This window comes from Paraburkholderia sp. HP33-1 (assembly GCF_021390595.1).
GTDB lineage: Bacteria > Pseudomonadota > Gammaproteobacteria > Burkholderiales > Burkholderiaceae > Paraburkholderia.
This window is the reverse complement of record NZ_JAJEJR010000002.1, coordinates 1,713,810-1,769,645: the sequence shown is the minus strand read 5'-3', so window position 1 is coordinate 1,769,645 and position 55,836 is coordinate 1,713,810. Positions and strand designations below refer to the sequence as shown.

54 protein-coding genes and 1 pseudogene (2 of these 55 running past the window's edge) are annotated in these 55,836 nt (G+C 64.5%); 28 read left to right on the top strand and 27 right to left on the bottom strand.

Going from position 1 to position 55,836, the window contains the following annotated elements; genetic code table 11:
* The 3 genes in view from L0U81_RS24060 to L0U81_RS24050 are tightly spaced (at most 24 nt apart) and all read left to right on the top strand, a layout consistent with a single transcriptional unit that may run on beyond the window.
* Window positions 1-355 carry the 3' end of a thiamine pyrophosphate-binding protein gene (locus L0U81_RS24060; protein WP_233806301.1) on the top strand. It extends 1,418 nt beyond the left edge of the window, so the window shows 355 of its 1,773 coding nt (coding positions 1,419-1,773); its start codon lies beyond the left edge, outside the window; it ends in the stop codon at window positions 353-355.
* 24 nt (window positions 356-379) lie between these two features.
* Window positions 380-1,627 (top strand): formyl-CoA transferase, encoded by a 1,248-nt coding sequence (frc, locus tag L0U81_RS24055; RefSeq protein ID WP_233806299.1) that lies wholly within the window; start codon window positions 380-382, stop codon window positions 1,625-1,627.
* A 9-nt stretch (window positions 1,628-1,636) separates the two neighbouring features.
* On the top strand, window positions 1,637-2,446 hold the full coding sequence (locus tag L0U81_RS24050; RefSeq protein ID WP_233806297.1) for a fumarylacetoacetate hydrolase family protein: 810 nt from the start codon (window positions 1,637-1,639) through the stop codon (window positions 2,444-2,446).
* A gap of 18 nt (window positions 2,447-2,464) precedes the next feature.
* On the opposite strand, the gene L0U81_RS24045 is transcribed toward L0U81_RS24050, so the two are convergent.
* From L0U81_RS24045 to L0U81_RS24035, 3 genes are all read right to left on the bottom strand, one after another.
* The gene (locus tag L0U81_RS24045; RefSeq protein ID WP_233806295.1) at window positions 2,465-2,785 is read right to left on the bottom strand and encodes a hypothetical protein; all 321 of its coding nucleotides are present in this window, start codon (window positions 2,783-2,785) and stop codon (window positions 2,465-2,467) included.
* Window positions 2,786-2,881: 96 nt separating this feature from the next.
* Window positions 2,882-3,829: a LysR family transcriptional regulator gene (locus L0U81_RS24040; protein WP_233806293.1), complete on the bottom strand. Its 948-nt coding sequence runs from the start codon at window positions 3,827-3,829 to the stop codon at window positions 2,882-2,884.
* Entirely contained in the window at window positions 3,826-4,209 is a 384-nt protein-coding gene (locus L0U81_RS24035; RefSeq protein ID WP_233806291.1) for a hypothetical protein, read from the bottom strand. The genes L0U81_RS24040 and L0U81_RS24035 overlap by 4 nt, the downstream gene beginning before the upstream one ends.
* Between L0U81_RS24035 and oxlT the strand changes: the two genes are divergently transcribed.
* The 3 genes from oxlT to L0U81_RS24020 are packed head-to-tail and all read left to right on the top strand — an operon-like array spanning window position 4,208 to window position 8,022.
* On the top strand, window positions 4,208-5,557 hold the full coding sequence (oxlT, locus tag L0U81_RS24030; RefSeq protein ID WP_233806289.1) for an oxalate/formate MFS antiporter: 1,350 nt from the start codon (window positions 4,208-4,210) through the stop codon (window positions 5,555-5,557). The genes L0U81_RS24035 and oxlT overlap by 2 nt on opposite strands.
* A 30-nt stretch (window positions 5,558-5,587) precedes the next feature.
* A complete protein-coding gene (locus tag L0U81_RS24025; protein ID WP_233806287.1) occupies window positions 5,588-6,547 on the top strand; it encodes a LysR family transcriptional regulator in 960 nt (319 codons plus the stop codon).
* Between the two features lie 23 nt (window positions 6,548-6,570).
* On the top strand, window positions 6,571-8,022 hold the full coding sequence (locus L0U81_RS24020; protein WP_233807929.1) for an aldehyde dehydrogenase family protein: 1,452 nt from the start codon (window positions 6,571-6,573) through the stop codon (window positions 8,020-8,022).
* Between the two features lie 86 nt (window positions 8,023-8,108).
* Here L0U81_RS24020 and L0U81_RS24015 read toward each other — a convergent pair whose 3' ends face one another.
* From L0U81_RS24015 to L0U81_RS24000, 4 genes are all read right to left on the bottom strand, one after another.
* Window positions 8,109-9,086, bottom strand: coding sequence for a 2-dehydropantoate 2-reductase (locus tag L0U81_RS24015; RefSeq protein ID WP_233806286.1), 978 nt, complete (start codon window positions 9,084-9,086; stop codon window positions 8,109-8,111).
* 166 nt (window positions 9,087-9,252) lie between these two features.
* Entirely contained in the window at window positions 9,253-9,873 is a 621-nt protein-coding gene (locus tag L0U81_RS24010) for a LysE family translocator (protein WP_233806284.1), read from the bottom strand.
* Window positions 9,874-9,982: 109 nt separating this feature from the next.
* Window positions 9,983-10,531, bottom strand: a complete 549-nt coding sequence (locus L0U81_RS24005) for a hypothetical protein (protein WP_233807926.1) — start codon at window positions 10,529-10,531, stop codon at window positions 9,983-9,985.
* Window positions 10,532-10,872: 341 nt separating this feature from the next.
* Entirely contained in the window at window positions 10,873-11,514 is a 642-nt protein-coding gene (locus tag L0U81_RS24000; RefSeq protein WP_233806282.1) for an IMPACT family protein, read from the bottom strand.
* Window positions 11,515-11,627: 113 nt separating this feature from the next.
* Here L0U81_RS24000 and L0U81_RS23995 point away from each other — a divergent pair, with 113 nt between their 5' ends.
* Together L0U81_RS23995 and L0U81_RS23990 are read left to right on the top strand one after the other, a co-directional pair.
* On the top strand, window positions 11,628-12,254 hold the full coding sequence (locus L0U81_RS23995) for a LysE family translocator (RefSeq protein ID WP_233806280.1): 627 nt from the start codon (window positions 11,628-11,630) through the stop codon (window positions 12,252-12,254).
* 19 nt (window positions 12,255-12,273) lie between these two features.
* On the top strand, window positions 12,274-12,903 hold the full coding sequence (locus L0U81_RS23990) for a 2-hydroxychromene-2-carboxylate isomerase (protein ID WP_233806278.1): 630 nt from the start codon (window positions 12,274-12,276) through the stop codon (window positions 12,901-12,903).
* Between the two features lie 16 nt (window positions 12,904-12,919).
* Here L0U81_RS23990 and L0U81_RS23985 read toward each other — a convergent pair whose 3' ends face one another.
* Complete coding sequence (locus tag L0U81_RS23985) at window positions 12,920-13,174, bottom strand: DUF2866 domain-containing protein (protein ID WP_233806277.1); 255 nt, start codon at window positions 13,172-13,174, stop codon at window positions 12,920-12,922.
* Complete coding sequence (locus L0U81_RS23980) at window positions 13,167-13,328, bottom strand: hypothetical protein (RefSeq protein ID WP_233806275.1); 162 nt, start codon at window positions 13,326-13,328, stop codon at window positions 13,167-13,169. The genes L0U81_RS23985 and L0U81_RS23980 overlap by 8 nt, the downstream gene beginning before the upstream one ends.
* A 161-nt stretch (window positions 13,329-13,489) precedes the next feature.
* Between L0U81_RS23980 and L0U81_RS23975 the strand changes: the two genes are divergently transcribed.
* A complete protein-coding gene (locus L0U81_RS23975) occupies window positions 13,490-14,605 on the top strand; it encodes a GGDEF domain-containing protein (RefSeq protein WP_233806273.1) in 1,116 nt (371 codons plus the stop codon).
* A 23-nt stretch (window positions 14,606-14,628) separates the two neighbouring features.
* On the opposite strand, the gene L0U81_RS23970 is transcribed toward L0U81_RS23975, so the two are convergent.
* From L0U81_RS23970 to L0U81_RS23955, 4 genes are all read right to left on the bottom strand, one after another.
* Window positions 14,629-16,365, bottom strand: a complete 1,737-nt coding sequence (locus L0U81_RS23970; RefSeq protein WP_233806271.1) for a peptidoglycan D,D-transpeptidase FtsI family protein — start codon at window positions 16,363-16,365, stop codon at window positions 14,629-14,631.
* Window positions 16,366-16,618: 253 nt separating this feature from the next.
* Entirely contained in the window at window positions 16,619-18,160 is a 1,542-nt protein-coding gene (locus tag L0U81_RS23965; protein WP_233806268.1) for a methyl-accepting chemotaxis protein, read from the bottom strand.
* Window positions 18,161-18,465: 305 nt separating this feature from the next.
* Window positions 18,466-18,618, bottom strand: coding sequence for a hypothetical protein (locus L0U81_RS23960; protein WP_187637037.1), 153 nt, complete (start codon window positions 18,616-18,618; stop codon window positions 18,466-18,468).
* A 128-nt stretch (window positions 18,619-18,746) separates the two neighbouring features.
* Window positions 18,747-19,454, bottom strand: a complete 708-nt coding sequence (locus tag L0U81_RS23955) for a PIG-L deacetylase family protein (protein ID WP_233806258.1) — start codon at window positions 19,452-19,454, stop codon at window positions 18,747-18,749.
* A 368-nt stretch (window positions 19,455-19,822) separates the two neighbouring features.
* Between L0U81_RS23955 and L0U81_RS23950 the strand changes: the two genes are divergently transcribed.
* The 5 genes from L0U81_RS23950 (at window position 19,823) to phaZ (ending at window position 25,138) form a co-directional block, all read left to right on the top strand.
* Complete coding sequence (locus L0U81_RS23950) at window positions 19,823-21,466, top strand: fatty acid--CoA ligase (protein WP_233806256.1); 1,644 nt, start codon at window positions 19,823-19,825, stop codon at window positions 21,464-21,466.
* Between the two features lie 32 nt (window positions 21,467-21,498).
* Window positions 21,499-21,963 carry a MaoC family dehydratase gene (locus L0U81_RS23945; protein ID WP_233807925.1) on the top strand — a complete coding sequence of 155 codons (465 nt, stop codon included), beginning with the start codon at window positions 21,499-21,501 and terminating at the stop codon, window positions 21,961-21,963.
* 49 nt (window positions 21,964-22,012) lie between these two features.
* Window positions 22,013-23,719 carry an alpha/beta fold hydrolase gene (locus L0U81_RS23940; RefSeq protein WP_233806254.1) on the top strand — a complete coding sequence of 569 codons (1,707 nt, stop codon included), beginning with the start codon at window positions 22,013-22,015 and terminating at the stop codon, window positions 23,717-23,719.
* A 65-nt stretch (window positions 23,720-23,784) separates the two neighbouring features.
* On the top strand, window positions 23,785-24,222 hold the full coding sequence (locus L0U81_RS23935; protein WP_233806252.1) for a phasin family protein: 438 nt from the start codon (window positions 23,785-23,787) through the stop codon (window positions 24,220-24,222).
* 82 nt (window positions 24,223-24,304) lie between these two features.
* Window positions 24,305-25,138, top strand: coding sequence for a poly(3-hydroxyalkanoate) depolymerase (phaZ, locus tag L0U81_RS23930; protein ID WP_233806250.1), 834 nt, complete (start codon window positions 24,305-24,307; stop codon window positions 25,136-25,138).
* Window positions 25,139-25,227: 89 nt separating this feature from the next.
* Here the strand turns inward: phaZ and L0U81_RS23925 are convergent, their stop codons facing one another.
* Window positions 25,228-27,975: a LuxR C-terminal-related transcriptional regulator gene (locus L0U81_RS23925; RefSeq protein WP_233806248.1), complete on the bottom strand. Its 2,748-nt coding sequence runs from the start codon at window positions 27,973-27,975 to the stop codon at window positions 25,228-25,230.
* Window positions 27,976-28,225: 250 nt separating this feature from the next.
* Here L0U81_RS23925 and L0U81_RS23920 point away from each other — a divergent pair, with 250 nt between their 5' ends.
* From L0U81_RS23920 to L0U81_RS23905, 4 genes are all read left to right on the top strand, one after another.
* On the top strand, window positions 28,226-28,978 hold the full coding sequence (locus L0U81_RS23920) for an electron transfer flavoprotein subunit beta/FixA family protein (protein WP_233806246.1): 753 nt from the start codon (window positions 28,226-28,228) through the stop codon (window positions 28,976-28,978).
* 10 nt (window positions 28,979-28,988) lie between these two features.
* Window positions 28,989-29,936, top strand: coding sequence for an electron transfer flavoprotein subunit alpha/FixB family protein (locus L0U81_RS23915; protein ID WP_233806244.1), 948 nt, complete (start codon window positions 28,989-28,991; stop codon window positions 29,934-29,936).
* Between the two features lie 14 nt (window positions 29,937-29,950).
* Window positions 29,951-31,741, top strand: a complete 1,791-nt coding sequence (locus L0U81_RS23910) for an acyl-CoA dehydrogenase C-terminal domain-containing protein (RefSeq protein ID WP_233806236.1) — start codon at window positions 29,951-29,953, stop codon at window positions 31,739-31,741.
* 87 nt (window positions 31,742-31,828) lie between these two features.
* Window positions 31,829-32,608 carry an OmpW/AlkL family protein gene (locus L0U81_RS23905; RefSeq protein ID WP_233806228.1) on the top strand — a complete coding sequence of 260 codons (780 nt, stop codon included), beginning with the start codon at window positions 31,829-31,831 and terminating at the stop codon, window positions 32,606-32,608.
* Here the strand turns inward: L0U81_RS23905 and L0U81_RS23900 are convergent.
* The gene (locus L0U81_RS23900) at window positions 32,605-33,657 is read right to left on the bottom strand and encodes a 2-dehydropantoate 2-reductase (protein WP_233806220.1); all 1,053 of its coding nucleotides are present in this window, start codon (window positions 33,655-33,657) and stop codon (window positions 32,605-32,607) included. The genes L0U81_RS23905 and L0U81_RS23900 overlap by 4 nt on opposite strands.
* Before the next feature lie 18 nt (window positions 33,658-33,675).
* Window positions 33,676-34,443 (bottom strand): class II aldolase/adducin family protein, encoded by a 768-nt coding sequence (locus L0U81_RS23895; protein WP_233806212.1) that lies wholly within the window; start codon window positions 34,441-34,443, stop codon window positions 33,676-33,678.
* Window positions 34,444-34,532: 89 nt separating this feature from the next.
* On the opposite strand from L0U81_RS23895, the gene L0U81_RS23890 reads away from it, so the two are divergent.
* Window positions 34,533-35,231 (top strand): Crp/Fnr family transcriptional regulator, encoded by a 699-nt coding sequence (locus L0U81_RS23890; RefSeq protein ID WP_233806210.1) that lies wholly within the window; start codon window positions 34,533-34,535, stop codon window positions 35,229-35,231.
* Here the strand turns inward: L0U81_RS23890 and L0U81_RS23885 are convergent.
* From L0U81_RS23885 to L0U81_RS23850, 8 genes are all read right to left on the bottom strand, one after another.
* On the bottom strand, window positions 35,228-35,815 hold the full coding sequence (locus L0U81_RS23885; protein ID WP_233806208.1) for a nucleotidyltransferase family protein: 588 nt from the start codon (window positions 35,813-35,815) through the stop codon (window positions 35,228-35,230). The two genes, L0U81_RS23890 and L0U81_RS23885, sit on opposite strands and share 4 nt — an antisense overlap.
* 121 nt (window positions 35,816-35,936) lie before the next feature.
* Complete coding sequence (locus L0U81_RS23880; RefSeq protein ID WP_233806206.1) at window positions 35,937-38,150, bottom strand: xanthine dehydrogenase family protein molybdopterin-binding subunit; 2,214 nt, start codon at window positions 38,148-38,150, stop codon at window positions 35,937-35,939.
* On the bottom strand, window positions 38,147-39,148 hold the full coding sequence (locus tag L0U81_RS23875) for an FAD binding domain-containing protein (RefSeq protein ID WP_233806205.1): 1,002 nt from the start codon (window positions 39,146-39,148) through the stop codon (window positions 38,147-38,149). The genes L0U81_RS23880 and L0U81_RS23875 overlap by 4 nt, the downstream gene beginning before the upstream one ends.
* Before the next feature lie 14 nt (window positions 39,149-39,162).
* A complete protein-coding gene (locus tag L0U81_RS23870; RefSeq protein WP_233806203.1) occupies window positions 39,163-39,885 on the bottom strand; it encodes a (2Fe-2S)-binding protein in 723 nt (240 codons plus the stop codon).
* Between the two features lie 207 nt (window positions 39,886-40,092).
* Window positions 40,093-41,220 (bottom strand): ABC transporter permease, encoded by a 1,128-nt coding sequence (locus tag L0U81_RS23865; protein WP_233806201.1) that lies wholly within the window; start codon window positions 41,218-41,220, stop codon window positions 40,093-40,095.
* Between the two features lies 1 nt (window position 41,221).
* Entirely contained in the window at window positions 41,222-43,969 is a 2,748-nt protein-coding gene (rbbA, locus tag L0U81_RS23860; RefSeq protein WP_233806199.1) for a ribosome-associated ATPase/putative transporter RbbA, read from the bottom strand.
* Window positions 43,969-45,036, bottom strand: a complete 1,068-nt coding sequence (locus L0U81_RS23855) for an HlyD family secretion protein (protein WP_233806197.1) — start codon at window positions 45,034-45,036, stop codon at window positions 43,969-43,971. Before L0U81_RS23855 ends, rbbA begins: the two co-directional genes overlap by 1 nt.
* Before the next feature lie 14 nt (window positions 45,037-45,050).
* Window positions 45,051-46,562 (bottom strand): efflux transporter outer membrane subunit, encoded by a 1,512-nt coding sequence (locus L0U81_RS23850; RefSeq protein ID WP_233806195.1) that lies wholly within the window; start codon window positions 46,560-46,562, stop codon window positions 45,051-45,053.
* 148 nt (window positions 46,563-46,710) lie between these two features.
* On the opposite strand from L0U81_RS23850, the gene L0U81_RS23845 reads away from it, so the two are divergent.
* Together L0U81_RS23845 and L0U81_RS23840 are read left to right on the top strand one after the other, a co-directional pair.
* On the top strand, window positions 46,711-46,884 hold the full coding sequence (locus L0U81_RS23845; RefSeq protein ID WP_233806193.1) for a hypothetical protein: 174 nt from the start codon (window positions 46,711-46,713) through the stop codon (window positions 46,882-46,884).
* Window positions 46,885-47,033: 149 nt separating this feature from the next.
* A pseudogene (locus L0U81_RS23840) lies at window positions 47,034-47,237 on the top strand (exodeoxyribonuclease III); the annotation flags it as partial.
* A gap of 1 nt (window position 47,238) precedes the next feature.
* Here L0U81_RS23840 and L0U81_RS23835 read toward each other — a convergent pair.
* Both L0U81_RS23835 and L0U81_RS23830 read right to left on the bottom strand, forming a co-directional pair.
* Window positions 47,239-47,505, bottom strand: coding sequence for a CsbD family protein (locus L0U81_RS23835; RefSeq protein WP_233806191.1), 267 nt, complete (start codon window positions 47,503-47,505; stop codon window positions 47,239-47,241).
* A gap of 181 nt (window positions 47,506-47,686) precedes the next feature.
* Entirely contained in the window at window positions 47,687-48,370 is a 684-nt protein-coding gene (locus L0U81_RS23830; protein WP_233806189.1) for a Pr6Pr family membrane protein, read from the bottom strand.
* Between the two features lie 259 nt (window positions 48,371-48,629).
* Between L0U81_RS23830 and L0U81_RS23825 the strand changes: the two genes are divergently transcribed.
* A complete protein-coding gene (locus L0U81_RS23825; RefSeq protein ID WP_233806187.1) occupies window positions 48,630-50,042 on the top strand; it encodes a DUF2252 domain-containing protein in 1,413 nt (470 codons plus the stop codon).
* Between the two features lie 12 nt (window positions 50,043-50,054).
* Here L0U81_RS23825 and L0U81_RS23820 read toward each other — a convergent pair whose 3' ends face one another.
* Window positions 50,055-50,885 carry a polysaccharide deacetylase family protein gene (locus L0U81_RS23820; protein WP_233806186.1) on the bottom strand — a complete coding sequence of 277 codons (831 nt, stop codon included), beginning with the start codon at window positions 50,883-50,885 and terminating at the stop codon, window positions 50,055-50,057.
* Between the two features lie 233 nt (window positions 50,886-51,118).
* On the opposite strand from L0U81_RS23820, the gene L0U81_RS23815 reads away from it, so the two are divergent.
* From L0U81_RS23815 to L0U81_RS23790, 6 genes are all read left to right on the top strand, one after another.
* Entirely contained in the window at window positions 51,119-51,883 is a 765-nt protein-coding gene (locus tag L0U81_RS23815) for an SDR family oxidoreductase (protein WP_233806184.1), read from the top strand.
* Between the two features lie 103 nt (window positions 51,884-51,986).
* Window positions 51,987-52,244, top strand: a complete 258-nt coding sequence (locus tag L0U81_RS23810) for an oxidoreductase-like domain-containing protein (protein ID WP_233806182.1) — start codon at window positions 51,987-51,989, stop codon at window positions 52,242-52,244.
* Between the two features lie 29 nt (window positions 52,245-52,273).
* Complete coding sequence (locus L0U81_RS23805) at window positions 52,274-53,143, top strand: NAD-dependent protein deacetylase (protein WP_233806181.1); 870 nt, start codon at window positions 52,274-52,276, stop codon at window positions 53,141-53,143.
* A 127-nt stretch (window positions 53,144-53,270) separates the two neighbouring features.
* Window positions 53,271-53,879 carry a DUF938 domain-containing protein gene (locus L0U81_RS23800; protein ID WP_233806179.1) on the top strand — a complete coding sequence of 203 codons (609 nt, stop codon included), beginning with the start codon at window positions 53,271-53,273 and terminating at the stop codon, window positions 53,877-53,879.
* 267 nt (window positions 53,880-54,146) lie between these two features.
* Window positions 54,147-55,556, top strand: a complete 1,410-nt coding sequence (gene gndA / locus L0U81_RS23795; protein ID WP_233806177.1) for an NADP-dependent phosphogluconate dehydrogenase — start codon at window positions 54,147-54,149, stop codon at window positions 55,554-55,556.
* A gap of 272 nt (window positions 55,557-55,828) precedes the next feature.
* A protein-coding gene (locus L0U81_RS23790) for a DUF4148 domain-containing protein (RefSeq protein ID WP_233806174.1) crosses the window boundary here: on the top strand, window positions 55,829-55,836 show its start. It continues 322 nt past the right edge of the window; only the first 8 of its 330 coding nucleotides appear in the window; it begins with the start codon at window positions 55,829-55,831; its stop codon lies off the right edge, out of view.

The window sequence follows — 55,836 nt, the reverse complement described above, 5'->3', positions numbered from 1 at the left end:
CGGCTCGTTCGGCATGACCGCGTTCGACATGGAAACCGCGAACCGCTTCAACGCGCCCTACCTCGCGGTAATCGGCAACAACTCGGCGATGAATCAGATTCGCTACGGCCAGCTTGCCAAATACGGCGAAGAGCGCGGCAACGTCGGCAATCTGCTCGGCGACGTGCCGTTCAGCAAATTCGCCGAAATGCTCGGCGGCTATGGCGAGGAAGTGCGCGATCCCGCGCAGATCGCGAGTGCGCTGCAGCGCGCGCGTGAAGCGATTCATCGCACCGGCCGCTCGGCGGTGGTCAATATCTGGGTCGACCCGCGCGAATACGCACCGGGCACGAAGAACCAGACCATGTACAAATAACCCGCATCTTTCAGGAGATACGACATGGCCAAGGCACTCGACGGTGTGCGCATTCTCGATTTCACGCATGTGCAATCGGGTCCGACCTGCACGCAATTGCTCGCATGGTTCGGCGCGGACGTCATCAAGGTGGAGCGGGCGGGCGCCGGCGACATCACGCGCGAGCAGTTGCGCGATATTCCCGACGCGGACAGCCTCTACTTCACGATGCTCAATCACAACAAGCGTTCGGTCACGATCGACACCAAGCATCCGGAAGGCAAGCAGGTGCTCGAAGCACTGATCCAGAAATGCGATGTACTGGTCGAGAACTTCGCACCCGGCGCGCTCGATCGGATGGGCTTTACCTGGGAGCGGATTCAGGAATTGAATCCGCGCATGATCGTCGCGTCGGTGAAGGGTTTCGGTCCCGGTCCTTATGAGGACTGCAAGGTCTACGAGAACGTCGCGCAATGCGCGGGCGGCGCGGCGTCGACCACCGGCTTCGACGACGGGCCGCCGGTCGTGACCGGCGCGCAGATCGGCGATAGCGGAACGGGTCTGCATCTCGCGCTCGGCATCGTCACCGCGCTCTATCAACGCACGCATACCGGGCGCGGCCAGCGCGTGCTCGCGGCGATGCAGGACGGCGTGCTCAATCTTTGCCGCGTCAAACTGCGCGATCAGCAGCGGCTCGATCGCACCGGCGTGATGAAAGAGTATCCGCAATACCCGAACGGTACGTTCGGCGAGTCGGTGCCGCGCGCGGGCAATGCGTCGGGGGGCGGTCAGCCGGGTTGGATTCTGAAGTGCAAGGGCTGGGAGACGGATCCGAACGCATATATCTACTTCATCACGCAGGCGCCCGTGTGGGCGAAGATCTGCAACGTGATCGGCAAGGAGGAGTGGGCCACGGACCCCGACTACGCGACAGCGCCCGCGCGCCTGCCGCGACTGAAGGAGATCTTCGCCGAAATCGAACGCTGGACGATGACGAAGACCAAGTTCGAGGCGATGGAGATCCTGAACAAGCACGACATTCCGTGCGGCCCGATCCTGTCGATGAAGGAAATCGCCGAGGAGCCGTCGCTGCGAAAAACCGGCACGATCGTCGAAGTCGATCATCCGAAGCGCGGCAAGTATCTGACGGTCGGCAATCCTATCAAGCTGTCCGACAGTCCGACCGACGTCAAACGCTCGCCGCTGCTTGGCGAACATACCGACGAGGTGATGGCCGAGCTCGGTTATTCGGCCGAGCAGATCACGGCGCTGCGCACGGCTGGGGCGATCTAGGAGCGAGGCATGCAGACGTGGATGCGGTTCATGTCGGGCGACGGCAACATTGTGTTCGGCCGTGTCGAAGGCGCCTATCTGCACGAGTATGAAAGTCTCGCGCAGCCGGTGCCGACCGGCGCGGTGCTGTCGTTGCGCACATTGACGCCGCTGGCGCCGTGCGCGCCCGGCAAGGTCGTCGCGCTGTGGAACAACTATCACGCGCTCGCGGCGAAACTCGACAAGCCGGTGCCAGCGCATCCGCTGTTTCTGCTGAAGCCGGCCGCGTCGGTGATCGGTTCGGGCGAGCCGATCCGCAGACCGCATCACTACGCGGGCAAGATCGTCTACGAAGGCGAGCTTGGCATCGTGATCGGCCAGCGATGCCGCGATGTGGATGTGCAGAAGGCACAGGCGGCGATCTTCGGCTACACGCTGGTCAACGACGTGACTGCCGCCGATCTGCTCAACGAGAATCCGCATTTTCCGCAGTGGTGTCGCGCGAAGGGCTTCGACACGTTCTGCTGTATCGGTCCGGCGATCGTCTCCGGCTTCGACTGGCGGGCGGCACGTCTGCTGACGACGCTCGACGGCGTCGAGCGTCAGAACTATCCGTTGGCTGATATGGTTTTTTCGCCGGCCGAGCAGGTGAGTCTGCTTTCGCAGGATCTGACGCTCGAACCAGGCGACGTGATTGCGTGCGGCACCTCGGTGGGCGTGGGGTCGATCAGGGACGGGGCAACGGTGTCGATCACGGTCGATGGGATCGGCACGCTGACCAATACGTTGAGCGCGGCGGGGCGCGACGAGCAGCTGGCTCAGTTCACCACGGGCCGCTGATCAAAGATGCATACGCCGCTAGTCATTAACCGCCGGGCCGAATTCACTGTAGTACTGCGTCTTCCTGTGCAGAATCAGTTGCGCGAGAAAGTCGGCATCGTAGGCACGATGCAGATGACTGTGATGGCGCTCGATGTAAGCAGTGATGCGCGCCAACTCGCTATTGAACTCTTTGAGCATGTCGAGCGTCGCACGGTCCCAGCGAAACCGCAGCCCAAGATCGCTGAACGCGGCATTGTAGGCGCTCAGATGCGCATCGTCGGGATGATTCTCGCGATCCGCGCTCGCTGCGCGAGCGTTGCGTGTGCTGATATGGGATTCAAGCGGGGCGTGGTTCATGATCGGCCTCCTCGGCTCGCAAGTGAAAGAACTCGCTTGCAGCATAGAAGTCGCGATCGATTTGCAATAGTTAAAGTTTTATTGGCATTCCATAGTCTATGGCTTATGCACGCTCAATTCCTTTACGCGCGTGATTTTCTCGATCAGATCCGCGCCTTCCTCCATGAGGAAACGCTTGAAGGCGACAGCAACCGGAGGCAGACGTTTGTTCTTCCTATGCACGACGTACCAGTTGAGCATGATCGGAAAGCTCTCGACGTCGAGCACGACCAGGTGACCCAATTGCAATTCGAGGCTGATCGTATGCGCGGACAGAAACGCGATGCCCATGCCGGCAATGACCGCCTGCTTGATGGTCTCGGTGCTCTTGATCTCCATTGCAATCTTCAGATTGGACAGGCGGCCGGCAAAACCTTCTTCCATCGAATTCCACGTATCCGAGCCGCGTTCACGCACGATGAACGCTTCGTTGGCGAGTTGGCTGAAGCGGATATTGCGCTTGTGCGCAAGCGGATGAGAGGGCGCTGCGACGATTACGTACGGATGCGGCGCGAACGCTTCATTGGTCGCGTCGGTTTCGTGCGGCGGACGCACCATGACCGCGAGGTCGGTCTGATTGGTTGCCAGTTGATGCAGCAGTTCTTCGCGATTGTGCACCGCGAGATTGAGATCCACACCCGAATAGCGACGTGTGAATTCGGCGAGAAGCCGCGGAAAGAAATAGTCGCCAGCGCTGATTACGGCGACATTCAGCTTGCCGCCGGAGACGCCCTTCAACTGACTCATCGCTTCGTCGACTTCATGGAACTGCTGCATGATCGCGCGGCTGTAGTGGAGCATTTCGGTGCCGGCCGGCGTCAGGTAGATCTTTTTGCCGAGTTGCTCGAACAGGGGCAGCCCCGCATGTTCCTCGAGTTGCCGGACCTGGGTGGAAACGGCCGGCTGAGTCAGATGCAATTCCTCGGCGGCGCGCGAAAAACTCAGGTGGCGCGCCACCGTTTCAAAGACCTTCAGTTGCCGCAGAGTTGCATTGCGCATCGTCATGGTCGATGTATAAGCAAACGTGAATCAACATAATAACAAACTTTAATTATTCGTAATTCAGCAATGACCCTAGCATGCAACGTATAAGACGCAGTATTGCTACGCTGAAATACGAGGGTTAACGCAGAGATATGTGGTGTAACGGACTCAATAGCGAAAAACAAGCTGTAATGCTTACCGCCTGAAGCGGAGTTCTGATCGGAATAAAGAAAGAACGTTATTTCTAAAGGCGAGTTCGGGGGCTGCAGAAAGGCATAAAACAGCATCAATTCCGATTTTTCCCGAATAGCGAAGTTATCGGGCCATAACGATAAGGCGGGACGCATCCAGCGCGGCGCGTAAGCCGGCTGCACTAAATAAATAGTGGAGACAAGGCTCATGGACGATATCGCTCAGCAATCGACTACCCGCCTATCCTGGCGTAACCGCTGGTGGCAGCTCGTCATCGGCATGGTGTGCATGGCGCTGGTGGCGAACCTGCAATATGCGTGGACGTTGTTCGTGGCCCCTATGCACGCGCGGCATAACTGGAGCGAAGCGTCCATCCAGCTTGCTTTCTCGATCTTCATTCTGACCGAGACGTGGCTCGTGCCGTTCGAGGGCTGGCTCGTCGATCGATTCGGGCCGCGCCCGGTGGTGGCGGTCGGTGCCGTGTGTGCGGGGTTGTCGTGGATTCTCAATTCGTATGCGACGACGCTCGGCGTGTTGTACCTTGCCGCGGTGATCGGCGGGATCGGCGCGGGCGGCGTGTATGGAACGTGCGTCGGCAATGCGCTCAAATGGTTTCCCGACCGGCGCGGTCTCGCCGCCGGGTTGACCGCCGCGGGCTTTGGTGCGGGCGCCGCGCTTACGGTGATTCCGATTGCAAACATGATTACGCGCCGCGGCTACGAAGAGACGTTTTTCTTCTTCGGCATCGTGCAAGGCGTCAGCATCCTGCTGCTGGCGATGCTATTGACGAGACCGAACTTGCGCCAGCAAGGCGCGCGCAAGAGCCGCTTCGCGGTGTCGAAAGTCGATTTCACCGCGCGCCAGATGATTAGAACGCCGGTGTTCTGGGTGATCTATGTGTCGTTCGTGGCTGTGGCGGCGGGCGGCTTGATGGCGACCGCGCAGATCGGCCCGATCGCAAAAGACTGGGGCATCGCGCGCATTCCGATGTCGGTCTTCGGTATGACGTTGCCGCTGCTGACCCTCACGCTGTCGATCGACAATATCTTCAACGGCCTCACGCGTCCGCTGTGCGGCTTCATCTCCGACAAGATCGGCCGTGAAAACACGATGTTCGTGATCTTCATCGGTGAAGGGCTCGCGCTGCTCGGCATGATGCAGTTCGGCAGCAATCCCTATGCGTTCATGGTCTTTGCCGCGCTGATCTTCCTGTTCTGGGGCGAAATCTTCTCGATCTTCCCGGCAACCTGCGCCGATACGTTCGGCAGCAAGTACGCGACTGCCAACGCCGGTACGTTGTACACCGCGAAGGGCACGGCCTCGTTGCTGGTGCCGATCGCGTCGGTACTCGCGGCGACCGGCGGCTGGAACCTCGTTTTCATTGTCTCCGCCGTCATCACGATCGCGGCGGGCATCTCCGCGAAGTTCATCCTCGAGCCGATGCGCACCCGCTGGATCGAATCGCACAATCAACCGCAGGGCGCGCTGGCCGCCGCGGGTCATGGCAATAGCAACGTGTCGCGAATGAGCCGCTGGCCCGAGCAGTCCGGCGAATAGCGTGAGCGTCGCGCGCCGGGAATCGACGACATGAACGTTTCGCTGCAGCAACTGAAGGTCTTCGTCGCGGTCGCGCGTGAACGCAGTTTCACGCGCGCGGCGCGCGAGTTCGATCTGACGCAGTCGGCCGTGAGCCGTTGCGTGCGTGATCTGGAAGATGCGATCGAATTGAAGCTGTTCGATCGCACGACCCGCCAGGTCGAACTGACGAATGCGGGCGCGAGTCTCGTGAGAAGAATCGGGCGGTTGCTCGACGAAATCGAATTGACGCTGCGCGAAGAGCGCGCCGCTTATGACGGGCACACGGGCGTTGTCGTCGTCGCGAGCAATCCGGTATTTTCATCCAGTTGGGTGCCGCAGGCTTTGGCGCAATGTGCATCTTCTTTTCCCGAGCTGGTCGTGTCGGTCAGGGATCAGCCTCAAAGCAGCGTGCTGGCGAGTGTCGAGCATGGCGAGGTGGATTTCGGCGCGGTCTGCGTGGCCGAACCCGTCGATAGTCCTTTCCTGCATGCGCAAGTACTCTTTACTACGCCACTGCATGCGGTGATTCCATCCACCCATCCGCTGGCGCGGCACGACAGCGTCGAATGGCGCTCGTTGCGCGAATGGCCGCTGATCACGCTGAATGCCGATACCGGTGTGCGTGCTGCGCTCGATCCGGCACTCGCCGCGAACGAGCTGAAGAGCCGGCCGCTGCGGGAATCCGGACACGTCGCGGCGGTAGCGCGCATGGTCGAATTGGGTCTTGGTGTCGGTGTTCTGCCGGTCGATCCGTATTGGCCTTCGCCGGGTGCCTCGTTGGTGAGTCGTCCGCTGGTTCCGGAAACGACATTGACGACCGTACTCGTGCACCGCAGGAATCGCTCGCTTCGTCCCAATGCGGCGGCTGCATGGGCGCAGTTCGTCGCGTCGACGAGTGCGCATTCGCGCAGCGCGGACGCGCTGCCTGTCGCTAGCGCGGCGCACATGCGCCTCCAGTTCACGCCATAACGTCCTACACAAGGAGCTTCATGATGGAAATCCAGACCGCCCTCAAGCACCATGATCTGCTGATCGACGGCAAGCGCGTGCCGCCTGGCACCGGGGAATATTCTGTCGATATCAATCCCGCGACCGAGGAGCCGATCGCACTGGTCGCGCAAGGCAGTGCCGCCGACGTGGATGCCGCGGTGCGCGCTGCGCGCAGCGCTTTGAAGGTGTGGAATTCGATCCGGGCCGCCGAACGCGGCCGCATTCTACAACGGCTCGCGGGCCTGATGCGCGAGAACATGGAAGAACTCACCGCGCTCGAAAGCCTCGACGGCGGCAAGCCGATCGCAGCGGTGATGCGTCAGGACGTGCCCGCCGCGATCGACACTGTCGAATACTACGCGGGCTGGTGCGACAAGATCAACGGTCAGGTGGTACCGACCCGTCCGGATGCGTTGACTTATACGTTGCGCGAACCGGTCGGCGTGGTTGCCGCAATCGTGCCGTGGAATTTTCCGCTGATGATCGGCATGTGGAAGATCGCGCCCGCGCTCGCGTGCGGTTGCACGCTGATCGTCAAGCCTGCCGAGATTACGCCGCTCACTGCGCTGCGCATCGGCGAACTGGCGCTCGAAGCGGGCGTGCCGCCCGGCGTGCTCAATATCGTCACCGGCAAGGGCAGTGTGGTGGGCGACGCGCTGGTCTCGCATCCTGGTATCGACAAGGTAACGTTCACCGGTTCGCCTTCGGTCGGACGAGGCATCCTGCAGGGCGCGGCGGGCAACTTCAAACGCGTAACACTGGAGCTCGGCGGCAAGTCGGCTAACGTGATCTTTGCCGACGCGAATCTCGACAACGCGGTGCGGGCCGCTGCGTCCGGCGTGTTCTTCAATACGGGGCAAGTGTGCTCCGCCGGATCACGGATCCTCGCGCATCGTGACGTGTATGACGAGGTGGTCGAGCGTCTGGCTACGCGTGCGAGGTCGATCAAGGTCGGCGATCCGTCGCTGCGCGAAACGTCGATGGGACCGCTGATTTCCGCCGCGCAGATGAAGACCGTATTGAGTTATGTCGAGACAGGACGCTCGGAAGGCGCGTCGCTCGTGACGGGCGGCGCGCGCGTCGGCAATCGCGGCTTTTTCGTCGAGCCGACCGTGTTCGCGAATGTCGAGCACGAAATGCGTATTTCGCAGGAAGAGATATTCGGGCCCGTGGCGAGCGTGATCCGTTTCGACGACGAAGCGGACGCGATCAGAATCGCCAATGGCACGTCGTATAGTCTCGCGGCCGGCGTGTGGAGCGCGGACCTGAGTCGCGTGCATCGCGTGGCGCGCGATCTGAAAGCTGGGACCGTGTGGATCAATACCTATGGCTATACGGACGTGCGATTGCCATGGGGCGGTGCTGGTGATTCGGGCTTTGGTCGCGAGCATGGCGACGTCGCGATCGAGAACTTTACCGAACCGAAGGCGGTGTGGGTGGCGCTCGATCAATAGCGTTTGATGCGAAAAAGGACCGGATGCACGGCATCCGATCCTTTCGTCGATGTTGCAAGACGAAACAAGCGCTCGCGAGTTCCAGGTCAATGGCCCTGCAGAGCCATCTTCTCGCGCAGCTTGATCAGTGCGAGCACGACGTCGATGGTGGGTGTCGGTTCAGCAACGAGTCGGCCCATTTCCTGCACGACTGTCAACAGAGGATCGATTTCCATCGGCCGACGGTTCTCGAGATCGACGAGCGTCGATGTCTTGTGCGCACCGACCGCACCCGCGCCATCAATACGCCTTTCCACATCGACGCGAAAGTGCACGCCGAATTGTTCCGCGATTCGTTTCGCTTCGAGCATCATCGTGCGTGATACGGCGCGCGTGCCCGGGTCGCTCGTGAGTACATCGAGCGTTGCATGCGTCAATGCGCTAATCGGGTTGAAGCACAGATTACCCCAGAGCTTGAGCCAGATTTCGTCGCGGATGTTGTCGCGAATCGGCGCTTCGAATCCGGCCGCCTGCATGATCTCGTGCAATTGCTGAATGCGCGGCGTACGCTCGCCACTCGGCTCGCCAATGGGAAACTTCTTGCCGTACACGTGCTTGATCACGCCCGGTTCGACGATTTCCGCCGCCGGGTACAGTACACAGCCGATCGCGCGCTCGGGGCCGAGCTTCGTCCATTGGGAGCCGTCGGGGTCAACGCTCGTGAGGCGAGTGCCGGCAAAGCGCCCTCCGTGTTGATAGAAGTACCAGTATGGGATGCCGTTGACGCCGGTGACGATCGCCGTGTGCTTGCCGAGCAGCGGCTGCATCGTATCGACTACGCCAGGCAGGGAATGCGCCTTGAGCGTGACGATGACGAAGTCCTGGACGCCGAGTTCGGCTGGGTCGGAGGTGCAGCGCACCGGCGCACTGAACGTTTCGCCATCCATGATGAGGCGCGCGCCGTGTTCGCGCATCGCCGCCAGGTGCGGACCGCGCGCAATAAAGCTCACGTCCGCGCCGGCGCGTGCCAATTGCACGCCCATTAAACCGCCGATCGCTCCCGCTCCGAAGATGCAGATCTTCATGATGTCGCTCCGTGACGATGGAAAAGCCTTTCGCCTGACGCCGCGTTGCAGTCCTTCGCGGCCGGTCACGGTTCGAGCATAAGGTGGAGCGACGAACGCAGATAGTTAAAGTTTCTCCGTCGATGTATTAGCTATTCGTTATGGAAAGGGCGCGAGCCTACCTGCCTTATCCGCGCCGAACCAGCAGAAAGCTCACGCCGATCGCCGCCAGAAAGCCGCCGCAGCAGCGATTGAACCAGCGGCGGATCTGCGCGCGCATGAGCCATTTGCCGAGATACATGCCGGCCCACGAATACAACGCAATCGCGACCCATTCGAGGACGAGAAAGCTCGCGCCGAGCGCGGCGAATTGCGGCAGGATCGGCTGCGCGACATCAACGAATTGCGGCAGGAACGCGGTGAAGACCAGAATCGCCTTCGGATTACCCGCGGCCACGAAGAACTCGTGCCGCGCAATTCGCATGAGCGCGGCTTCCTGCGGTTGCGACGTATCGATAGCGGGGGCGTCGCTGCGCCACAACTGGATCGCGAGCCAGATCAGATAAGCGGCGCCCGCGAGTTTGATCGCGAGAAAGATCCATTCGGACGCATGTAGCACGACGGCGAGACCGGTCGCGGCGAGCGCGAGCATCATCGCGAAAGCGAGCAGCCGGCCGCTGCCGCCGACGAACGCCTTCGTGAAGCCATGACGCGCGGCCACGTTGATCGAAAGCAGGTTATTGGGCCCGGGTGCGAGATTGATGGCAAAGCAGGCGGGCAAAAAGAATAGCCAGGCGGTAAGGGACATGACGGTTCGCATTCCGAACGGGAGATCACGATGCGTCGCGCGGCGGATTGCGCGCGATGCGTTAGCCGGATTGTAGCGAAACCGCGCCGCGCGTTGGCTGACCGCGCGTTCAGTTCACGGCCTTGATAAAGCCGGGATCGTCGATCAAGGCATCGACGCTGAGCTTGACCGTGTCGTCGATCGCGATCGTATTGCTGGTGAATTTCGGCGACTTCTTCTTCACGGTGCGCGTCGCCGCGAACATCACTTTCTGGGTCACCGTATCGATGACCACGTAGTGCATTTTCAGCGTCCACAGTGCCGGCGAGCGCGTGTCGTCCACCGTGAATGTTTCGATGCTGCCGCTGAGGACGCGCTTGTCGTCGTCGATACGGAAACCGGCCACTCGCAGGCTATTTGCGACGTCATTGCGCACGATCAGGCCGATATCGTCCTTCAGCACAAGTGCGGTCATGCCGGTATTTTCGATGCGATTCGGCGAGATATGACCGTCGCGCGCGGGCAGATACGCGAAGTCGTGCGCAGGGGCGACGCTGAGCGACCCGGTGCCATGGGTCTTCGCGTGCGTCGCGCTGGCGTGGCTATTGAGGCCGAACCATGACCATGAGCACGCGGACAGCAGCATGGGCAGCAGTACGGCGCCGCAGCCCTTGAGCACGACGGATCTCAACGGCGTAAGCGCGGCAGCGATGCGGGAGAATGCGTCGGTCGAAGTCAGAAGAATTGCCCTTTTCAGCGGAGTCATCTCCGGTGGAGTACAGGATGGTAGCAGCGAACCGGACCGTCGCCCCGCAGGCGGGCTCCGGGGGCCTTGCCCGACCCATCATAACGGACCGCGGTATCGAAGAATATCGGGGCTACGCCCGACACGCTTTCCAGCCAGGCTTGAACCCACGACGATAATCGTTGCAGATGAGAACAATGTGAAGGTGGGTTGCGTGCGCAGCCCGTTCGCGCCGTTGCCGGCGTGTCGCCGCGCAAATCCCGCACCTGAACCGCTCAGAAAAAGCCTGCCTTTCCCTGCGTGATGTCGACCAGCGTTCGCCTGGCGTCGTCGAGGGCATTGGCGGGCACGCGCATCGTCATCTTCACCAGCATGCCGTAGGCGCTGTCCACGAGCGGATAGCCTTCGGCGTCCATCCAGCGGCGTACTTTGGCTTCGTCGGCATAACTGACTTCGACACCCAGCGAAACCTGGGCAATCCTTTCGACGCGCGGCGCGTCGAGTAGCGCGGACGCGATCGCGTCGGTGTATGCGCGCACCAGACCGCCCGCGCCGAGTTTCACACCGCCGTAGTAGCGCACGACGGCCGCGAGCACGCCATCCAGATCGTGATGCCGCAGCACTTCGAGAATCGGCCGGCCCGCGGTGCCGGACGGCTCGCCGTCGTCGGACATGCCGGACTGGCCGCCCGCGAGCAGCGCCCAGCACACATGCGTCGCGGCCGGATGTTCGTCGCGCAGACGCTGCAATGCGGCCATCGCGGCATCGCGATCGGCGACCGGGATCGCATGTGCGATGAAACGGCTCTTGCGAATCTCGAGTTCCGCGCTCAGCGGCGCGGGTAGGGTATAGGTGGGCAAGGTGGAAACGTCGGTCGATGAAAAGAAGCACGCAGCGCGCGGCGCCAAGTCCGTCATGGTAACGGATCGTTCGTGCCTGGATGCGCGCAGAGAAGGTTCGTGCCTTCGTCTACAATGGTCCGCTGAACGCGCACCGCCGGCTTCGATCCTGCGCGTCGCAAGGAGACGACATGCTTGACCTATCCACGTTGGGGACTTTCGTTGCCGTCGTGCTCGGGCTCTTTCTGATTCCAGGCCCGGCCGTGTTGCTGGTTTTGACGCGCACCATGCACGGCGGACGCAAGGCCGGCATTCTGACCGGCCTCGGTATCGCAGCCGGCGATTTCGTTCATACGCTGGGCGCCGCGGTTGGCCTCTCGGCGCTGCTGATGACATCCGCGCTGGCCTTCAATGCGGTCAAATTCGTCGGTGCCGCGTATCTCGTCTACCTGGGCATTCGCGCGCTGCGCGAGAAGCAGGCGAGTGCGCATCTGCCGGTCATCGCGCCGGTGTCAGGTTCGAAAGCGTTCTTGCAGGCGATTCCCGCCGAAGTGCTGAACCCGAAAACGGCGCTGTTTTTCCTCGCGTTTCTGCCGCAATTCGTGCGCCCCGAGCATGGCTCGACGTTTCTGCAGTTCGCGACGCTCGGGCTGATTTTCGTCGCCATGAGCGCGCTGTATACGACGCTGATCGTTTTGACGATGCGACCGTTGGGCAAGCTCGTGAAGCGTTTGACGTGGTTGACCCGCTGGCAGAACAAGCTGATCGGAGTGCTGTTCATTTCGCTCGGCCTGCGGGTGGCCGTGCAGACACGCTGAGTCATCGAGGGAGACAGCGATGAACGATGACGCAGCGTCGACCGGGCGCGCAATCGAGTTCTGGTTCGATTTCGGCAGTAACTACAGCTATCTGAGCATGATGCGTATTGAAGCGTTGGCGGCGGCTCGCAACGTGACGATCGTCTGGCGGCCGTTTCTGCTCGGCCCGGTATTTCGCCAGCTCGGTTTCGAGAACTCGCCCTTCGTACTGCAGAAAGAAAAAGGCGCGTACGTCTGGAAAGACATGGAGCGTCAGTGCCGCAAATACGGCGTTGCACTCACGCGTCCCAGCACGTTTCCGCGCGCGGCCGTTCTCGCGATGCGCGTCGCGGTGCTCGGTGCGAACGAGCCGTGGATCGGTGCCTGGTGCCGCAAGATCATGCAGTTGAACTTCGCCGACGACCGCGACATTGGTTCAATCGATGTCGTCAGCGAAGCGCTCGACTCTCTCGGCCTATCCGCGCAGAGCGTGATCGGCGCGGCGCTAAGCGACGCGAACAAACTGCGCCTGCGCGGGCAGACCGAACTGGCCATCAATCGGGGGATCTTCGGCGCGCCGACGTTTTTTGTCGGCGGCGAGATGTTCTGGGGGAATGACAGGCTGGAGGATGCGTTGGACTACTGCGACGCGATCGCGGTCCGACCTTGAACGTCGAATGAAGCGCTCAATCTGTCTGCTGACAGAAGCGCCGGCCCGGCACATGAGAGACCACGGCCTGGGCGATTTCGAGCGGAGTACTTTCGGCGGGGACGACGCGACGGATCGATTCGGGCATGTGCTTCATCGTCCATTCGACGAGCCGGTAGGAACGGCCCCAGGGCGGTTGCAGCGGATCGGAAACCTTACAGGAATGAATCTGGCGAGTCCATTGATGGTCGGGCATCGCATGCAGGTGTTCGACTACCATCTCTTCAACCATGATTTGCCTCCTTCTTCTCGTGCGCGTGACCGGTTTTCAGCAGCGGTTTTGGCAGACCTGGAGAAAAAGCGCCGCCGATGTTCTGGCGGCTCAACAGGGGATTTGCGACATGCTTGCAGGGAACAATTAAACGAAACTTAAGAAGGCCGATCATTACGCGAACGAACCTCACTACATGTAAGCAAGTGCAAGTGAATGCAAGCGCGGGCCCATCACCCGCCGCGATTTTGCCCTCAAGACCTCGGCAAATCGGCCGTTATCAGTAGAGTTGGGGCGTCGTCCCCGCCACGCCTTCGGGCCCGCCTTGCTGATACCGTGACGAATCTCGCCCAAACGCCGCTTTCCGAGCGCCTTCGCTCGCTCGTCGACACCGTGCAGCACAACGAGCGCACCTTGCGCCGGTTCCAGAACGTCGAGCTGCGTTTGATCGGCGCGCAGGATTTCGCGTCGTTTCTCGATACCTTGTTCAGCCATCTGCCGCAGGAGTTTGCTCTCGCGAACGTGACGCTGTGGCTCGATGACCGCGCGCCGATGCTGTTCGAACTGCTCGAGCCGCTTGCACTGCGCGCGCTCGATTACGCGCAGCTGAAGACCTCGAGAGAAGGCGGTGCAGCCGCGCATTCGCTGTGCGAGGACAACCGGCCGTGGCTCGGCCACCCCGGCGAACTCGACGACGCCGCGCGCCGCGCCTTCTTCGGCGCCGCGCCGGCCTACGTGCCAGCCAGCGCGATCCTGCTGCCGCTCGCCGCGGGCACGAGCGTCAGCGGCTATCTATGCCTCGGCAGCGACGACCCCGCGCGCTTCGGCGCGGGCATGGCCACCGACATTCTCGAGCGCTTCGCGAGCATCGTCGCCGCGAGTCTCGACAACGTCGCACATCGCGAGCGGCTCAAGCAGCTCGGCATGACCGACTCGCTGACCGGCCTCGCGAATCGCCGCTATTTCGACGAGCGCCTGCGTGAAGAGTTGATGCGCGCGATTCGTTATCACGCGCCGGTCGCGTGTCTTTTCATCGATATCGACGATTTCAAGCGCATCAACGATCGCTACGGCCATCAGATCGGCGACCGTGCGCTCGCGGAGGTGGCGGCCTGCGTGCGGCAACAGGTGCGGCTTGGCGACACCGTCGCGCGGTACGGCGGCGAGGAATTCGCCGCGCTGCTGCAAGGCGATCGCGCCGACGCGCTGGTCGTCGCCGAGCGCGTGCGGCTCGCGGTCGAGACGCTCGACGTGCGCGACGAACATGGCGAGCGCATTGCGTTGACCGTGTCGATCGGCGTGGCCGCGCGGGTGGTCGGCGGCACCCCAGCCGAGGCGGTCTCGTCCGGTCAGGCCATGATGGACGAGGCCGATCGGGCGATGTATCAGGCCAAGCGCAATGGCCGCAATCGTATCGAGCCGCGGGTCGAGGCGGGCAGCGAGCCGGGCTGATCGCTCGCAACAGACACAACCCGTTACACTCCGGCCGCATCCGGCGGCACCCCGAGCAGCTGCAACGCGCTGCCCGTCACGCCGCTGAACACCGGCCCAGCGACCGTGCCGCCATAGAACGCCTTGCCGGCCGGGTCGTCGATCATCACGGCGACGATCAGGCGCGGATCGCTCATCGGCGCCATGCCGACGAACAGCGCGCGGTAGCGGTTTTTCGCGTAGCCCGTGCCGATCTGCTTGCGCGCGGTGCCGGTCTTGCCGCCAACGCGATAGCCCGCCACCGTCGCCGCGCGTCCGGTGCCGCCTTCGCCGGTGGCCATTTCGAGCATGTTGCGGATCGCGCGCGCGGTGCCGGGCGTCGTGACCGGCGCGCTGCGATCGGCGAATGACGCGGGGGCGTCCGCATCGAGCGGCTCGCGCAGCAGGCTCACGCGCTGCATCGCGCCGTCGCCGGCATAGGCGGTGTAGACCTGCGCGATCTGCAGCAGAGATACCGACAGCCCGTAGCCATATGCCATGGTCGCCTGCTCGATCGGGCGCCAGCGTTTGTACGGCCGCAGCTTGCCCGCGGCCACGCCCGGGAAGGGCAGCTCGGGCTTCATGCCGAGTCCGTATTGTCGATACTTGGTCCAGATCGTTTCGGCCGACAAGTTGAGCGCGAGCTTCGCGAGCGCGATATTGCTCGACTTCTGCACCGCCTCGGCGACCGTCATCGCGCCGTGATTCGACGTGTCGTGGATCACGGCCGGGCCGATCCGATACCAGCCGGGCGCGGTATCGATGATGCTTTGCGGCCGCACCTTGCCTTCGTCGAGCGACAGCGCCACAACGAGCGGCTTGATCGTCGAGCCCGGTTCGAACGTGTCGATCACCGCGCGGTTGCGCAGTTGCCGGCCGGAGAGGCGCGTGCGGTCGTTCGGATCGAAGCTCGGGTAGTTGGCGAGCGCGAGGATCTCGCCGTTGCGTGCGTCGAGCACGACCACGCTGCCCGCTTCGGCGTGGTGCTGCGCGACCGCGGCTTTGAGTTGCGTGTATGCGAGTTGCTGGATGCGCCGGTCGATGGTCAGCTGGATCGTCGCGCCGTTGCGCGCGGGCACGAGCGGCCGCGTCTCCGAGATCACACGGCCGAGCCGGTCGCGGATCACTTCGCGCTGGCCGGGCACGCCTTGCAACTGCGCGTTGGCAGCGAGCTCGACGCCTTCCTGGCCGTTGTCCTCGATGTCCGTGAAGCCGACCACGTGCGCGGCCGACTCGCCCTCGGGATAGAAGCGTTTGGTGTCGGCGATCTGCGTGATGCCGGCGAGCCTGAGGCGCGACAGATGCGCGGCGGTATCGGCATCGACCTGGCGCTTGAGCAGCACGAAGCTGCGCTCACCGCTCAGGCGCCGGCGCAGTTCCGCGAGCGGTAGATCGAGCAGCCGCGTGAGCGGCGCGACCGCGCTTTCGTCGACGAGCTTCGGCGAGGCCCAGATTTCGTAAGTCGCGAGGCTGACCGCAAGCATCGAACCATTGCGATCGACGATCCGGCCGCGCGTCGCGTCCAGTTCGAGGAGGCGCTGATAGCGCTTCTGCCCCTGGTCGACATAGAACTCCTGATTCACGACCTGCACCCAGAACGCGCGGGCCGCGAGCGTCGCGAACGCGCCGAACACGAGCAGCACGACGAACTTCGAGCGCCACGCGGGAAGGCGCGCGGCGAGCAGCGGGTTCTTCGCGGCGGTGTACGAATCGTGCGACGGCGGTTTTTTCTGGCGGATCATGGGCGGCGGGCAACGAACGTGGTGAACGGGAGCGGGAAGAACCAACGCCGGGCTGATTGTAAATAAAACGTAATTTAAACGCGAGGATTGCGAAAGGCGTGGCGAAAACGAAAAGCCGCGCGGACTTGCAAAATCCGCGCGGCTGTTTCGTTCGATTGATGCGTCGACTCCGACGCGGCGTGTTGAAGAGGCGCTCTTAGCCTGTGGAGCGCCTTCTTTTTTTCGCACCCGTCGCGGGCGCGGTGCGGCAAGCTCAGGCCGGCAACGCGAAACTGGCAATCGCGTCGCGCAACCCGCCGACCTGGTCCTTCAGCGAATGCGCGGCGGCCGCGGCCTGTTCGACCAGCGCCGCATTCTGCTGCGTGACCTGATCCATCTCGCCGACCGCGCGATTGACCTGCTCGATGCCCGCGCTCTGCTCGCGCGACGCGTGGCTGATTTCTTCGAGAATCTCGTTGACGCGCCGCACCGACTGCACGATCTCGCCCATCGTCGCGCCCGCGTTGGCGACCAGCGATGCGCCGGTCTCGACCGTATCGGTCGAGGTTTCGATCAGCGCCTTGATCTCCTTCGCGGCCGTCGCCGAGCGCTGTGCGAGGCTGCGCACTTCGGAGGCGACCACCGCGAAGCCGCGGCCCTGTTCGCCGGCGCGCGCTGCTTCGACGGCGGCGTTCAGCGCGAGGATGTTAGTCTGGAATGCGATGCCGTCGATCACGCCGATGATGTCGCCGATCTGCCGCGAGCTCGCCGTGATCTCGCCCATCGTTCGCACCACGTCGTCGACCACGCGGCTGCCGCGCGTCGCGACGTTCGCGGCGTCGCTCGCGAGTTGCGCGGCCTGGGTTGCGCTGTCGGCGTTCTGCTTCACGTTGACCGTCATCTGATCCATGCTCGACGCGGTTTGTACGAGTGCCGCCGCCTGCTCCTCGGTGCGTTGCGACAGGTCGGTGTTGCCCGCGGCGATTTCGTTCGCGCCGACGTTGATGTTTTCGGTGCCCTGACGCACGCGCGACACCGTGTCGACGAGTCCCGCCTGCATGGTACGCAGTGCATGGAGCAGGCTGCCGTTGTCGTGCGACTCAACCGGCACCGGCGTCGCGAGATTGCCTTGCGCCATCAGCCGCGCGTGCTCGACTGCCACTTCGAGCGTGCCGCCGAGCGAGCGGCGGATGCTGCGCAGCACGACCAGCATCACGACCGTGGAGAGCGCACCGAGCGCAACCGTGATCGCGAGCCAGCGCAGCAGGTTGCGGTAGAACGCGCTTTGCACGTCGTCCATATACATGCCGGTCACGAGGTACCAGTCCCACGGCGCGAAGTGCATCGAGTAGCTGGTCTTCGCGACCGGCTGCTCGCTGCCCGGCTTGGCCCACAGATAGTCGACGAAGCCGCCGCCGTCGTGATTGCCCGCGTTGACGATGTCGACGAACAGATGATTGCCCGCCGGATCGGTGAATTGCGCGAGGTTTTTGCCGATGAGTGCGGGCTTGATCGGATGCATCAGCATGACCGGCTGCGAGTCGTTGATCGACAGGTAGCCGTCCGTGCCGTAGCGCATCGCGCCAAGCGTCGCGAGCGCCTGTTTCTTCGCATCGTCCTCGGATAGCGCATGCTGCTGCGCGAGCGCGTAGTAGTGGCCGACGACGTGGTTCGCCTCGTCGATCAGCGAGCGGAGTTGTTCGCGCCGGTCCGAGATCATCGACGCGCGGCTTTGCCACGCGCCAAAACCACCGATCAGGATCAGGCCGACCCACAGGACAGCAATCATCGACGCCAGTTTTCGGTTCAGAGTCATAGCGAGGGGAATAGGCTTTTGGCCAGTAGGGTCCACTGAATCGTGGTCGGGTGCCGCTCGCTGTGTTTACGGCGCGAAATGGCGCTGATCGAGGCAGGGGAAACCCGTTGTTTCACATCGATATTCGTCTGATTAATTGGCGGATTTATTGAATGTTTTAGCGGTGCCGACGCGCGTGAATTTCGAAAAGGGGTTTTTTCAAATATTCGGGCATTCGCCTCGTCGTCAACGAGCAGCACGCGCGGACCGGCGAGCTTGCGTCGCTCGCGTGCGCGCTCGCCACGCCCGCGCCGCTCGCGGCCCCCTCACACCGGATCCTTATCCGGCGGCCCTTCAGGGCGCTGCGGCTCCTCGACATGATGCCCCGGGGACGGCGGCACGAGCGGGTCGGCTTCCGGGTCACGGTTGGGATCGGCATTGGGGTCGGGAATCGGGCTGGTGTGCATGTCGTAGCTCATTGCGTCACCTTTGCGGTTGAAATGCGCGAGTCAGGCGTGTCCGGCTTTTACCGCCGATGCCCGCCGCCGCGTCGGTTATCTGTTCTCAAGCGTAGGAGTTCGCCGCGCTTCCTGCTCGCTCCTTTTCCCTACTTTCTCGCGCGTTTGCGGCCGACGCTCAGCTGCCAGTAGCGCTCGGTCGCGAACACATCGTCGTAATTGCCGGCCCCGAAAGCGCGCAACTGGCTCGCGTACGCGTTGACTGCTTCGCGCTTCAGATGCGCCTGGCGGTGTACGTCGATCGTGTGGCCGGCGCTCGGGGTTGCCGGCGTCGCAACGATGCCGCGCTGTGCGAGATCGGCAAGCCGCGCCTGGACCACACCCGGCGTGAGCCGGTGAATCGCTTCCTCGTAGCCGAACCAGTTCAGGTGCGTGAGCCGCGGCAGGATTTCGCAGCATGCTTCGAACACCCGCACATGATCGTCCTGATCCAGGCCGAGCGGCATCAGCAGCGTGTTCGCGGTCGTGCGGTAGATCGTTTCCTCCAGCGCGGCCGCCAGCTGGCCGATCGACGGCGAATCGGCGTACTGGCTGTCGCGAAACGGCATGCGCAGCGGAATCGCGTCGAGCACTTCGAGCGCGCGGTTGTCTTCAATCGTGCGTTCGTGGATCGCTTCATGGGCGTTCGCGAAGCCCGCTTTTGCGTCCCACTCCGTGTGCATCTCGTGCTCGGGGGGCGCGGCGAATACGGTGCAGACGGCGGCGTCGGGGTGGGCGGCGAGCAACGCGCCGCAGCTGAAGACGGCGTCGTCGAAATGGGGCGAGACGATGAAAAGGCGTGGGCTGGTTTCGCTCATGGGCTTGCGGGGTTCGAGGCGAGGCGGGCGGGGCGTCGCGGCTGACGAATGCCCAGGCGCCGCACTCGAAAAAACGTGACGTCACCTCAGCTTAGGCGCAATCGGCGCGGCTTGCGCGCGAAACTTGCAGCGCGCAAAGCGCGTGCCTGGGGGCATTGAGCGCATGTTTTTGTGTACTTCGCGAATTCTCCGGCCACCGTCCTCCCGCATCCCTCCGGCGGCTCCCCCGTTCAGGGGATGTTCCCCTCTCTCATGCGCGCCGATCATTCGCCTATCGGGAAGACACTGCGGGACGAGACTGTCAGCCACGCAGCAATGAAGCTGTGTTTGCCCGCCATCCATCCAGTTCAGGACTCAAGGAGATTCAGATGCGGGACAACGCCACGGCCGCTGCGCCCTCGGCCTACGCTTATCCATTGCTGATCAAGCAACTGCTGCACACGCCGTTCGTTCAGGCGCCGGATCAGGAGATCGTGTATCGCGGACAGGTCCGCATGACTTATACGACGCTGCGCGAGCGCATCGCGCGGCTCGCCAATGGGCTGAGCCGGCTCGGCGCGCGGCACGGCAGCACCGTCGCGGTGATGGACTGGGACAGCCACCGTTACCTCGAATGCTATTTCGCCGTGCCGATGATGGGTGCCGTGCTGCAAACGGTCAACGTGCGCCTGTCGCCGGACGAGATCGCGTACACGATCAACCACGCCGGCGCGGAGATCCTGCTCGTCCACACCGATTTTCTGCCGCTTGTCGAAGCGATCAAAGGCCAGCTCGAAACGGTGCGCACCTTCATCTGGATTGACGAGGAGGGCAGCGAAGTCGCTACGCACTCGATTCCGTTTTCGGCGGAATACGAAGCGATGCTCGAAGAAAGCTCGGATCAGTATGAGTTTCCCGACTTCGACGAGAACACGCGCGCCACGACCTTTTATACGACCGGGACGACCGGCCTGCCCAAGGGCGTCTTCTTTTCCCATCGCCAGCTGGTTCTGCACACGCTCACCGGCATGGCGGCGTTGGCGAGCCCCGAATCCGGGCAGCGCTTTCACCGCGGCGACGTCTATATGCCGCTCACGCCGATGTTCCACGTGCACGCCTGGGGCATGCCCTACATCGCCACCGTGCTCGGCGTGAAGCAGGTCTATCCGGGCCGCTATATGCCTGACCGGCTCGTGAAGCTGGTGCGCGACGAAGGCGTGACGTTCTCGCATTGCGTGAGCACGATTCTGCACATGATGCTCGGCTGCGAAGAAGCGCGTTCCGCCGATTTGAGCAAATGGAAGATCGTGATCGGCGGCGGTGCGCTCACGCACGGACTGGCGCGTGCCGCGCTCGGGCGAGGCATCGACATCTTCGCGGGCTACGGTATGTCGGAAACGTGTCCCTTGCTGAGTCTTGCGCAGCTGCCGGCCGGCGCCGAGGCGCTCGACGCCGAAGAGCAGTTGCGCCTGCGCTGCACGACGGGACGGCCGGTCCCGCTCGTCGATCTGCGCATCGTCAATGAAAACATGGAGGAGGCGGCTCACGACGGCAGCGCGTATGGAGAAATCGTCGTGCGCGCACCGTGGCTCACGCAAGGCTATCTGAACAACCCCGAGGCTTCCGTGCAGTTGTGGGGCGGCGGCTACCTGCACACGCAGGACATCGCGACGATCGACCCGACCGGAAGCATCCAGATCACGGACCGGCTCAAGGACGTGATCAAGTCGGGCGGCGAATGGATTTCGTCGCTGGAAATCGAGAGCCTGATCTCGCTGTACCCGGGCGTATCCGAAGTCGCCGTCATCGGTATCAGCGACGAGAAATGGGGCGAGCGGCCGGTCGCGCTGGTGGTGCTCAACGAAGGCGTCGAGGTCAGCGAGGACGACATCAAGCGTCACGTGTTGACGTTCAGTGAGTCGGGACGGATCTCGAAGTATGCGGTGCCGCAGATCGTCAGGTTCATCGACTCGCTCGAAAAGACCAGCGTCGGCAAGCTGAACAAGAAGTGGCTGCGCGCGCAGTTCGCCTGATACGTCACGAGGAACACGGAGGAGCAGAAATGATGAACAGCAATGAATACAGCATGGCCGCGCTCGAGAGCTTCGTCGGTCGCGAACTCGGTGTGTCTAACTGGGTCGTCGTCGATCAGGCGCGCATCGACGCATTCGCGCAATGCACGGGCGACACGCAGTGGATTCACGTCGATGTCGAGCGCGCGAAACGCGAGAGCCCGTTCGGCGGAACCATTGCCCACGGCTATCTGACGCTGTCGCTGCTGGCGGCGCTCGCGATCGAGATTGGCGTGATTCCCAAGGATGCGTCGGCCGGGCTCAACTACGGGCTCGACAAGGTGCGCTTCATGACGCCCGTCAAAGCTGGCGCGCGTGTGCGAAGCCGCGCGACGTTGCTGGCGGTGGAAAGAAAGAGCGGCGGCAGGGTGATCGTCAGGATGGCGAATGAGTTGCAGATCGACGGCGAGGACAAGCCGGCGCTGATCGCCGAGACCCTGGCGATGCTGGTCGCGTGAGCAGACGTGTTTGACAGGACTGGATAAGTCGTTTTGAGGAGCAGGAGAAATGGCGGTAAGCACTGAAAGCATGGAGCGCAGCGAACAGCCGGACGATCTCGCGGCGTCGGCCACGGAGGGCATGTTGGGCCCCAACCCGTTTGTCGGGCTGCGCGCGGTCGACGTTCTCGCCACCGCGCAACAGATCGGCGCGCAGGCCTTGCGGCAACCGGCGCTCGTCGTCGAGCAGGAAGCGAAGCTCGCGCGCGAACTGATCGCGGTACTGAGCGGCAACGGGCAACCCGCGCCGCCGCCGGGAGACAAGCGCTTCGGCGATTCGGCGTGGCAGGAAAATTCGCTGTATCGCATGACGCTGCAAGGCTATTTCGCGTGGCGTGATGCGCTGACCGGGTTCGTCGATCGCTCGGCGCTCGACCCGAAGACCAAGGAGCGCGCGCAGTTCGTACTGTCGTTGTACACGGACGCGTTGTCGCCGACCAACACGCTGCTCGGCAATCCGGCGGCCATCAAGAAGATCGTCGATTCGGGCGGCGCGAGTCTGCTGGGCGGGTTCAAGAACATCGTGACGGATCTGCTGAAGCACCAGGGCATGCCGGCCCAGGTCGACAAGACGGCGTTCGAGGTGGGCAAGAACCTCGGCACGTCGCGCGGCTCCGTGGTGTTTCGCAACGAAGTGCTGGAGTTGATCCAGTACGCGCCGGCGACCACGCAGGTCTACAGCCGTCCGCAGTTGATCGTGCCGCCGCAGATCAACAAGTTCTATGTGTTCGATCTGTCGGAAGGCAAAAGCATCGTCGACTATCTGGTGAAGAACGAGCTGCAGGTCTTCGTGGTGAGCTGGCGCAATCCGACCGCCGCGCAGTCCCACTGGGATCTCGACACCTACGTGGCGGCGCTTCTCGAAGCGATCGCGGCGGTGCGCGATATCACGGGCAGCGACGACGTCAATCTGCACGGCGCGTGTTCCGGCGCGATGACCATCTCGGCCTTGCTCGGGCACCTGGCGAGCCGCGGCGATAAATCGGTGCACGCGGCCTCGTTGATGGTGGCCGTGCTCGACAACACCGCCGATTCGCAGCTCGGTCTGTTCGCGACCCCCGAGGCGATTGCCGCGGCCAAGCAGAACAGCACGTCGCGCGGCGTGCTCGCCGGCGAAGAGATGGGCCGCGTGTTCGCGTGGATGAGACCCAATGATCTCGTGTGGAACTACTGGGTCAACAACTATCTGATGGGCAAGACACCGCCCGCGTTCGACATCCTGTACTGGAACAACGACACGACGCGTTTGCCGGCCAGGCTGCATGGCCAGTTGCTCGACATTTTCATGGGCAACCTGTTCACGAAACCCGGCGCGCTGAGCGTTCTCGATACGCCGATCGACCTGTCCGACGTGACGTGCGACAAGTACGTGGTGGCTGGTATCACCGACCATATCACGCCGTGGAAGGGCGTCTACAACACTGCCCGGCTGTTCGGCGGCCACACCCGGTTCGTGCTGAGTTCGAGCGGTCACATTCAGAGTCTGATCAACCCGCCCGGCAATCCGAAGTCGAAGTTCTACCTCAATGCCGAACTGCCTTCGCAGGCCGACGCGTGGCTGGCGAATGCGCAGGCGCACAAGGATTCGTGGTGGAGCGATTGGCGCGACTGGCTGTCCACGCGCTCCGGCGAGAAACGCGCAGCGCCGGCTGCGCCTGGCAACGAGCGGCATCCGTCGCTCGCCGCATCACCCGGCACCTACGTCATCGAAGCGTGACGCACATAACGTGGCGGCGTCTCTCGCCGCCATCGATTCAACCCGTTTTATTCGGAGAACCAACCATGGAATCAACCCAGAACAACAGTTTTTTTGCTGAATCCCTGAAGCTCGTCAAGCAGTTCAAAGTACCTGCCTTTGACGCTAGCGCTGTGCTGGAATCGCGCCGTAAGGACTTCGAGGCGCTGGCAGCCGCCAACACGACGGCGCTGTCAGGTCTGCAGGCGCTCGGTCAGAAGCAGACGGAGATCGTGAGCGCGGCAATCACCCGACTTCAGTCGCTGGTCGCGCAGCACAATGGCGCAACGGTCAAACCGGCTCCGGCCGCGGCCGCCGGCGAAGCGACGCAGCAGGCGTCGAAAGCGTGGCAGAAGGCGCTGGCCGACGTGCGCGAACTCGCCGAAACGGCGTACCGTGTCCATGCCGACGGCTATGCGGTGATCACGCGCCGCGTCGCCGAGAACGTCGAGGAATTGAAGGCGCTGCTGCAACCTGCCCGTTGAGGCTCGGCTGCGGCAACGGCGTCGTCGGACGCCGATACGACGGCGAATCATGTTGCGGGGAGGTTTTGTACGGATGAAAGAAATGAATACCACGACCGAGTCTGTCAGCAGCATGCAAATCCGGATGATCGATCTGGACGGCCAGTTAGTGCGTGTCGGCGTTCGGCAGGGTAGCGACGCTTCGCCGCCGCTCGTCATCTTCAACGGCATTGGCGCCAATCTGGAACTGGTCGAGCCTTTCGTCGAAGCCCTCGGGGATGTCGGCGTCGTCATTTTCGACATTCCCGGTGTGGGCGGCTCACCGGCGCCTCTCGCGCCGTACCGGTTTTCGACACTCGCGGTGCTGACTGACAAGCTGCTGCGGCGGCTTGGTCACGATGGCCCGGTCGATGTGCTCGGCGTATCGTGGGGCGGCGCGCTCGCGCAGCAGTTCGCGCGGCAATATCCGCAGCGTTGCCGCAGGCTGATTCTCGCCGCGACTTCGCCGGGTGTGCTGATGGTGCCGGCCAAACTCTCCGTGTTAACGAAGCTGATCGGGCCGCGACGTTATACCGATCCCGCCTACCTGCAACGGGTCGGGGCGGAAATCTACGGCGGCGCCTACCGGCGCGATCCGGACCTGCTCAGCGAGCACAGCCGCCATATCCAGCCGCCGCGTGGGCGCGGCTATCTGTATCAACTGATGGCTGCATGGGGCTGGACCAGTCTGCATTGGCTCTGTACGTTGCAACAGACGACGCTCGTCATGCATGGCAACGACGATCCGATCGTGCCGTTGTCCAACGCGAAGATTGTTGCGGCGCGTATTCCCCACGCCGCGCTGTATGTGATCGACGACGGCCATCTGTTCCTGATCACGCGCGCACGGGAAGTCGGGCCGGTCGTGCGCAAGTTCCTTCGCGCGGAGGAAGGTTGAGCTTGCGCCGTATGCGCTGGGCCGCAACCTGTCTGCATGCGGCCTCATTCGCGGTAGCGAGGTGAACGCACGCCGTGTTACCTATGAAGCTAACCGTGGCGCAATAACCCCAACGCTTGCGCGCGGGACACGGCATGCGCGCGTTTGTCGACCTCGAGCTTCAGGAAAATACTCTTCACGTGCGACTTGACCGTCTCCGGCGCAATCCCGAGACTGCGCGCGATTTCCTTGTTCGACTGCCCCTGCGCGATCAAGCCGACAATTTCGCTCTCCCGCGCGCTCAGCGCTTCGCGTTCGGCGTCGCGCTGGGCGTGGCTGCCGGGCTGATAGAGAGCACGCCAGCCGTCGCAAAGACGGTCGATGTAACTTGCTGCGTCCTTCGTTTGTGCGGGGTTGCCCGCAGCGCTGCGAGCCGCGTCGCGCATTGCCTGCAGCAGCGTTCCGATGCCCGCGCCCTGGTCGAGAATCGACTGGTAGATGCCGGCGGGCCCGGCCACTTTGACGACTTCGCCGAACACCTCGATCGCCTCTCGAACCTGGCCCGCGGTCATCCACGCGAGCGCGAGCGTGGTGCGCAAGCGTAGCGCGAGATAGTCGCCGTGACGGCTTTCGGCGCTGCGCCGCGCGGCACTCAGATACTCGACGGCTTCGCGCGTGCGGCTCTGCGCCGTCGCCACGCAGCCGGCGGCGAGTGCGCGATAGATGTCGATTTCCGCGGACACGGGCGTCGACGATTGAGGGTCACGCGCCGCGAGCGCGTCGAGTTGATAAACGCACGCGGCGGCTTCCGTCATTCTTCCTTCGCTGATGTGCAGCCGGGTGCGCTCGACGAGCGCCGCGGCAACGAGGCGCGGCCAGCCTCGCTGGTGGCCGAGGTCTTGCGCGTGGTCGAGCAGCGCGTAGGCGTGCGCGGCGTTCGAGCGCGCAATCGCAATCCGGATCAGCAGACGATACGCGATCAGCACGCTGTCCAGCAGGACAGCCGCATCGACGATCGGCATCAGATCGAGCAGAAGCGCTTCGGCTTCATCGAGGCGGCCCTGCTCGTAGCGGATCTGCGCGAGCATCGGCGCGCACAGCGCGGCGGAGATCGACTGCGGGCCCGAGTAACGCTCGGCCAGATGCATCGACCGGATGAAATACCGCTCGGCCAGCACAAAGTGCAGCTGCTGCATTTCCGCGTGGCCGAGCAGGCACAGCCGGTATGCGGAGGAGAACACGTTGCGCTGGTCGTCCTCGATCGAATAGGGAATCCACGGGGTGGCATAGAGCGCTTCGAGCCGCCCCGCTTTCCAGTGCGCGAAGCGCACGACGTTGGACACGACGTTGGTGGTCCAGGCATCGTCCGATGGTCGATCGAGACAGGCCTGCGCGATCGGCAGCGCGCGTTGCGGGTCGTCCTGCAACGCCGCCAGGACCGCATGGATGGCCTGACACTCCCAGCGCATGCGTGCGGTGTCGGGGCCGGTGTCGATCGCGGTGTCGCGCTCGATCGCATCGAGCATCGTCAGCGCGTCGTCGAAGCGCAATGCCAGCGCCATGCCCCAGGCGATCGCGAGCCTGACCCGCAACTGCCCCCGCATCAGGTGCGCCGGGAACTGGCGCTGCCAGCCGAGCAGCGTGAGCAGATCGCCTTTCGTGACGAGGGTCATCGCGCAGCGGCCCATCAGCGCGATCGCCTCGTCGGTCGCGCCGGCCGCGATCGCGTGGCGCACCGCGTCCGTCCATTGCTCCTGTTGCGTGTACCACTGACACGCGCGCCGATGCACGTCCGCGACTTCGTGGCGGTACTGTGTTTCGAGCCGCTGGCGCAGGTAGTCGCGCATCAGATGGTGATAGCGGAACTCGCGCCCCTCGACGTCCATCGGTTCCAGCAGAAGCTGACGCGCGGCGATCGCCTCCAGCATGCCTTGACTGTCCTCGACGCCCGTCACCGCTTCGCATAGCGATGCGCTCAACCGGTCGAGTATCGAGGTGCGCAACATGAAGTCGACCTTCTGTGGCGGCAGGTGCTTGAGCATGTCTTCGAGGTACGCGGCGAATGGCCTCGATGCGCCCGATGGCGTGGCCGCCCCGGCACCGGGCGAAGGTTCCTCGCGTGCCAGCACCGAGGCCGAAATGCGCAGCGCCGCGGCCCAGCCTTCGGTGCTCGCGTAGAGCGACTTGACGGTGGACGCGCCCATGCCCGGACACTCACGTTCGATGAAGCACTGGGTTTCGTCGAAGTTGAAGCGCAGTGCCGCCGCGTCGATTTCCAGCAGTTCGTTGCTGGCCCGCAGGCGGGCGAGCGGCAGCGCGGAATCGACCCGCGTGCAGACCACCAGATGCACATGCGACGGCATGTGCTCGATGAAGAACGCGACGACATCGTGAATGCTGGGCAGGCTGATCAGGTGATAGTCGTCGAGGAACAGATAGACCTCGTCATCGACTTCGAGAAGTTCATTGATCAGCGTCGCCACGATCGACTGCGCGGGCACGAGGGACGCCTCGGCCGTCAGGCCGATCGCCGACGCGCCGACGTCGCCGCACGCGTGCCGCAAGGCCTGCGCGAGATAGTGGAGGAAACGGGCGGGCTCGTCGTCGTCCGTGTCGAGCGAGAGCCAGGCCACGTGTGCGCCGCTCGCACGCAGCCGCTCGACCCACGCGAGCGCCAGCGACGTCTTGCCGAAGCCCGCGGGCGCCTTGATGACGATGAGCCGTTTGTGTTCGGCCTGGGCGGTCAGCCCGATCAACCGTGGGCGCTCGATCAACCCGGACGGCAAGCGCGGCGGCACGAGCTTCGTGGCCAGAAGCAGAGAGGGTTTGCCTCGCGCTGTGACGTCGATCATTTGCATTGGCGGCTCCGAAGGCCCGGGGCAACCCTGACGATCCCCCGCCCGAGCTAGCGCAGTCCCCTATACGGGGGATATTGCACAGCACCGCACGACGTCACTATGCATTCCATCGCGGAGATCGAAGTGCAGCCGAATAACGGTCCGGGAACATCACTCGATGATACGCCAACGGCCTCGCAGGAGGAGACGCGTCTGCCGGGCCCGTGACTGCCCCCATTCAATGCCTTTGTATCCAAGGAGTGAGTCGCCAATGAGAGTACTCGTACCCGTCAAGCGCGTCGCGGACGCGAACGTGAGGGTTCGCGTGAAGGCCGACGGCAGCGCCGTCGATATCGCGAACGTGAAGATGTCGATGAACCCGTTCGACGAAATCAGCGTGGAAGAAGCCGTGCGCATGAAGGAAGCCGGTGTCGTGAGCGAGGTGGTCGTGGTGTCGTGCGGTGTGCCCGCATGCCAGGAAACGCTGCGCACCGCGATGGCGGTCGGCGCGGACCGCGCGATTCTGGTTCAGACCGATGCCGAACTCCAGCCGCTTGCGGTCGCGAAGCTGCTGAAGGCGCTGGTCGACAGGGAGCAGCCGCAACTGGTGATGCTGGGCAAGCAGGCCATCGACGAAGATGCCAACCAGGTCGGTCAGATGCTCGCGGCGCTGCTGGACTGGCCGCAGGCGACGTTTGCATCGCAAGTCGCGCTCGATGCGGGCAAGGCCACGGTGACGCGTGAAATCGACGGCGGTCTGGAAACGCTCGAAGTCGATCTGCCCGCCGTCGTCACCGCCGATCTGCGGCTGAATACGCCGCGCTACGCGACGCTGCCCAACATCATGAAGGCCAAAAAGAAACCGCTCGACGTCGTGACGCCGGCCGCGCTCGACGTCGATGTCACGCCGCGGCTGACGACGCTGACGCTCGCGGAACCCGCGAAGCGCGCGGCGGGCGTGCGCGTCGCAGACGCCGCGGAACTGATCAGCAAGTTGAAAAACGTTGCACACGTCATTGGATAAGGGGAGACAAATGCCCGTACTCGTTATCGCAGAGCACGACAATCGGACGCTCAAGGCCGCCACGCTGAACGCCGTCACGGCCGCCGCGCAACTGGGCGGCGATATTCATGTTCTCGTCGCCGGATCGCAATCCGCGAAAGTGTGCGAGCAGGCGGCCCAGGTTGCCGGCGTGGCGCGCGTGCTGGCTGTCGATGCCGCCCACAACGGTCATGCGTTGGCCGAAAACCTCGCCGCGCTGATCGTGAAGATGGCCGGCCCATACAGCCATATCGTCGCGCCGGCCACCACGACCGCGAAGAACATGATGCCGCGCGTGGCCGCGCGGCTCGACGTCGCGCAGATTTCCGACATCGTCGCGATCGAGTCCGCCGATACGTTCGTGCGCCCCATCTACGCCGGCAACGTGCTCGCGACCGTGCGAAGCGCCGACGCCGTCAAGGTCGTCACCGTTCGCACGACCGCTTTTGCGGCGGCAGGAGCGCAAGGTGCGGCGGCCGCGATCGAAGCATTGGAGCCCGCGCCGCCAGTGCAAGGAGCGCGCTTCGTGAGCCAGCAACTGACACGCTCGGAGCGTCCAGAACTGACGTCCGCGCAGCGCGTGATCTCAGGTGGCCGAGGCATGGGTTCCGCGGAGAACTTCGCGCTGCTGGATGAACTCGCCGGCAAGCTTGGCGCGGCCGTCGGCGCATCGCGCGCGGCCGTGGACGCCGGCTTCGTGCCGAACGATTGTCAGGTCGGCCAGACCGGCAAGGTGATCGCGCCGCAGCTGTATATCGCCGTGGGCATTTCCGGCGCGATCCAGCATCTGGCCGGCATGAAGGACTCGAAGGTGATCGTCGCGATCAACAAGGACGAGGAGGCGCCGATTTTCCAGGTCGCCGATTACTGGATCGTCGGCGATCTCTTCAAGGTCTTGCCGGAGCTGTCCGGCGAACTCGACAAACTGCAGCAGAACTGATTCGGGACGAAACGATGAGCACCTATATTGCACCGCTGCGCGACATGCGCTTCGTGATGACGGAACTGGCGGATCTCGGCGCGCTGTCGTCGTTACCGGGCTTCGAGGAAGTGTCGCCGGAACTGGCGGAAGCCGTACTCGAAGAAGCCTCGAAGCTCGCGTCGGAAGTGCTTGCGCCGCTCAACAAAACCGGCGACGCAGAGGGCGCGCGTCTGACTCCCGACGGCGTGGTCGCCGCCGGCGGTTTCGCGCAGGCCTACCAGCAATTCGCCGCGGGTGGATGGAACGGCCTGAGCGGTGACCCCGCGTTCGGCGGCCAGGGGCTGCCCGAACTGCTGCATGCGGCGACCGTGGAGATGTGGAATTCGTCGAACATGGCGTTCGCGTTGTGTCCGCTGTTGACGGCCGGCGCGACCGAGGCATTGCGCCAGCACGGCTCGGACGATCTGAAACAGCGCTATCTACCCAAACTGATCGGCGGCGCGTGGACGGCCACGATGAATCTGACCGAGCCGCAAGCCGGATCGGATCTCGCCGTGGTGCGCACGAAGGCGGTGCCGCAGGGCGATCACTATCGCCTCTACGGACAGAAGATCTTCATCACGTGGGGCGACCACGATATGACGGACAACGTGATCCATCTCGTCCTCGCTCGCACGCCCGACGCGCCCGAAGGCGTGCGTGGCATTTCGCTCTTCCTCGTGCCCAAGTTCCTGCTGAACGCGGACGGCTCGCCCGGCGAGCGCAACGATGTCCACTGCGTGTCGCTCGAACACAAGCTCGGTATCCATGCGAGTCCGACCTGCGTGATGAGCTTCGGCGACAAGGATGGCGCGATCGGCTATCTGGTCGGGCACGAGAACAAAGGTCTCGCGCACATGTTCACGATGATGAACGAGGCGCGCCAGAAGGTCGGCATTCAGGGGCTCGCGATGGCGGAACGTGCGTACCAGCAAGCTCGCGAGTATGCGAAGGAGCGGGTGCAGGGTCGCGTCGCGGGAAGCCGCTCGGCCGAAGCGGTCGCGATCATTCAGCACGCCGACGTGCGGCGCATGTTGCTGACGATGAAGTCGCAGGTCGAGGCCATGCGCGCGTTCGCCTACGTGATGGCGGCCGACATGGATCGCACGCACCGGCACGCGGACGACGTCGAGCGGGCGCGCTACCAGGCGCGTATCGATTTCTTGATTCCGGTGCTGAAGGGATGGTGCACCGAACTCGGCGTCGAAATTGCGTCGCTCGGTGTGCAGGTGCATGGCGGGATGGGCTACATCGAGGAAACCGGCGCATGCCAGTTTCTGCGCGACGCGCGAATCGCGACGATCTACGAGGGCACGACAGGCATTCAGGCAGCCGACCTCGTCGGGCGCAAGCTCGCGTCGGACCGTGGGGCCGCGCTGTTCGAACTGGTCGAGGAAATGCGCGGCGTCGTGCAGGAACTCGAGCGCAGCGCGGATGCGCAGCTTGCATCGATCGGCACCGCTTTCGCGGCCAGCGTGCAGGCGCTCGAACACGCGACGCGGTGGCTGCTGCGCGCATTGACGACCGACGTCGATGCGGCGCTGGCGAGCTCTGTCGAATATCTGATGATGATGGGCTACGTCTGCGGCGGCTGGCAGATGGCGCGCGCGGCGCTCGCCGCGGCGAGAAAACTCGCTGTGAACGAAGACCCGGAATTTCACCGGACCAAGCTCGCCACGGCGCGTTTCTACGCGGAAAAGATCCTGCCGAAAGCTCTCGCATTCAAGGAGACGATTCTTCGCGGCGCATCGGGCGCAATCGATATCGCCAACGAGCAGTTCTGAAACGAACGCTCCGGCGTGAATCCGGAACGAAAGCTCGAACCTTTCATCCTTTCGCTCCGGATAACTAATAAATCAGTGGAGGAGAACATGAGAACGAAGCGAAAACTGAAACGGAAGCGGGTCGCCTGTCTCGCGCTGATACCGGGCGTGATGTGCGGCGGCGCGATGGCGCAAAGCGCGGGCAGCCTGATAACGAGTGTGGGCGGCACATGGCTGGACTTCGGCGGGTCGTCCGCAACGGCGTTGCAGAGTACCTCGGCGGCGGGCACGTTCACGTCGCCGGGAACCGGTGGCCAGATACACAATACGTTCACCGCCGAACTCGCGCTGACGTATTTCGTCACGGACAACATCGCGCTGCACATGGCGACGGGCGTGCCGCCCGAACTGAAACTCTACGCGCAGGGGACAGCGGCGCCGTTCGGTCCGCACGGCCCGACGCTCGACTTCGGCAAGCTGCAACCGCTTGCCACGACCCGGTCCTGGCCGCCCATTCTGTTCGTCAGGTACTTCTTCGGCGCGCCACAGACGCGCTTGCGTCCGTTCCTTGGTGTCGGTGTCAATTACACGTGGTATTCGCACACGGAACTCAATTCGACCTTCAGCAGCGCATTGCAGCGGGTGGCCGGACCGGGCGGCCAGGCAACTGCGGAGCTGAGCCCATCATGGAACCCGGCATTCAATGCGGGTGCGTCCTACAACATCAGCAAGAACTGGTACGCCAGCGTATCCGTGACTTATCTGCCGCTGAAGACCAATGCGACCGTCTCGGCCATCGCCGCTAATGGCCAACCTGTGCTGACCAATAAGACGCACATTGCGGCGAATCCGTGGATCACGTTCGTCGGGGTGGGATACCGGTTCTAGTTCCGGCGCGAGCGCATCCCGGCACCCGCGGCGGCCTGCGCCGCTGCCCGCAACTCGGCCAGCAGCGCTTCACCCGACCACGAAGGACGTATGTCGGCCTGCTCGGCTTGCCGGACGAGTTCGCAAAGTCGCGCGTTGACCGGCGCGGCTTGCCCAAGGCGCTCGGCGAGGCGCACGACTTCGCCGTTGATCCAGTCGATTTCGGTGGCGCGGCCGGCCGCCAGATCGTCGGACATCGATGAGCGCGCGAGCGGATCGATCGTCAGCATCGTGCGGCCCAGCCGTTCGAACAACGCATCGGGCACGCCCAGCACGCGCGGTATCCACGCGGCCGGCAGCGGGGTGACTCTCGCCGGCCGAATCGCGGCGCGCCTGAGCAGCGCGAGCGCTTCCTTTTGCGCCATGCCGAGGCAGCGGCGGTACGCGCGTTGTGACAACTCCTCCTTCAAAGGCCGGTTCGCCAACGCGTTGATGGCGTTGTTCAGATTCAGCAGCAGCTTGGCCCACTGCACCGGCAACATGTCGCTGTGCTGGATCAGCGGCAGACCCGCCCGCCTGAACGCGTCGACGAACGGCTGCATGGCCGGCGTATGGCGGATTTCGAGCTCGCCCGCCGAGCCCTGATGAAACACGCCGGGACCACGTTCGACCACATTGAACGGCACCATGCCTTCCAGCACCGTGTGCCGCGGCAGCGCGGCGCGCAGTACGTCGGCGTTGCCGACGCCGTTCTGGAAGCTCACGACGATCGTGCCGGGGCGCAGCACACTCGCCAGTTCCGCCCCGGCCGTCGCCGTCGCAGCGGATTTGACCGTGACCAGAACGAGGTCGGCGTCTGCCGCGGCGGCCGCGTCCGTCGACACGTCGGTCCGCTCCGGGGGCACATGCCAGCGGCTATCGTCGTGCCGCGACAACGTGATGCCCTGGCTGCGCAACTGCTCGGCGATGCGCGCGCGCCCAATGAAACGCACGTCGCTGCCACCCGCCAGGAGCCGTCCGCCGACATAGCAACCGATCGAGCCGGCGCCGTATATATAGATCTTTGCCATACGGATTCTCACATCGCTTTAGTCGGCAAAGCCGGGGTTACGTCGATCGAGCCGGCGCAGCAGCCCCGGCCACACCAGCGCGCCCGGCACGGCGCCCCTCGTCGCGACCTTGATCTGCTCCTTGAAGTTGTCGAGAATGGGCTGTGCAATGGGCAGGAGTTTGCCGCCGCCCGCTTGCGCGCGTACCTGGATCATGCAGGCGGCTTCGAAGAAATACATCGCGACGAAGGCGTCCGCCGGTGTCTTGCCGACCGTCAGCAGGCCATGGTTGCGCAGCATCAGATTCGTGTTGTGTCCGAGGTCCTGAACGAGGCGCGGCTTTTCGGCTTCGTTGAGCGCGATGCCCTCGTAGTCGTGATAGCCAAGCGACGCGAGCACGCCGAGCGACTGCTGCGAAAGCGGCAACAACCCCTCCGCCTGGGCCGACACGGCCACGCCGTTGACCGAGTGCGTGTGCATCACGCACAGCGCGTCTTCGCGTGCCGCATGGATCGCGCTATGGATCGTGAAGCCGGCCGGATTGACGTCATACGGCGATTCGCTGACTTTGTGGCCGTCGAGGTCGATCTTGATCAGCGAAGACGCGGTGATTTCGTCGAACATCATGCCGTACGGGTTGATCAGGAAGTGATGCTCGGGGCCCGGCACGCGCGCCGAGATGTGGGTGAACACCAGATCGTCCCAGCCGAACAGCGCGGTGAGACGGTAGGCGGCGGCGAGATTGACGCGCGCCTCCCATTCGGCCGGCGAGACGTCGTTCTTGAGACTGACTGCGGATGAACTCACGTCGATACTCCTTGATTGAGGATACGAGTCCACATGATGCGCGCGAAGCCGCCTAAAATCTGTCAGATAGACGACAGGTCGATCCGCCCATGGAAGCCAGTCTGCACCGCTACCGGTCGCAACTCGAAACGACGCCGTGGTACCAGAGCCTGCCCGTCGGGTTGCGCGACGCCCTCGTGAGTCACGCCGTCCTGCGCACGCTCGAAAAAGGCCAGACGCTGTATCGGCGTGGCGACCCGTCCGATGGTCTGTATGCGGTGCTGGGCGGCGCGCTCGCGATCGGTTCGGTCGGCATGGACGGGAAAGAGGCGTTGCTCGCGGAGCTTGGACCGACCGCGTGGGTCGGCGAAATCTCGCTGTTCGATGGGCTGCCGCGTCCGAACGATGCCACTGCCGTCACCCGCACGCTTCTGTTGCATGTGCCCGAAGCCGCGCTGCGGGATCTGCTCGATGCCACGCCGAGCTATTGGCGCGATTTCGCGTTGTTGATGGCGCAAAGATTGCGGGTTCTGTTCGAGAACACCGAGGCGATGAGGTTGTTGCCCGCGGCGCAGCGCGTAGCGAACCGCCTGCTCGTGATCGCCGGAGGTTATGGCGGTCTGAACGCATCGCAGACGAGGATACGCGTCTCGCAGGACAGCCTGGCTTCGATGGTGTCGCTGTCGCGGCAGACCACGAATCAGTTGCTCAGGAGCCTCGAGAGTCAGCGCATCGTGAGTCTGAAATCCGGGGAAATCGCCATCCTCGATTTCGAGCGGCTGCGGGCGGCCAGTCTCGGCGAGGCCTAGAGCGCGCGCAAATCCTCCGGCGTATCGACGTCGCGCAAGATGCCCGGGTCGTCGACGTCGATGCGCGTCAGCGCGTGTGACATCAGCAGCGCTTTCGCGCCAGTGTCGCCGTCCAGCGCGAGCAGCGCGTTGCGATGCTCGATGCCGAAGCCGACCGGATGGCCGCGCTGGCCTTCGTAGAACGGCGCGACGAGCGGCGCGCCGTTGTCGAGCGCGCGCGCTACCGCTTCGATCGTCGGCAGCGCGATGCGCGGCATGTCGGCCAGCGCGACGAGCCAGCCCTCGGCCTCGTCGCTCGCCGCGATGCCCGCGGCGAGACTTGCGCCCATGCCGCGCTCAGCGCTCGCCGCAAACACCACATCGCAGCCGGCGTCGTTCAGCACGCGGGCGAGCGCGTCGGAGCCCGGCCGCACCACGGCGAGCACTCGCGTCACGACCCGTAGCAGCCGATGCGCGGCTTCATGCGCAACCGGCGTGCCGTCGGGCATGCGCGCGAGCAGTTTGTTGTGCAGCCCGTTCGGATCGAAGCGCGAGCCGAAACCGGCGGCGAGCAACACGCCAGTGGCGAGCGAGGCGTAGGCCATCAGCGGATACCGGTAGTCAGGAATGCCCCCGATTGTGCGGTGCGACGGGGTGGGAGGCAAGCGGCGATGCGAGCCGCCTGCCGTTCCGTGCCCTTGCCATGCGTCGATCACCACCGCCCGTTCAGGTCCTCATCACCTTGTCCAGCGTGATCGGCAGGTCGCGCACCCGCACGCCGGTCGCGTGATACACAGCGTTCGCGATCGCCGCCACCACGGCCGTGATGCCGATCTCGCCGATACCGCGCACGCCGAGCGAGTTGATATAAGGATCGGGCCGGTCGAGGAACGTGATGTCGATCGTGCCGATATCGGCGTTCACCGGCACGTGATACTCGGCGAGGTTCGCGTTGGTGAAGCGCCCGTAGCGTGCATCGAGCGTGCTTTCCTCCTGCAGCGCCGCGCCGATGCCCCACACGATGCCGCCCAGCATCTGGCTGCGCGCGGTTTTCTGGTTCAGCACGCGGCCGACGTCGTACACCGCGACCACGCGCGGCACGCGGATTGTGCCGAGCTCGGCATCGACGTGGACCTCGACGAACACCGCGCCGAACGAGTGGAACGAGTACTTCTGCTTCTCGTCGCCGGGCTTGACGGTCGCGCTGGCCTCGATCGGCTTGCCGCCCGAGCGCGCGATGATCGCCGCGGCCGGATCGCGTTTGCCGGGTTGCGAGCGGCTCACGACCCAGCCGCTTTCGACGGTGACGTCTTCGAGCGGCAGACCATGCACGGGCGAGGCCGCGTCCGCGAGCGCCAGCGCGATCAACTGGCTGCGCGCCTGGCTTGCCGCGTCGCGCACCGCAGGCGATACGCTCGCCGCCGACTGCGAGCCGCCCGAGACCGGCGCGCGAGGCAGCGACGAATCGCCGAGCGCGAAGTGGATTTGCTCGGGCGTGAAGCCGAGCGCATCGGCGGCGACCTGGGTCATCACGGTATAGGTGCCGGTGCCGAGTTCCTGCGTGCCCGATGCGACCACCGCGGTGCCGTCCGGCAGAATCTGCGCAAGTGCCGACGCCTCGCTGCGGTTGGCCGGATAGGTCGCGGTCGCCATGCCGTAGCCGATCAGCGTGTTGCCTTCGCGCATCGAACGTGGCGCATGCGGACGGCGCGACCAGCCGAACTTCTCGGCGCCGATCTGGTAGCACTCGCGCAGCGACTTGCCCGACCAGGGCTTGTGCTCCTGCGGATCGCTGTCCGCGTAGTTCTTCAGACGCAGTGCAAGCGGGTCCATGTTCAGCGCGACGGCGAGTTCGTCCATCGCCGATTCGAGCGCGAACGAGCCGGTGGTTTCGCCGGGCGCGCGCATGTAGGTCGGGGTGCCGACATTGAGCTGCACGAGCCGATGCGTCGTGATCTGGTTGGGCACCGCGTAGAGCATGCGCGTGACCATGCAGCAGGTCTCGGTCCAGTCTTCGATCATCGACGTGTTCGAGATGCTGTCGTGACGCATCGCGGTCAGCGTGCCGTCATGCCGCGCGGCGATCACGAAGTGCTGTTCGGTGCGCGGCCGCGCGCCGACCGGGCCGAACATCTGCGGACGTTCGAGCGCGAGCCGCACGGGCCGGCCGGTTTGCCGCGCGGCCATCACGCATAGCGACACGTGCGACCACGACGAGCCCTTGCAGCCGAAGCCGCCGCCGATCAGCGGCGAGATCACGCGCACGTCGGACACCGGAATGCCGAACGTCTTCGCGAGCACCAGCGCGGCGCCGCTCACGCCCTGGGTCGAATCGTAGAGCGTCAGTTGCGGGCCGTCCCACTGCGCCATCGTCGCGTGCGGCTCCATCGGGTTGTGATGCTCGATCGGCGTCGTGTAGGTGGCGTCGATATGCACGTCGCCACTTTGCATGCCGTCCTCGAAGCTGCCGCGCTGGGTGTCGGTCTGACGGCCCTGCGGTCTGTCCGGCGCATGCGCGTGCGCCTTCGCCTGCTCGAAGTCGAGCGCTGCGGCGCCGGGCTGATAGACGATGCGCAACTGGCGCGCGGCGTCGGCCGCATGTTCGAGCGTATCGGCGACGACCACCGCGACCGGCTCGTTGTTGTAATGCACTTCGTTGTCCTGCAGAAGCGACAGACGCCGGCCCGCGGGCGGCGCGAGCGCGGGCTTGCCGCCGTTCGGCAGGCGCGGCGCGTTCTGGTAGGTCATCACGAGCAGCACGCCGGGTACGGCCTCGGCGCGGCTCGCATCGATCGACGCGATCGTGCCCTGGGCGATCGTGCTCGTCACGAGCACCGCATGCGCGAGTCGCGCGGCGGGAAATTCGGCTGCATAACGCGCCTCGCCGGTCACCTTCAGCAGAGCGTCGACGCGATCGAGCGGTTGTCCGGTCAGATTCATGCGACACCTCCCGCGTAACCGGCGGCCTGATTGACCGCACGCACGATCGCGCGTTGCGCGAGCTGGACCTTGAAAGCGTTGTCGTGGCGCGGCTGCGCGCCACTCAACGCGGCCGCGGCAGCATTTTTCAGCGTGGCCTGACTGAGCGGCTGGCCGCTCAGCATCTGCTCGGCCGCGTTCGCGCGCCACGGTTTGTGCGCGACGCCGCCGAGCGCGATGCGCGCGCTCTGCACGCGCTCGCCGTCCATCTGCAACGCGGCGGCGACCGATACCAGCGCGAACGCGTAACTGGCGCGGTCACGCACCTTCAGATAATGCGAATGCGCGCTGAAAAGCGGCGGCGGCAGATCGACCGCGGTGATCAACTCGCCGGGCTGCAAGGTGGTATCGACGTCGGGCCGGTCGCCCGGCAGGCGGTGGAAATCGGCGAAGGCGATGGTGCGCTCGCCGTTGGGGCCGCTCACGCGCACCAGCGCATCGAGCGCGGCCAGCGCGACGCTCATGTCCGACGGATTGACCGCGATGCATTGCGGGCTCGTGCCGAGAATCGCGTGCGAGCGGTTGTGGCCGTCGAGCGCCGCGCAGCCGCTGCCGGGCATGCGCTTGTTGCATTGCGTGAACGCCGTGTCGTAGAAGTAGCCGCAGCGGGTGCGTTGCAGCAGATTGCCGCCGACCGTCGCCATGTTGCGCAACTGCGGCGACGCACCCGCGAGCAGCGCTTGCGACAGCAGCGGGTACTGCTCACGCACCAGCGCGTGATTCGCCGCGTCGCTATTGCGTACCAGCGCGCCGATGCGGATGCCGCCGCCGGGTAGCGTCGTCACCGAGTCGAGGCCGCTGATATGCGTGATATCGATGAGCCGTACCGGTCGCGCGACGCCACCCTTCATCAGATCGAGCAGATTCGTGCCGCCGCCGATAAACACCGCGCCCGGTTGCTGCGCGGCGCGTACCGCGCCGGCGACGTCGCCGGCGCGCTCGTAGGAGATCGCATCCATGTCGGTCTCCGTTATCAGGCGTTGTCGTGCGCGGCGCGCACCGCGGCGACGATGTTCACGTACGCGCCACAGCGGCAGATGTTGCCGCTCATGCGTTCGCGGATTTCATCGTCGCTAAGCGCGGCAGGGCGCGCGCGCACGTCGGCGGTCATGGTGCTGGCGGTGCCGTTGCGGAATTCGCTGAGCAGGGCAGTCGCCGAGCACAACTGCCCCGGCGTACAGTAGCCGCACTGGAACGCATCGTGTTCGATGAACGCGCGCTGCACCGGACTCAACGCGCCGTTGCTCGCGAGTCCTTCGACCGTCGTGATGGTCTCGCCTTCATGCATGACCGCGAGCGTCAGGCACGAGTTGATGCGGCGGCCGTCGACGAGCACCGTGCAGGCGCCGCATTGACCGCGGTCGCAGCCTTTCTTCGTGCCCATCAGTCCCGCGTATTCGCGCAACGCGTCGAGCAGGGTCACGCGCGGTTCGAGTTGCAGCGTGTAGGCGCGGCCGTTGACGGTCAGCGTGACGGGGCGTGGCGGCACCACGGGGTTGCTTTGCGGCGCGGGTGAGGCTGGGGCCGGCGCTTGCGTTTGCGCGCGCAAATGAGGTGCCGCGCCGATCGTCGCGGCGGCCGCCGCCGATTGCAGGAAGCGGCGGCGCGACGGCTGTGAAGGCGTGGTGGCGGGCTCGCGGGACGGGTCTGAAGCGGCCTCGCCGCCGTGATCCTGACATTCTGTATGCGTGGTCATGACGATCTGTTGGCTCCATTGAAAGGTCAATGCAGGCTGACGACGCGTCGATGTCCAACGCATCGCGTTGAATCAAAACCATTGCACAGCAATTTCAGTGCCGCTGCAGGTATCAAGGTATTAAAAACTCGCTGCAAGCACAAAGCCAATCTGCGCAATAAAGGCAGGCTAATTTGCGCAATAAAAGCCGCCTCGTGCGCGCCGGAATCACGCCATCTGGCTAAGCGTCTTGCGAAAGCGCATGAGCGAGAACGCGAACAGCACGCTGCCGATCACGGCGAGCCAGAGAAATGGCTGCCAGACGACGGCGATGCCCGCACCGCGAAAGAGAATGGCCTGGCCGAGCTCGACGAAGTGGGTGGTGGGCGCGACGAGCATGATGTTCTGCACGAACTGCGGCATGGACTCGCGCGGCGTGTTGCCGCCGGAGAGCATTTGCAGCGGCAGCAGCACGAGCACGAGCAGCATGCCGAACTGCGGCATGCTGCGCGCGAGCGTGGCCATGAAGATGCCCATTGCGGTGGTGGCGAACAGGTGCAGCGCCGCGCCCGCGAGAAAGAGCGCAACCGAGCCTTCTATGGGGACGTGCAGCGCGCCGCGCACGACGAAGGTGAGCGAGAACGCCGCCGCGACGAGCACCACGAGCCCCATCGACCAGATCTTGGCGAGCATGATCTCGGTGGGCGTGACGGGCATGACGAGCAGGTGCTCGATGGTGCCGTGCTCGCGCTCGCGTATGAGCGCCGCACCCGTGAGGATGATGGAGAGCATCGTCACGTTGTTGATGATCTCCATGAGCGAGCCGAACCACGCCTGCGTGAGATTCGGATTGAAGCGCATGCGCACCGCGAGATCGACAGGCGATTCATCCGACGCGCGATAGCGGTTCACGAAGGTGCCCACTTCATCGCCGAGCATCTGCTGGATGTAGCTGCTGCCCGTGAACGCCTGGGTCATGCGCGTGGCGTCCACGTTGAGCTGCACCTCGGCCGAGCGGCCCGCGAGTACGTCGCGCTGCAGGTTGGGCGGAATGTTGAGCACGAAGGTGTAGCGGCCCGCGTCCATGCCCGCGTCGGCCTCGGCGGGCGTGACGTGCTGCGGCGCGAGAAAGTGCGGCGGGAAGAACGCCTGGATGATGCGCTGCGAGAGCGGTGAGACGTCGTGGTCGATCACGGCGATGGGCGCCATGTGCAGCGATTCGGGCCGCGCGGTCGCTGACGAATAGATCATCGCCGTGAACGAGAACACGATGAGCAGCAGCAGCATGGGGTCGCGCGCGAGGCTCCAGAGTTCCTTGACGCCGAGGCGGTAGATGTTGGCGAGATGGCGGCCCATGTCAGGTCTCCTGCTTCTTGAGCAGCGCGACGGTCAGGCCAAGCACGATGGGCGTTGCGATGGCGAGCGGCCAGAACGACTGCCAGAGGTCGCCGAAATGGAGTGCCTTGTTGAACACGCCGCGGCTGATCGTGAGCATGTAGCTCGCCGGATAGATCTGCCCGATCACGCGCCCCGCGCCCTCCAGCGAGGAAACGGGAGTGAGCAGCCCCGCGAACTGCACGGACGGCACCATCGTGCCGATCATCGTGAAGAAGAGCGCGGCGATCTGGCTCTTCGTGAACGTGGAGGCTAGCAGGCCGATGGCCGTCGCGCACAGGCTGTAGAGCACGGCTGCGCCAAGCAGTGTCAGGAAACTGCCCTTGACCGGCACCCCGAACACGGTCACGGCGAGCAGCGTCATCAGCAGGAAATTGAGCAGCGCCAGCAGCACATAGGGCGCCTGCTTGCCGAGCAGGAATTCGAGCCGCGTCACCGGTGTGACATAGAGATTGATGATCGAGCCCAGCTCCTTTTCCCGCACTACGGCGAGCGCGGTGAGCATGGCCGGCATCATGAGCAGCAGCACCGGGATCACGGCCGGCACCATGGCGGGCAGGCTGCGCACGTCGGGGTTGTAGCGAAAGCGCGTTTGCACCGACACGGCTGACTCCGCGGTCGTGCCCAGACGCTGCGTGGCCTGCTGAAGCAGCCACCCCTGGTGCATGCCTTGCACGTAGCCACGCACCGTCTCCGCGCGCTGCGGCATCGCGCCGTCGATCCACACACCGATCTGCACAGGTCTGCCGCGCGCCACGTCGCGCGCGAAGCCAGGCGGAATTTCGAGCGCGAGCGCGAGTTCGCCGCTGCGCATGCGCTGGTCCAACTCCGCATGGTTCGCAATGGGCGGCTGCTCGATGAAGTAGCGCGAGCCCGCCAGGTTTAATTCGTAGTTCTGGGAAAGCGTGGTCCGGTCATGGTCGAGCACGGCGAAACGCAGGTCCTCGACGTCCATGCTGATGCCGAAGCCCATCACGAAGAGCAGCAGCAGCGAACCCGCAAGCGCGAGCGTGGCGCGCACCGGGTCGCGGCGCAGCTCCAGCGCTTCGCGCCACATGTAGCTGTACGCGCGCTGGAAGCTGAAGCCACGCTGCCGCGCGTGCTCAGCGCTTGCTTTAGCCTCTTTCGCGGCGCTTTCGCCGAGCGCCGCGAGTTCGCCCGTCGCGCTGGGTTCGGTGCCCGCGCCCGCGTCGACGAGATACGCGATGAATGCCTCTTCGAGCGTTGCCGCGCCGCGCTCTTTCGTGATGGCTTCCGGCGTGTCGCTCACGAGCACGCGGCCCGCGTGCATGAGCGAGATGCGGTCGCAGCGCCCGGCTTCGTTCATGAAGTGCGTGGAGATGAAGATCGTCACGTGATCTTCGCGGGCGAGCGCGATGAGCAGGCGCCAGAAGTTGTCGCGCGCCACGGGATCGACGCCCGAAGTCGGCTCGTCGAGAATCAGCAGTTCGGGCTTGTGCACCATCGCCACCGCAAGCGAGAGGCGCTGACGCACGCCGAGCGGCAGGCTCTCGGGCAGCGTGTCGAGTACTTCGGCCAGAGCGAAACGCTCGACCATCTCGGTCACGCGCGCCTCGATCTGCGCCTCTGGCACGTGAAAGAGCCGCGCGTGCAGCACGAGGTTTTGCCGCACCGTGAGTTCGCTGTACAGCGAAAATGCCTGCGACATGTAGCCCACGCGACGGCGCGTGTCGAGGTCGCGCGGGTCCACCTCGCGCCCGAACAGCCACGCTTTACCTTCGCTCGCCGGCAACAGGCCCGTGAGCATCTTCATCGTGGTGGACTTGCCGCAGCCGTTCGAGCCGAGAAAGCCGAAAATTTCACCGCGGCGAATGCGAAAGCTCACGTGGTCCACCGCGACGAAGTCGCCGAAGCGCATCGTCAGGTCCTTCGCTTCGATCGCGATTTCCGCGTGCTCGTCGGCTTGCAGCGGCACGATCCGCACCGGCTCGTGGCCGCGCTTTCTGGACTCGGGCAGAAGGGCGATGAAGGCTTCTTCGAGCGATTCCGTCGCAGTGCGCGCAAGCAGTTCGGCCGGCGTGCCGGTCGCGAGAATCGCGCCGTCGTCCATCGCGATCAGCCAGTCGAAACGCTGCGCCTCGTCCATATACGCGGTCGCGACGATCACGCTCATCGAAGGGCGCTCCTTGCGGATGCCGTTGATGAGGTCCCAGAACTGCGCGCGCGCAAGCGGATCGACGCCCGTGGTGGGCTCGTCGAGAATCAGCAGATCGGGGTCGTGGATCAGCGCGCAGCACAGGCCGAGCTTTTGCTTCATGCCGCCCGAGAGCTTGCCGGCTGGCCGCGCGAGAAAGGGATCGAGGCCGGTGCTGCGCGTGAGCGCGTCGATGCGGCGGCGCCGTTCGCCTTCGTCGTGACCGAACAGTCGCCCGAAGAATTGCAGATTCTCTTCGACGGAGAGCGTGGGGTAGAGATTCTTGCCGAGGCCCTGCGGCATGTACGCGATGCGCGGGCAAACCTCGTCGCGATGCTGCTTGCTCGCCATGTCGCCGCCAAGCACCCACACCTTGCCTTCCTGCAAGGCGCGCGCGCCGGCCACGAGCGAGAGCAGGCTCGACTTGCCCACGCCGTCCGGGCCGATCAGACCAACCATGAGCCCTGCGGGCACGTCCTGTGTAACGTCGCGCAGCGCGACGGTCTTGCCGTAGCGCAGGCTGACGTGTTCGATGCGAACGGCGGGTTCGCTCATCAGGGCACCCGCACCTGGAGGTTGGCGGGCCACTCTGCGTCGTTGTCGAGCTTGACCCACGCCACGCCCGGCAGACCGGTTTTCACGTACTTGAGATGCTGTTCGAGCAGTTCGGGATCGATCTGCGCCCTCACGCGGAACATGAGTTTTTCGCGCTCGTTTTGCGTTTCCACGGTCTTGGGCGTGAATTGCGCGGTGGACGAGACGAAGGTGATCTTCGCGGGTATCACGTATTGCGGCGTGGCGTCGAGGACGATGTGCACGTCCTGGCCGAGCGCCACGCGTCCAGCCGCATTGGTGGGCAGGAAGAAGGTCAGGTAGACGTCGGAGAGATCCACCATGTTGAGGACCCGGCCGCCCGCGCCGAGCACTTCGCCGGGCTGCGCCACGCGAAACTGCACGCGGCCGGCGCGCGGGGCCCTGAGGTCGCTGTCGGTGATATCGGCCTGAACGCGGTCGATGGTGGCCTGCGCGGCCTTGATGGCCGAAGCCGAGCCCGTCTGCTGCGCGCGCGCCGCGGTCACGGCCGCCGCGGCCGCCGTGACCTGGGCCTTCGCGGCGTCGACGGCGGCCTGCGCGCTCTTCACACGCGCCCGGTCGTCGTCGAGTTCCTGCATTGAGGATGCGCCTTCCTTCGAGAGCGTCTCGGAGCGGGCGAGGCGCCGGCGCGCGGCATCGAGCTCGCTTTCACGCTGTTTGACGGTGGCTTCGGCGGCGCGCTGGTCGCTCGCGCGCAGCGCGACCTGTGCCTTGGCGCTCGCCTCGGTGTTCACGGCTTGCTGACGCTGCGCGACGGCTTCGTTTCGTTGTGCCTGCAGCGTCTCGACCTGCATGTGCGCGAGCGTCTGCCCTGCGGTGACGAAATCGCCCTCGCGCACGAGCACGTCCTTCACGCGGCCCGCGAGCTTGGTGGCGACGTCGATTTCGGTCGCCTCGATGCGGCCGTTGCCGCTCACGAAGCCGGCGCCCGGACCGCGATCCGTCAGCATGCGCCAGCCGAAATAGCCGCCCACCGCGAGCGCGATCACGATCACGGCGGGGATGAGTTTACGGGCTGAAATCTGCATGAAGGGAACCTCGATCAGGATGGGTTTTGCACGCCGCTGGCGGGCGTGGCTGGCGTGAGATTGGGCGTGGCGACGTCATTGGTGAAGCCACTGCCGCCGAGTGCCGAGTAGAGCGATACGCGGCTCGATAGCAGCGCGCGGCGCGTTTCCACGAGCTGCTGCTGCGCGTCGAGCAGGTCGCGCTGCGCATCGAGCACTTCGAGGAACGGCGAGGCGCCGTGGTCGTAGCGCATTTGCGCGAGACGCGCGCGCTCGGCCTGCGCATTCTCCGTCGCACGCAGGGCGTCCACCTGCTCGGCTAACCACTGGCGCGCGGCGATGGCATCCGCCACGTCGCGAAACGCCGATTGCACGGCCAGTTCATAGGACGTCACGGCCTGGTCGCGCTGCGCCTTCGTGACGTCGAGATTCGCCTCGCGGCGGCCCATGTCGAAGATGGGCAGCGAGACGGTCGGCCCGAAGCTCCAGGCGCGGCTCGGGCCGGTGAACAGATTGTCGAGCTGCGTACTGGCGGTGCCGAACGAGCCCGTCAACGTGATCTTCGGGAAGAACTCGGCGCGCGCCGCGCCGATGTTGGCGTTGGCCGCGCGCAGCTGGAATTCGGCATTGACGATGTCGGGGCGGTTCACGAGCAGATCGGAGGGCAGGCCCGCGGGCAGGTCGGCCATCACGGCGTTGTCGTCGAGCCTGATGTCCTGGTGCGGCAGCTCGACCGGCTTGCCCACCAGCACCTGCAATGCGTTCACGCGCGTGGCGCGCTGCTGCTGGAGTTGCGTGCCGAGTGCGACGGCCTGGCGCCACAATGTTTCGACCTGCTTGAGATCGAGCCGCGAGATCGAGCCCACTTCATAGCGGTGCTTGAAGATGCGGTACGACTTCTCGCGGCTCGCGATGGTCTCGTTCATGAGCATGATGCGCTCGTCGAGTTCGCGCAGGCTCAGGTAGTTGTTGGCGACCTGCTCGATCACGGTGAGCGTGACGGCCTGGCGCGCGGCATCGGTCGCGAGATAGTTCTGCAGCGCCGCTTCCCTGAGGTTCGCCACGCGGCCCCAGAAGTCCAGTTCCCAGCTTGCGAGGCCCACGCCCACCTGAAACTGATTCGCCGTCACGGCCCGGCCGACACCCGAAAGGTCGGCGGGCACACGCGCACGGGCAAGGTCGGCTTCCACGCCGATGGTCGGAAACTGGTCGGCGCGGCGAATGCCGTACATGGCGCGGGCTTCCTCGACGCGCTGGATCGCCAGCCGGAGATCGCGGTTGTAGTCGAGCGCTTCGCCGATGAGCCTTTGCAGTGTGGGATCGGTGAAATAGTCCTGCCAGCCGACCGCGGCCGCGCCGGGCGCGTTCTCGCCGCCGGTGGTCGGGTTGCCGTGCGCGTCGGGGAAAGTGGAGGGCACTGGCATCGGTGGCCGCTCAAAGGGCGGCGCGAGCGAAACGCAACCTGCCAGCAGGGCGACGAGTACCGCCAGAGACATTTGCCTGGCGGCGAAGACGGGCCGGCGCAGGTGTTTCTGGCGGTCAATCATCACTGTTCTCTCCTTTTGAGTGAGCTGTAGGTGTCGTAGCGGGCCTGCACGGTAGTCGGGCCGCGATCAACCTTACGAAAGTGTGACGAGCAATGGCGTAACAAGTGCCAGGGCTGCGACCGGATGACACCTGTAGCGAGCATTCTGCATGAAGCTTGACCTGCGTCGTGGCAGGCTGCGGGGCGTTGCGGCGGGAGTGCGCGGCGCGTTGCCGCAGGCCGCAACTTTGCGATGCCGTGAGAGGCTGTTTTATATCTACGGAAAAACGGAGATATTTTTAAAATCAAATCGCATAACAAAAAAATATCCGCTTCGCGAATGATGAAGTTGGAACGAATCGTCCTGACCAAAAGTTGGGTCAGTGCTGTGAACGTATGCACCGGGGATAACCGAACCAGGCCGCAAGGGAGCCACGATCGTGGCGAGTCTGCGGATTGCGACGTTCAACATCAACGGCATCCTCTCGCGCCTCGCGGCTCTTATGCAATGGCTCGTGCGCAGGGCTGGACCGATACGCTGCGCATCGATCATCTGCTGCTGAGCGCCGATCTCGCGCCGCGTCTGCGCGACGCGGGCGTCGACCGCTGGGTGCGCGGCGAACCGCGTGCGAGCGACCACGCGCCGACCTGGATCGAACTGGAGATGGGCGCGGGCCGCAAGAAGAAGAGTGGTTAGGTTACTCGCCGGCGTGAGCGCCGCGCGACCACAGCGCGCCCATCACGAACCCGGCGAGTGCGACGACGGCGAGCGTCGCGAACGGGTTTTCTGCCGTCGTATCACGCACGAGGCTCGTCGTGTTCGCGCACAGCTGCTGCGCCTTGGCGCTCAATTCGCGTGCCTTGCCCTCCACCTGCAAGCTGGTGTCGCCGAGTGCGTCGCCAACGGCGCTTTGCACCTTGCCTGCGACTTCCTTCACCTTGCCTTCCGCTGAATTCGTGTCCATCTGCATCACTCCTGTTGTCAGATTTACATGTGAGCCCGCTGCAATTGCAACGGCGTTGTACAAGCGGGTCGCGCACGCCGCGCCGGTGCGGCGTCGGCCTGCGTCAGCGGTGAAGCCGCGCAAGAAGTGCGCCCGGCAATGGGTCGCAATCCGCGCGGCGAAACCGCAACGCGCAGGAACGTCAGCGCCGACGCCTGAAATTGATCCCGACGAACACGGCCAGCACCATCAGAAAACCACCGAACAGCAGCGCGGAATTGACGAGGACCTGGCGTAGCCCCAGCGTTTCGACGTTGATGAACGGATACGGATAAAAGTCGGACAGGCTGCCGCGCCAGAACGTGATGCCGAGATATGCGAGCGGGTACACGAGCCACAGCAGACAGTGGCGCAACCGCAGATGAAAGCGCGGCACGAACAGCACCCAATAGAGCGCGGCGAGCATCGGCAGCACGCTGTGCAGTGACTCGTTGAGCAGGCGCCGGTATGGCGACAGCGGCCACAGGCCGCGCAACAGCAGGTTATACGCGATGCCGACGAACACCATGTACGCGACCACCGCGGTCACGGCGGTCGGCCGCCGGAAAAAGCGCACGAGCGGAGAGCGGTGCTTCCACAGCGCGATAGAGGTGAAGCAGAGCGCGCAGGCGAGCACCGTCAGATTCGTCAGGTAGCTGCTCATGCGCGCGAGCGCATCGAACACGGTGAGCCCGCGCGCGAGCGTGCGATCGATCGTCAGGTCGGCTTGCGCGAGGATCGCTATCCACGCGATGACGGCAATGACCGCCGCCAGCATGAGCGACGACACACTGGGCGTATGCAGCGGCAGCTCGGGCTCGCGCTGCGCAACGGGGGGAGGGTGCATGCGAACGATTCTACGCGCGGTGTGCGCGCGGCTGCATGGGCTTTCGCAGGCATGCAAGCCGATGGTGGCGAAAATACTACGGTGTACTACGCGAACAGGTGGCGGGCTGCAAGGCGGGTTGCAAGCGCGCAGTCACAGCCTGAAGCGCTGCGCTCTGTTCCGACCCGTTATGATCGCGAATGCCCGGTCTATACGACGCCATGCGCGGGAAGCAGTCTTTGTGATCACCGCTTCAAGAATCGCAAAACGGAGAACAGGCATGAAAGCCAGCACCATTGCCGAACGGGAAGCGCGCGGCCGTGCCGCACGCGAGCGCTCGAAACGCTCAAGCCATCGCGCGGTCGGCGAGTTGCACCGCGATCCGATCGAACTGCTGAAACAGAGCAGCGCGGAGCGCGTCGAGAATCTGGTGCCGCTGCGCTATGGGCGCATGGCCGCCTCGCCGTTTGCGTTCTTTCGCGGCAGCGCGATCGTGCAGGCGCATGATCTGAGCAAGGTGCACGACACCGGCCTCAGCATGCCGATCTGCGGCGACGGCCATCTGATGAATTTCGGCGGCTTCGCGACGCCCGAGCGGCAAGTGATCTTCGACCTGAACGACTTCGACGAAGTCTCGATCGGCCCGTTCGAATGGGATCTGAAACGCCTGTGCGCGAGCCTCGTGATTGCCGCGCGCCATCTGCGCCTAAGCCGCGGCACTGCCGAGAGCCTCGTGATGACCGCGGTCCGCTCGTATCGCGATCGCATCGCGCAATATGCGCAGTACGGCGCGCTCGAACTGTGGTACGACCGCATTACGTTCGACCGCATGGCGGAGATCGCGCTGACGCCCGAGCGCCGGCGCGCGGTGCGGCGCGGCATGGAGAAGGCCGCGAGCCGCACGCACGAAAGCCAATTCGAGAAAATGACCTCGTTCGACGGCCATCGTTGGTCGATCCACGACGCGCCGCCCGCGCTGTTTCACGTGCCCGGCGCGAACACGCTATTTACGGCCGAGGAAACCGAAACCTACCGGAGCGGCAATGTCGACAGGATGGTCGAGCACTTGTGGGACGACTACCGCAAAACGATGTCGCACGACCGGCGCGAACTGCTCGATCACTTCACGAGGCACGACATCGTGTTCAAGGTGGCCGGCGGAGGCAGCGTCGGTACGCGTTGTTTCGTCGTTCTGCTCGTCGATCACATGGGCAAGCCGTTATTCCTGCAACTGAAGGAGGCGCGGCCGTCTGTCATCGCGCAGTTCTACAAGTCGCCTTCGGTCAAGCATCAGGGAGAGCGCGTCGTGCAAGGACAGCGCTTGCTGCAGGCTGCGAGCGATATCTTTCTCGGCTGGGGGACGGGGCCGCTCGGGCGGCATTTCTATTTCCGCCAGCTGCGCGACATGAAGCTGTCCGCGAATATCGAGCTGTTCGACAGCGATCTGCTCGATGGTTATGCGCGGCTATGCGGCTGGATCATGGCGCGCGCGCATGCGAAAGCGAGCGGCCAGGCGATCGAGATCAGTTCGTACATCGGCCGCGGCGATCTGTTCGCCGAAGCGCTGACCGGTTACGCAACCGCCTACGCGGACCAGGTCGAGCGCGACTACGATGGGTTCATCAAAGCGTGCCGCAGCGGCCAGCTCGAAGCGCGCACCGATGACGACATGGCAGCGGATTTCCGCGTGTAGTGGCGCGCAGCGTCAATCGACGCGCGCTTCGCGCAGCGTGACGAAACGCAGATGCCGCTCGCGCGCCGCTGCGATCACGCTCGGCAGCACCGCGAGAATGAGCGGCTGACCGTCGATCGTCAGCGCGGCATTGCCGTCGTGCAGCAGCAGGATATCGCGCGCGGCGAGGCCGTCGAGCAGCCGTCTTGCGACCACGTGCGGGTCGCGCTCGCGCGTGTCGTAGCCGCGCCGCGTCCACGCCGCTAGACGCAGATCGAGCTTGCGCAGCACCGGCTCCAGAAAGAGGTTGCGCAGGCCCGCGGGCGCGCGGAAAAACATCGGCCGCGCGCCGCTGACCGCTTCGAGCGTGCGTTGCGCGGCGGCGATCTCGCGCGTCAACGCGCGCGGAAACGTGACCGAAAACGTATGCACGTGCACCTGCGAATGATTTTCGAGCGCATGGCCACGCGCGACGATCTCGCGCGCGAGCTGCGGATATCGCTCGACATGCTTGCCGATGCAGAAGAACGTCGCGCGCACGCCGAACGCGTCGAGCAGATCGAGCACTTGCGGCGTGACGACGGGATCGGGGCCGTCGTCGATGGTCAGCGCGATCGCGTTCGCGTTGCGGGGGCTTGCGGGCAGGCGGGTCCAGTTGGGCCCGAGCAGCGTCGTGCGCGGCAACAGTCCAGTGATCGTGAAGAGCGCGTGGTTCGCGAAGATCGCGGCGAGCCACCACGGCCACGCGCCCGGCGCGACAACCACGCCGATCAGCGCGATCACGTGCCAGCCGATCGTGCCGTTCAGCAGTGCGGAGTTGCGGGTACGCGGCCAGCGGCGCGGCGGGTTCGGGCATTCATTCATCAAACGTGCTTCCAGTGCGCCTTCCTCCGTACCGGGAAGGTTGTGAATCGTGCGCGATGTGCAACCGCGAACGATACCACTGTTGCGCCCGGCGACGTGGCGAGGTCGGCGGCCCGCGTGCTTTGTGAAAGCACGCTGAAAGACGTCGCGCGGTTTGCGATCGCAGATGCGTTGTTGTATGGTCGCGAGGCGAAAATAGGCGCGCCCCAATCTTACACAACAGGAGATGCAGGATGTCGGAAACAGGAAACGGAAAAGTGGCGCTGGTGACGGGCGCGGGCAGCGGCATCGGCCGCGCGTGCGCGCTGAAGCTCGCGGAGCATGGCTATAGCGTGGTGCTCGCAGGACGCCGCCAGGCCGCGCTCGATGCGGTCGCGCAAGAAGCCCAGGCGCTGCGCGGTGACGCGCTCGCGGTGTCGTGCGACGTGACCGACGCCGACAGCGTTGCCGCGCTGTTCGATACGATCCGCGCGCGCTTCGGCCGGCTCGACGTGCTGTTCAACAACGCCGGACGCAACGGCTCGCCCGTCGATCTCGACGAAGTGAGCATCGACGAATGGCGCTCGATTGTCGACACCAATCTGAACGGCGTGTTCCTCTGCACGCGCGCGGCGTTCGGCCTGATGAAGAAGCAGAACCCGCGCGGCGGCCGCATCATCAACAACGGCTCGATCTCCGCGCACGCGCCGCGGCCGAATAGCGCCGCGTACACGGCGACCAAACACGCCATTACCGGATTGACGAAAGCGGTGTCGCTCGACGGCCGCAAATACGACATTGTGTGCGGACAGATCGATATCGGCAACGCGCAGACCGAGATGGCCGCCCGGATGGCGCGCGGCGTGCCGCAAGCGAACGGCGAGATCGCGGTCGAGCCGCTGATGGACGTCCAGCACGTCGCCGACGCGGTGCTGCATATGGCGAGCCTGCCGCTCTCGGCGAACGTGCAGTTCATGACGATCATGGCGAGCAAGATGCCGTTCGTCGGGCGCGGTTGAGCGGCACGCTACGCCATAGAGCAACTGGGGGGGCGGGAGCGGGGCGAGCGCGTTCAACTTATACTGGGCGCTCCGCCGTCTTGCCACGCAAAAGCCACGCGCCGTGCCCCGAGCCACACCCAGCGACGACCCGCCGCCGCAGCCGCCCGCCCGGCCCGACCTCGATGACTGCTGTCATAGCGGTTGCACGCAGTGTGTGTTCGATCTGTACGACGAAGCGCTCGAGCGCTACGAGGCCGCGCTGAGCGCATGGCGAGAGCGGCAGGCGCGGCACCTGGACAAGCAGGGCGCGAAGCCGAAGCCGCGAGCCGAGACGCCTCGCTCGACTTCATCGCGCGGCAAATCGCGTCCACGCCGCTGACCAGCGCACGCACTTCCACCGTCCCCGTCATGACCGCCCCTCAACTCACGCCGACCGAACCCCTCAGCGACTCGCACACGCTCGACGACCTGCATCGCTTCGTGCAGCGTCATCCGCGCCTGTTCGTGCTGACCGGCGCAGGCATCAGCACCGACTCCGGCATCCCCGGCTATCGCGACGACAACGGCGCATGGAAGCGCTCGCCGCCGATCACGCTGCAGGAGTTTCTCGGCACGCTCGCGATGCGTCAGCGCTACTGGGCGCGCAGCATGGTGGGCTGGCCGCTCGTCGCGCGCGCTCAGCCGAATGCCGCGCATGTCGCGCTCGCGCGGCTCGACGCGGCGGGTCACGTGCCGACGCTGGTCACGCAGAACGTCGATGGTCTGCATCAGCGCGCGGGCAGCCGCGACGTGATCGAGCTGCATGGCGGCATCGACGGCGTGAGCTGTCTCGACTGCGGCATGCAGCATGCCCGCGCGACGATCCAGCAGACACTCGAAGCCGATAACCCCGCGCTGCTCGATGTCACGGCCGAAGCCGCCGCCGATGGCGACGCGCATCTCGAGTGGCACGATCTCGGCGGCTTTCGCGTGCCGGCGTGCTCGAACTGCGGCGGGCTGCTGAAGCCGTCGGTGGTGTTCTTCGGCGAGAACGTGCCGAAGGCGCGTGTCGAAGCGGCGTCGCGTGCGCTCGATGCGGCCGACGCGGTGCTCGTGGTCGGCTCGTCGCTGATGGTGTATTCCGGCTACCGTTTCTGCGTGTGGGCGCAGCGCCAGGGCAAGCCGATCGCGGCGATCAACCTCGGCCGCACGCGCGCCGATCCGCTGCTGTCGCTGAAGGTGGCCGCGCCGTGCGGCGATACGTTGAGCGCGCTCGCCGGCCTGCTGGCCGAACGATAATGCGCTGCTGGACAGTTTCGCCGTTGACGGTAAACTGCCGCCCACCGCGCTGCTGATCGCCCCCGCTTACGATCGCGAGTTGCCCGAGCGCGTGCGCGCCACACTGTATTAACACGCCAAGCTATCCATGACCGACGCCCGGCAACATTCACCCTCCGCCGAACGCAATCGCGAACCGATCCTCGCCGTGCTGCGCGACGCGCTGCCGGCCAGCGGCCGCGTGCTCGAAATCGCGAGCGGCACCGGCGAGCACGCGATCTGGTTCGCCGGCGCGCTGCCCGGCCTCGACTGGCAGCCGAGCGATGCCGATGACGAGGTGCGCGAGTCGATTGCCGCGTGGCGCGCGCACGCGGGGCTCGCGAACGTGCGCGAGCCACTCGCGCTCGACGTGCATCAGCCGGACTGGGGCATCGATGCGGTCGATGCGGTGGTCTGCATCAACATGATCCATATCTCGCCGTGGAGCGCGGCGCGGGCGCTATTCGACGGCGCCGGGCGGCGGCTCGTCGACGGCGGCGTGCTGTTTCTGTACGGTCCGTACCGGCGCGGCGGCGCGCATACGGCGCCGAGCAACGAAGCGTTCGATCAATGGCTGAAGAGTCGCGATCCCGAATGGGGCGTGCGCGACATGGAAGCGGTTGTCGCGCTCGGCGACGCCGCGGGGCTCACGTGCGAGCGGGTGGTCGAGATGCCCGCGAACAATTTGAGTCTGGTGTTCATCAAGCGGGCAGCCTAGCCGGCAAACCGGCGGGTCTTGCATTCGTCCGCGCCTTTCGCCAAACCTCAGCCCGATTCGAAACTCGACCCGCCGCCCGAGCGCCGACGCGCGCACAATACCTGACGTCACGCGCAAACACGAGCACGGCAGCAGCACGGATCACTGGCGTCCTTGCCCGCCACCAAGCGGCAAGCGCGCATTTCTTTTATCCTTTCACCCTCGGCGTCGCGCCGGTGTTTTTGCAGCGCGGCGACACGACATTTTTTTGGACTCTGGAGAATTCACATGGGCAAACAGGCAATCGGCGTGGTGGGGCTAGCGGTCATGGGCCGCAATCTGGCGCTCAACATCGAGAGCCGCGGCCACGCGGTGTCGGTCTACAACCGTACCCGCGAGAAAACCGACGAACTCATCGCCGAATATCCGGATCGCAAACTGGTGCCGGCTTTCACGCTCGAAGAGTTCGTCGAGTCGCTCGAAAAGCCGCGCCGCATTCTGTTGATGGTCAAGGCCGGCGAGCCGACCGACGCGACCATTGCCTCGCTCAAGCCGCTGCTCGAAAAGGGCGACATCCTGATCGACGGCGGCAACACGCATTTCACCGACACGATCCGCCGCAACCAGGAACTCGCGAAGGCGGGTCTGCATTTCATCGGCACCGGCGTGTCGGGCGGCGAGGAAGGCGCGCTGAAAGGCCCGTCGATCATGCCGGGCGGTCAGCGCGACGCGTACGACCTGGTCGCACCGATCCTCACCGAGATCGCCGCGAAGGCGCCGGACGGCGAGCCCTGCGTCGCGTACATGGGACCGGACGGCGCGGGCCACTTCGTGAAGATGGTGCACAACGGTATCGAGTACGGCGACATGCAGTTGATCGCCGAAAGCTACGCGGTGCTCAAGCAGGTCGTCGGCCTGTCGAACGAGCAACTCGGCAAGGTTTATACCGAGTGGAACCAGGGCGAACTCGACAGCTATCTGATCGAAATCACCTCGAAGATCTTTGGCAAGAAGGACGACGAAACCGGCAAGGACCTCGTCGACGTGATTCTCGACCGTGCCGCGCAGAAGGGCACCGGCAAGTGGACCAGCCAGAACGCGCTCGATCTCGGCGCGCCGTTGCCGCTGATTACCGAGGCGGTGTTCGCGCGCGTGCTGTCGTCGCTGAAGACGCAGCGTGTGGCCGCGAGCAAGGTGCTCGAAGGTCCGCAGGCGAGGCCGCTCGAAGGCGCGAAGGACGCGTTCATCGAATCGGTGCGCCGCGCGTTGTACTTCAGCAAGGTGATCTCGTACGCGCAGGGCTTCGCGCAGCTGCGCGCGGCGTCGGAAGAGTACAAGTGGGATCTCGACTACGGCACGATCGCGAAGATTTTCCGCGCGGGCTGCATCATCCGCGCGCGCTTCCTGCAGAAGATCACCGACGCCTACTCGAAGGACAAGGCGCTCGCGAATCTGCTGCTCGATCCGTACTTCCGTGACATTGCGAAGAACTACCAGGCTGCGCTGCGCGAAGTCGTGGTGGCCGCGGTCAACGCGGGTGTGCCGGTACCGGCGTTCGCGTCGGCGATTGCGTATTTCGACGCCTACCGCTCGGAACGTCTGCCCGCGAACCTCGTGCAGGCGCAGCGCGACTTCTTCGGCGCGCATACGTTCGAACGCATCGACAAGCCGGGCAGCTTCCACGCACAGTGGAGCTGAGCTTCTGAAAAACGGCCCGGCGCGCGATGGTAATAGGGCGCGCCGGGCCGTTAGTCCGTCTGGAATGGCAATGAGCGCGGATTGTTACTGAATATAACGTGGGTTAAGTATGGACGTGGAAAACGCGAAATGATTATTGCGGGTGTCGCAATAGATTTTCGTTGCTTTAGGTGTTTACCCTAGGCCGCGACGCCTCTAGACTTGTTATCAATCGCTGAGGGAGAAGCAGAAACCCGAAGCGCAGCAGACAACAAGTTCTTTGGAGGTTAATCATGAAGAC

What these genes read in the sequence shown, in the direction of transcription:
- L0U81_RS23940 (WP_233806254.1), top strand. Translation starts at nt 22,013, where the DNA reads ATGGCGGTAAGCACTGAAAGCATGGAGCGCAGCGAACAGCCGGACGAT.
- L0U81_RS23835 (WP_233806191.1), bottom strand. Translation starts at nt 47,505, where the DNA reads ATGGACACGAATTCAGCGGAAGGCAAGGTGAAGGAAGTCGCAGGCAAG.
- L0U81_RS23875 (WP_233806205.1), bottom strand. Translation starts at nt 39,148, where the DNA reads ATGGATGCGATCTCCTACGAGCGCGCCGGCGACGTCGCCGGCGCGGTA.
- L0U81_RS24025 (WP_233806287.1), top strand. Translation starts at nt 5,588, where the DNA reads ATGAACGTTTCGCTGCAGCAACTGAAGGTCTTCGTCGCGGTCGCGCGT.
- L0U81_RS23830 (WP_233806189.1), bottom strand. Translation starts at nt 48,370, where the DNA reads ATGCACCCTCCCCCCGTTGCGCAGCGCGAGCCCGAGCTGCCGCTGCAT.
- L0U81_RS24050 (WP_233806297.1), top strand. Translation starts at nt 1,637, where the DNA reads ATGCAGACGTGGATGCGGTTCATGTCGGGCGACGGCAACATTGTGTTC.
- L0U81_RS23880 (WP_233806206.1), bottom strand. Translation starts at nt 38,150, where the DNA reads ATGAATCTGACCGGACAACCGCTCGATCGCGTCGACGCTCTGCTGAAG.
- L0U81_RS23820 (WP_233806186.1), bottom strand. Translation starts at nt 50,885, where the DNA reads ATGAATGAATGCCCGAACCCGCCGCGCCGCTGGCCGCGTACCCGCAAC.
- L0U81_RS23945 (WP_233807925.1), top strand. Translation starts at nt 21,499, where the DNA reads ATGAACAGCAATGAATACAGCATGGCCGCGCTCGAGAGCTTCGTCGGT.
- L0U81_RS23970 (WP_233806271.1), bottom strand. Translation starts at nt 16,365, where the DNA reads ATGATCCGCCAGAAAAAACCGCCGTCGCACGATTCGTACACCGCCGCG.
- L0U81_RS23960 (WP_187637037.1), bottom strand. Translation starts at nt 18,618, where the DNA reads ATGAGCTACGACATGCACACCAGCCCGATTCCCGACCCCAATGCCGAT.
- L0U81_RS23985 (WP_233806277.1), bottom strand. Translation starts at nt 13,174, where the DNA reads ATGGTTGAAGAGATGGTAGTCGAACACCTGCATGCGATGCCCGACCAT.
- L0U81_RS23885 (WP_233806208.1), bottom strand. Translation starts at nt 35,815, where the DNA reads ATGGCCTACGCCTCGCTCGCCACTGGCGTGTTGCTCGCCGCCGGTTTC.
- phaZ (WP_233806250.1), top strand. Translation starts at nt 24,305, where the DNA reads ATGAATACCACGACCGAGTCTGTCAGCAGCATGCAAATCCGGATGATC.
- L0U81_RS23925 (WP_233806248.1), bottom strand. Translation starts at nt 27,975, where the DNA reads ATGCAAATGATCGACGTCACAGCGCGAGGCAAACCCTCTCTGCTTCTG.
- L0U81_RS23805 (WP_233806181.1), top strand. Translation starts at nt 52,274, where the DNA reads ATGACCGCCCCTCAACTCACGCCGACCGAACCCCTCAGCGACTCGCAC.
- L0U81_RS24020 (WP_233807929.1), top strand. Translation starts at nt 6,571, where the DNA reads ATGGAAATCCAGACCGCCCTCAAGCACCATGATCTGCTGATCGACGGC.
- L0U81_RS24015 (WP_233806286.1), bottom strand. Translation starts at nt 9,086, where the DNA reads ATGAAGATCTGCATCTTCGGAGCGGGAGCGATCGGCGGTTTAATGGGC.
- L0U81_RS23855 (WP_233806197.1), bottom strand. Translation starts at nt 45,036, where the DNA reads ATGCAGATTTCAGCCCGTAAACTCATCCCCGCCGTGATCGTGATCGCG.
- L0U81_RS23995 (WP_233806280.1), top strand. Translation starts at nt 11,628, where the DNA reads ATGCTTGACCTATCCACGTTGGGGACTTTCGTTGCCGTCGTGCTCGGG.
- frc (WP_233806299.1), top strand. Translation starts at nt 380, where the DNA reads ATGGCCAAGGCACTCGACGGTGTGCGCATTCTCGATTTCACGCATGTG.
- L0U81_RS23935 (WP_233806252.1), top strand. Translation starts at nt 23,785, where the DNA reads ATGGAATCAACCCAGAACAACAGTTTTTTTGCTGAATCCCTGAAGCTC.
- L0U81_RS23915 (WP_233806244.1), top strand. Translation starts at nt 28,989, where the DNA reads ATGCCCGTACTCGTTATCGCAGAGCACGACAATCGGACGCTCAAGGCC.
- L0U81_RS23920 (WP_233806246.1), top strand. Translation starts at nt 28,226, where the DNA reads ATGAGAGTACTCGTACCCGTCAAGCGCGTCGCGGACGCGAACGTGAGG.
- L0U81_RS24000 (WP_233806282.1), bottom strand. Translation starts at nt 11,514, where the DNA reads ATGACGGACTTGGCGCCGCGCGCTGCGTGCTTCTTTTCATCGACCGAC.
- oxlT (WP_233806289.1), top strand. Translation starts at nt 4,208, where the DNA reads ATGGACGATATCGCTCAGCAATCGACTACCCGCCTATCCTGGCGTAAC.
- L0U81_RS23900 (WP_233806220.1), bottom strand. Translation starts at nt 33,657, where the DNA reads ATGGCAAAGATCTATATATACGGCGCCGGCTCGATCGGTTGCTATGTC.
- L0U81_RS23890 (WP_233806210.1), top strand. Translation starts at nt 34,533, where the DNA reads ATGGAAGCCAGTCTGCACCGCTACCGGTCGCAACTCGAAACGACGCCG.
- L0U81_RS23870 (WP_233806203.1), bottom strand. Translation starts at nt 39,885, where the DNA reads ATGACCACGCATACAGAATGTCAGGATCACGGCGGCGAGGCCGCTTCA.
- L0U81_RS23950 (WP_233806256.1), top strand. Translation starts at nt 19,823, where the DNA reads ATGCGGGACAACGCCACGGCCGCTGCGCCCTCGGCCTACGCTTATCCA.
- L0U81_RS23980 (WP_233806275.1), bottom strand. Translation starts at nt 13,328, where the DNA reads ATGATCGGCCTTCTTAAGTTTCGTTTAATTGTTCCCTGCAAGCATGTC.
- L0U81_RS23955 (WP_233806258.1), bottom strand. Translation starts at nt 19,454, where the DNA reads ATGAGCGAAACCAGCCCACGCCTTTTCATCGTCTCGCCCCATTTCGAC.
- L0U81_RS23845 (WP_233806193.1), top strand. Translation starts at nt 46,711, where the DNA reads ATGAAGCTTGACCTGCGTCGTGGCAGGCTGCGGGGCGTTGCGGCGGGA.
- L0U81_RS24010 (WP_233806284.1), bottom strand. Translation starts at nt 9,873, where the DNA reads ATGTCCCTTACCGCCTGGCTATTCTTTTTGCCCGCCTGCTTTGCCATC.
- L0U81_RS23910 (WP_233806236.1), top strand. Translation starts at nt 29,951, where the DNA reads ATGAGCACCTATATTGCACCGCTGCGCGACATGCGCTTCGTGATGACG.
- L0U81_RS24040 (WP_233806293.1), bottom strand. Translation starts at nt 3,829, where the DNA reads ATGACGATGCGCAATGCAACTCTGCGGCAACTGAAGGTCTTTGAAACG.
- L0U81_RS23905 (WP_233806228.1), top strand. Translation starts at nt 31,829, where the DNA reads ATGAGAACGAAGCGAAAACTGAAACGGAAGCGGGTCGCCTGTCTCGCG.
- L0U81_RS23850 (WP_233806195.1), bottom strand. Translation starts at nt 46,562, where the DNA reads ATGATTGACCGCCAGAAACACCTGCGCCGGCCCGTCTTCGCCGCCAGG.
- rbbA (WP_233806199.1), bottom strand. Translation starts at nt 43,969, where the DNA reads ATGAGCGAACCCGCCGTTCGCATCGAACACGTCAGCCTGCGCTACGGC.
- gndA (WP_233806177.1), top strand. Translation starts at nt 54,147, where the DNA reads ATGGGCAAACAGGCAATCGGCGTGGTGGGGCTAGCGGTCATGGGCCGC.
- L0U81_RS23800 (WP_233806179.1), top strand. Translation starts at nt 53,271, where the DNA reads ATGACCGACGCCCGGCAACATTCACCCTCCGCCGAACGCAATCGCGAA.
- L0U81_RS24045 (WP_233806295.1), bottom strand. Translation starts at nt 2,785, where the DNA reads ATGAACCACGCCCCGCTTGAATCCCATATCAGCACACGCAACGCTCGC.
- L0U81_RS24035 (WP_233806291.1), bottom strand. Translation starts at nt 4,209, where the DNA reads ATGAGCCTTGTCTCCACTATTTATTTAGTGCAGCCGGCTTACGCGCCG.
- L0U81_RS23965 (WP_233806268.1), bottom strand. Translation starts at nt 18,160, where the DNA reads ATGACTCTGAACCGAAAACTGGCGTCGATGATTGCTGTCCTGTGGGTC.
- L0U81_RS23815 (WP_233806184.1), top strand. Translation starts at nt 51,119, where the DNA reads ATGTCGGAAACAGGAAACGGAAAAGTGGCGCTGGTGACGGGCGCGGGC.
- L0U81_RS23865 (WP_233806201.1), bottom strand. Translation starts at nt 41,220, where the DNA reads ATGGGCCGCCATCTCGCCAACATCTACCGCCTCGGCGTCAAGGAACTC.
- L0U81_RS23990 (WP_233806278.1), top strand. Translation starts at nt 12,274, where the DNA reads ATGAACGATGACGCAGCGTCGACCGGGCGCGCAATCGAGTTCTGGTTC.
- L0U81_RS23825 (WP_233806187.1), top strand. Translation starts at nt 48,630, where the DNA reads ATGAAAGCCAGCACCATTGCCGAACGGGAAGCGCGCGGCCGTGCCGCA.